52 protein-coding genes (1 of these 52 running past the window's edge) are annotated in these 57,353 nt (G+C 63.3%); 24 read left to right on the top strand and 28 right to left on the bottom strand.

The annotated features are described in order from the left end of the window. Positions 1-460, top strand: partial view of a choice-of-anchor L domain-containing protein gene (locus IEV82_RS23895; RefSeq protein WP_188481483.1) — the 3' portion only. It extends 8,261 nt beyond the left edge of the window; 460 of the gene's 8,721 nt are visible here — the last part of the coding sequence; its start codon lies off the left edge, out of view; the stop codon is at positions 458-460. Here IEV82_RS23895 and nagA read toward each other — a convergent pair. From nagA to IEV82_RS07905, 3 genes are all read right to left on the bottom strand, one after another. Then, a complete protein-coding gene (gene nagA, locus IEV82_RS07915; protein WP_188481482.1) occupies positions 435-1,586 on the bottom strand; it encodes an N-acetylglucosamine-6-phosphate deacetylase in 1,152 nt (383 codons plus the stop codon). The genes IEV82_RS23895 and nagA overlap by 26 nt on opposite strands. Beyond that, complete coding sequence (locus IEV82_RS07910) at positions 1,583-2,614, bottom strand: SIS domain-containing protein (protein WP_188481481.1); 1,032 nt, start codon at positions 2,612-2,614, stop codon at positions 1,583-1,585. Before IEV82_RS07910 ends, nagA begins: the two co-directional genes overlap by 4 nt. A gap of 141 nt (positions 2,615-2,755) precedes the next feature. Then, complete coding sequence (locus IEV82_RS07905; RefSeq protein WP_188481480.1) at positions 2,756-4,621, bottom strand: sigma 54-interacting transcriptional regulator; 1,866 nt, start codon at positions 4,619-4,621, stop codon at positions 2,756-2,758. Positions 4,622-4,837: 216 nt separating this feature from the next. Here IEV82_RS07905 and IEV82_RS07900 point away from each other — a divergent pair, with 216 nt between their 5' ends. From IEV82_RS07900 to cynS, 5 genes are read left to right on the top strand one after another with little or no spacing between them, the layout of a single operon-like run. Continuing rightward, on the top strand, positions 4,838-6,232 hold the full coding sequence (locus tag IEV82_RS07900) for a CmpA/NrtA family ABC transporter substrate-binding protein (protein ID WP_188481479.1): 1,395 nt from the start codon (positions 4,838-4,840) through the stop codon (positions 6,230-6,232). 3 nt (positions 6,233-6,235) lie between these two features. After that, positions 6,236-7,072: a nitrate ABC transporter permease gene (gene ntrB, locus IEV82_RS07895; protein ID WP_188481478.1), complete on the top strand. Its 837-nt coding sequence runs from the start codon at positions 6,236-6,238 to the stop codon at positions 7,070-7,072. Positions 7,073-7,082: 10 nt separating this feature from the next. Next, entirely contained in the window at positions 7,083-7,988 is a 906-nt protein-coding gene (locus IEV82_RS07890) for an ABC transporter ATP-binding protein (protein ID WP_188481477.1), read from the top strand. A gap of 17 nt (positions 7,989-8,005) precedes the next feature. Beyond that, complete coding sequence (locus tag IEV82_RS07885) at positions 8,006-8,485, top strand: nuclear transport factor 2 family protein (protein ID WP_268236111.1); 480 nt, start codon at positions 8,006-8,008, stop codon at positions 8,483-8,485. A gap of 37 nt (positions 8,486-8,522) precedes the next feature. Next, positions 8,523-8,993, top strand: coding sequence for a cyanase (gene cynS, locus IEV82_RS07880; RefSeq protein ID WP_229747722.1), 471 nt, complete (start codon positions 8,523-8,525; stop codon positions 8,991-8,993). Between the two features lie 47 nt (positions 8,994-9,040). Here cynS and IEV82_RS07875 read toward each other — a convergent pair whose 3' ends face one another. The 7 genes from IEV82_RS07875 to IEV82_RS07845 form a co-directional block, all read right to left on the bottom strand. Then, entirely contained in the window at positions 9,041-9,754 is a 714-nt protein-coding gene (locus IEV82_RS07875; RefSeq protein ID WP_188481476.1) for a ThuA domain-containing protein, read from the bottom strand. Continuing rightward, positions 9,751-10,620, bottom strand: coding sequence for an NAD(P)-dependent oxidoreductase (locus IEV82_RS07870; protein WP_188481475.1), 870 nt, complete (start codon positions 10,618-10,620; stop codon positions 9,751-9,753). Before IEV82_RS07870 ends, IEV82_RS07875 begins: the two co-directional genes overlap by 4 nt. Position 10,621: 1 nt before the next feature. Further along, the gene (locus IEV82_RS07865; RefSeq protein ID WP_188481474.1) at positions 10,622-12,133 is read right to left on the bottom strand and encodes a sugar ABC transporter ATP-binding protein; all 1,512 of its coding nucleotides are present in this window, start codon (positions 12,131-12,133) and stop codon (positions 10,622-10,624) included. Then, positions 12,130-13,122 (bottom strand): ABC transporter permease, encoded by a 993-nt coding sequence (locus IEV82_RS07860; RefSeq protein WP_188481473.1) that lies wholly within the window; start codon positions 13,120-13,122, stop codon positions 12,130-12,132. The genes IEV82_RS07865 and IEV82_RS07860 overlap by 4 nt, the downstream gene beginning before the upstream one ends. 11 nt (positions 13,123-13,133) lie before the next feature. After that, the gene (locus IEV82_RS07855) at positions 13,134-14,108 is read right to left on the bottom strand and encodes an ABC transporter permease (protein WP_188481472.1); all 975 of its coding nucleotides are present in this window, start codon (positions 14,106-14,108) and stop codon (positions 13,134-13,136) included. Between the two features lie 31 nt (positions 14,109-14,139). After that, the gene (locus IEV82_RS07850) at positions 14,140-14,937 is read right to left on the bottom strand and encodes an SDR family NAD(P)-dependent oxidoreductase (RefSeq protein ID WP_188481471.1); all 798 of its coding nucleotides are present in this window, start codon (positions 14,935-14,937) and stop codon (positions 14,140-14,142) included. An 80-nt stretch (positions 14,938-15,017) separates the two neighbouring features. Further along, positions 15,018-15,977, bottom strand: coding sequence for a sugar ABC transporter substrate-binding protein (locus IEV82_RS07845; RefSeq protein WP_188481470.1), 960 nt, complete (start codon positions 15,975-15,977; stop codon positions 15,018-15,020). A gap of 317 nt (positions 15,978-16,294) precedes the next feature. Between IEV82_RS07845 and IEV82_RS07840 the strand changes: the two genes are divergently transcribed. The 8 genes from IEV82_RS07840 to IEV82_RS07810 all read left to right on the top strand — a co-directional run bounded on the left by IEV82_RS07840 (position 16,295) and on the right by IEV82_RS07810 (position 25,906). Continuing rightward, entirely contained in the window at positions 16,295-18,013 is a 1,719-nt protein-coding gene (locus IEV82_RS07840; RefSeq protein WP_373285191.1) for an extracellular solute-binding protein, read from the top strand. Between the two features lie 10 nt (positions 18,014-18,023). Then, positions 18,024-18,833 carry an SDR family NAD(P)-dependent oxidoreductase gene (locus IEV82_RS07835; RefSeq protein WP_188481469.1) on the top strand — a complete coding sequence of 270 codons (810 nt, stop codon included), beginning with the start codon at positions 18,024-18,026 and terminating at the stop codon, positions 18,831-18,833. 79 nt (positions 18,834-18,912) lie between these two features. Beyond that, entirely contained in the window at positions 18,913-20,211 is a 1,299-nt protein-coding gene (locus IEV82_RS07830; RefSeq protein ID WP_188481468.1) for a M24 family metallopeptidase, read from the top strand. Between the two features lie 90 nt (positions 20,212-20,301). After that, positions 20,302-21,279 carry a thiamine pyrophosphate-dependent dehydrogenase E1 component subunit alpha gene (locus tag IEV82_RS23555; protein WP_229747721.1) on the top strand — a complete coding sequence of 326 codons (978 nt, stop codon included), beginning with the start codon at positions 20,302-20,304 and terminating at the stop codon, positions 21,277-21,279. 12 nt (positions 21,280-21,291) lie between these two features. After that, positions 21,292-22,287 carry an alpha-ketoacid dehydrogenase subunit beta gene (locus IEV82_RS23550; RefSeq protein WP_229747720.1) on the top strand — a complete coding sequence of 332 codons (996 nt, stop codon included), beginning with the start codon at positions 21,292-21,294 and terminating at the stop codon, positions 22,285-22,287. Next, positions 22,277-23,572, top strand: coding sequence for a biotin/lipoyl-containing protein (locus IEV82_RS07820; RefSeq protein WP_188481467.1), 1,296 nt, complete (start codon positions 22,277-22,279; stop codon positions 23,570-23,572). Before IEV82_RS23550 ends, IEV82_RS07820 begins: the two co-directional genes overlap by 11 nt. A 17-nt stretch (positions 23,573-23,589) precedes the next feature. Continuing rightward, positions 23,590-25,014: an NAD-dependent succinate-semialdehyde dehydrogenase gene (locus IEV82_RS07815; RefSeq protein WP_188481466.1), complete on the top strand. Its 1,425-nt coding sequence runs from the start codon at positions 23,590-23,592 to the stop codon at positions 25,012-25,014. A gap of 10 nt (positions 25,015-25,024) precedes the next feature. Beyond that, positions 25,025-25,906 carry a 2-oxo acid dehydrogenase subunit E2 gene (locus IEV82_RS07810; RefSeq protein WP_188481465.1) on the top strand — a complete coding sequence of 294 codons (882 nt, stop codon included), beginning with the start codon at positions 25,025-25,027 and terminating at the stop codon, positions 25,904-25,906. Between the two features lie 12 nt (positions 25,907-25,918). Here the strand turns inward: IEV82_RS07810 and pcaF are convergent, their stop codons facing one another. From pcaF to pobA, 8 genes are all read right to left on the bottom strand, one after another. Then, positions 25,919-27,121, bottom strand: coding sequence for a 3-oxoadipyl-CoA thiolase (pcaF, locus tag IEV82_RS07805; protein ID WP_188481464.1), 1,203 nt, complete (start codon positions 27,119-27,121; stop codon positions 25,919-25,921). A gap of 68 nt (positions 27,122-27,189) precedes the next feature. Continuing rightward, entirely contained in the window at positions 27,190-28,467 is a 1,278-nt protein-coding gene (locus IEV82_RS07800) for a flavin-dependent oxidoreductase (protein ID WP_188481463.1), read from the bottom strand. A gap of 38 nt (positions 28,468-28,505) precedes the next feature. Next, positions 28,506-29,561 (bottom strand): 3-carboxy-cis,cis-muconate cycloisomerase, encoded by a 1,056-nt coding sequence (locus tag IEV82_RS07795; RefSeq protein WP_188481462.1) that lies wholly within the window; start codon positions 29,559-29,561, stop codon positions 28,506-28,508. Then, complete coding sequence (gene pcaG, locus IEV82_RS07790) at positions 29,561-30,160, bottom strand: protocatechuate 3,4-dioxygenase subunit alpha (protein WP_188481461.1); 600 nt, start codon at positions 30,158-30,160, stop codon at positions 29,561-29,563. Before pcaG ends, IEV82_RS07795 begins: the two co-directional genes overlap by 1 nt. Positions 30,161-30,163: 3 nt before the next feature. Then, a complete protein-coding gene (gene pcaH, locus IEV82_RS07785; RefSeq protein WP_188481460.1) occupies positions 30,164-30,892 on the bottom strand; it encodes a protocatechuate 3,4-dioxygenase subunit beta in 729 nt (242 codons plus the stop codon). Further along, on the bottom strand, positions 30,885-31,268 hold the full coding sequence (pcaC, locus tag IEV82_RS07780; protein ID WP_188481459.1) for a 4-carboxymuconolactone decarboxylase: 384 nt from the start codon (positions 31,266-31,268) through the stop codon (positions 30,885-30,887). The genes pcaH and pcaC overlap by 8 nt, the downstream gene beginning before the upstream one ends. Then, the gene (gene pcaD / locus IEV82_RS07775) at positions 31,261-32,049 is read right to left on the bottom strand and encodes a 3-oxoadipate enol-lactonase (RefSeq protein WP_188481458.1); all 789 of its coding nucleotides are present in this window, start codon (positions 32,047-32,049) and stop codon (positions 31,261-31,263) included. The genes pcaC and pcaD overlap by 8 nt, the downstream gene beginning before the upstream one ends. A gap of 166 nt (positions 32,050-32,215) precedes the next feature. Next, positions 32,216-33,385, bottom strand: a complete 1,170-nt coding sequence (gene pobA / locus IEV82_RS07770) for a 4-hydroxybenzoate 3-monooxygenase (protein ID WP_188481457.1) — start codon at positions 33,383-33,385, stop codon at positions 32,216-32,218. Positions 33,386-33,440: 55 nt separating this feature from the next. On the opposite strand from pobA, the gene IEV82_RS07765 reads away from it, so the two are divergent. Then, positions 33,441-34,328, top strand: a complete 888-nt coding sequence (locus IEV82_RS07765; RefSeq protein ID WP_188481456.1) for a helix-turn-helix domain-containing protein — start codon at positions 33,441-33,443, stop codon at positions 34,326-34,328. On the opposite strand, the gene IEV82_RS07760 is transcribed toward IEV82_RS07765, so the two are convergent. Further along, entirely contained in the window at positions 34,318-35,847 is a 1,530-nt protein-coding gene (locus IEV82_RS07760) for an acyl-CoA dehydrogenase family protein (protein WP_188481455.1), read from the bottom strand. The two genes, IEV82_RS07765 and IEV82_RS07760, sit on opposite strands and share 11 nt — an antisense overlap. A 3-nt stretch (positions 35,848-35,850) precedes the next feature. Beyond that, the gene (locus IEV82_RS07755) at positions 35,851-36,747 is read right to left on the bottom strand and encodes an amidohydrolase family protein (protein WP_188481454.1); all 897 of its coding nucleotides are present in this window, start codon (positions 36,745-36,747) and stop codon (positions 35,851-35,853) included. 101 nt (positions 36,748-36,848) lie between these two features. Between IEV82_RS07755 and IEV82_RS07750 the strand changes: the two genes are divergently transcribed. The 5 genes from IEV82_RS07750 to IEV82_RS07730 all read left to right on the top strand — a co-directional run bounded on the left by IEV82_RS07750 (position 36,849) and on the right by IEV82_RS07730 (position 42,527). Further along, on the top strand, positions 36,849-37,637 hold the full coding sequence (locus tag IEV82_RS07750; RefSeq protein ID WP_188481453.1) for a crotonase/enoyl-CoA hydratase family protein: 789 nt from the start codon (positions 36,849-36,851) through the stop codon (positions 37,635-37,637). 173 nt (positions 37,638-37,810) lie between these two features. After that, entirely contained in the window at positions 37,811-38,848 is a 1,038-nt protein-coding gene (locus tag IEV82_RS07745; protein WP_188481452.1) for a TRAP transporter substrate-binding protein, read from the top strand. A 64-nt stretch (positions 38,849-38,912) separates the two neighbouring features. Next, the gene (locus IEV82_RS07740) at positions 38,913-39,425 is read left to right on the top strand and encodes a TRAP transporter small permease (RefSeq protein ID WP_188481451.1); all 513 of its coding nucleotides are present in this window, start codon (positions 38,913-38,915) and stop codon (positions 39,423-39,425) included. Positions 39,426-39,437: 12 nt separating this feature from the next. Beyond that, positions 39,438-40,766, top strand: coding sequence for a TRAP transporter large permease (locus IEV82_RS07735; protein ID WP_188481450.1), 1,329 nt, complete (start codon positions 39,438-39,440; stop codon positions 40,764-40,766). A gap of 111 nt (positions 40,767-40,877) precedes the next feature. Then, positions 40,878-42,527, top strand: coding sequence for a sulfatase-like hydrolase/transferase (locus tag IEV82_RS07730; RefSeq protein ID WP_188481449.1), 1,650 nt, complete (start codon positions 40,878-40,880; stop codon positions 42,525-42,527). 9 nt (positions 42,528-42,536) lie between these two features. On the opposite strand, the gene IEV82_RS07725 is transcribed toward IEV82_RS07730, so the two are convergent. Genes IEV82_RS07725 through IEV82_RS07715 form a run of 3 tightly spaced genes read right to left on the bottom strand, consistent with a single transcriptional unit; the run spans position 42,537 to position 45,593 of the window. Beyond that, the gene (locus IEV82_RS07725) at positions 42,537-44,324 is read right to left on the bottom strand and encodes a feruloyl-CoA synthase (RefSeq protein ID WP_188481448.1); all 1,788 of its coding nucleotides are present in this window, start codon (positions 44,322-44,324) and stop codon (positions 42,537-42,539) included. 22 nt (positions 44,325-44,346) lie between these two features. Further along, positions 44,347-45,114, bottom strand: coding sequence for an SDR family NAD(P)-dependent oxidoreductase (locus IEV82_RS07720; protein ID WP_188481447.1), 768 nt, complete (start codon positions 45,112-45,114; stop codon positions 44,347-44,349). 2 nt (positions 45,115-45,116) lie between these two features. Continuing rightward, a complete protein-coding gene (locus IEV82_RS07715) occupies positions 45,117-45,593 on the bottom strand; it encodes a MarR family winged helix-turn-helix transcriptional regulator (protein ID WP_188481446.1) in 477 nt (158 codons plus the stop codon). Between the two features lie 78 nt (positions 45,594-45,671). Between IEV82_RS07715 and IEV82_RS07710 the strand changes: the two genes are divergently transcribed. Then, complete coding sequence (locus IEV82_RS07710) at positions 45,672-46,136, top strand: DUF3237 domain-containing protein (protein ID WP_188481445.1); 465 nt, start codon at positions 45,672-45,674, stop codon at positions 46,134-46,136. A gap of 6 nt (positions 46,137-46,142) precedes the next feature. Here IEV82_RS07710 and IEV82_RS07705 read toward each other — a convergent pair whose 3' ends face one another. Both IEV82_RS07705 and IEV82_RS07700 read right to left on the bottom strand, forming a co-directional pair. Further along, positions 46,143-47,072 carry an aminotransferase class IV gene (locus IEV82_RS07705; protein WP_188481444.1) on the bottom strand — a complete coding sequence of 310 codons (930 nt, stop codon included), beginning with the start codon at positions 47,070-47,072 and terminating at the stop codon, positions 46,143-46,145. Continuing rightward, on the bottom strand, positions 47,069-48,211 hold the full coding sequence (locus IEV82_RS07700) for an iron-containing alcohol dehydrogenase (protein WP_188481443.1): 1,143 nt from the start codon (positions 48,209-48,211) through the stop codon (positions 47,069-47,071). Before IEV82_RS07700 ends, IEV82_RS07705 begins: the two co-directional genes overlap by 4 nt. 190 nt (positions 48,212-48,401) lie before the next feature. On the opposite strand from IEV82_RS07700, the gene aroA reads away from it, so the two are divergent. Then, on the top strand, positions 48,402-49,670 hold the full coding sequence (gene aroA / locus IEV82_RS07695) for a 3-phosphoshikimate 1-carboxyvinyltransferase (RefSeq protein WP_188481442.1): 1,269 nt from the start codon (positions 48,402-48,404) through the stop codon (positions 49,668-49,670). Positions 49,671-49,676: 6 nt separating this feature from the next. On the opposite strand, the gene IEV82_RS07690 is transcribed toward aroA, so the two are convergent. Both IEV82_RS07690 and IEV82_RS07685 read right to left on the bottom strand, forming a co-directional pair. Continuing rightward, on the bottom strand, positions 49,677-52,076 hold the full coding sequence (locus IEV82_RS07690) for a YbcC family protein (protein ID WP_373285189.1): 2,400 nt from the start codon (positions 52,074-52,076) through the stop codon (positions 49,677-49,679). 23 nt (positions 52,077-52,099) lie between these two features. Next, a complete protein-coding gene (locus tag IEV82_RS07685) occupies positions 52,100-53,653 on the bottom strand; it encodes a proton-conducting transporter transmembrane domain-containing protein (RefSeq protein WP_188481441.1) in 1,554 nt (517 codons plus the stop codon). 106 nt (positions 53,654-53,759) lie between these two features. On the opposite strand from IEV82_RS07685, the gene IEV82_RS07680 reads away from it, so the two are divergent. Further along, positions 53,760-54,635, top strand: coding sequence for a LysR family transcriptional regulator (locus IEV82_RS07680; RefSeq protein WP_188481440.1), 876 nt, complete (start codon positions 53,760-53,762; stop codon positions 54,633-54,635). Here the strand turns inward: IEV82_RS07680 and ade are convergent. Then, entirely contained in the window at positions 54,632-56,335 is a 1,704-nt protein-coding gene (gene ade, locus IEV82_RS07675) for an adenine deaminase (RefSeq protein WP_188481439.1), read from the bottom strand. The two genes, IEV82_RS07680 and ade, sit on opposite strands and share 4 nt — an antisense overlap. A 471-nt stretch (positions 56,336-56,806) precedes the next feature. On the opposite strand from ade, the gene IEV82_RS07670 reads away from it, so the two are divergent. Continuing rightward, the coding region (locus tag IEV82_RS07670; protein ID WP_188481438.1) for an AMP-binding protein at positions 56,807-57,353 on the top strand (547 nt) is incomplete at its 3' end.

Raw genomic sequence — 57,353 nt, 5'->3', positions numbered from 1 at the left:
TGCGCCCCTGATCGTGTCGCCGCAGCACGGGGTTCTGTTCACCCTTGATGGCGAGGAAACGCTGGTGCGGGCGACCCATCTGGCCCGGATGCAGGGGGGTGCTGCGCGGGTGATGCACGGCTGCCGCAGTGTGACCTATTTCCACCTGTTGTTCGAAGATCACCAGATCGTCTTTGCCAATGGCGCCCCGTCCGAAAGCTTCTTTCCCGGTGCCTTCGCCATGGCCGCCCTGCACTCGGAAGTGCGCAGCGAGATCTTCGCGCTTTTCCCGGATTTGCGCATGCAGGATGCCAAGACGGCCTATGGTCGGCAGGCCCGTGACATTGCGCGTCTGGGGCGGCTGCCGGATCATCTGAAGGCGCTCAAGGCGCGGCCGCATCAGCGGATCGTGGCAAGCTCGGGGATCGTTGCGCAGGCAAGGACAGCGCAAACAGTCAGTCTGCACAGAGCCGCATCGTGACGGCGTGGCCCGCATCGGCGGGCGGCAGGTAATTCACCCAACGGGTAGACGCATCCAGCCGCCCGACCCCGCCGGTGTCGCGCAAGAGAGCGGCGGGGGTCGAGGTCGCGCGGGCAATCGCCTTTTCGACGGGATCTCCCACCTGCCCCGTCATGACCGCCAGCGCCGTGGCCATGTCGAGATCCGCGCCAGCCAGCGTGCCATCCGACAGGGTCAGCCGCCCGTCCTTGCGGAACACCTCGCGCCCACTGAGGACAAAGCGGTCGATGGCTGACCCTGCGGGGGCCATCGCGTCGGTGACCAGAAACACGCGGTCGGATCGCGGCTTGGCTGCCAGAGCAATCGCCATGCTGGCGGGATGCACATGCACGGCGTCAGCGATCAGCCCGGCATAGACGTCTTCACGCTCCAGCGTTGCACCGACAAGCCCCGGTTCGCGGCTGCCAAGCTGGCTCATCGCGTTGAACAGATGCGTGACGCAGCGCACCCCCGCGTCGAACGCCGCGTGGCAGGTGGCGCGATCTGCATCGCTGTGGCCCAGCGACAGGATCACCCCGGCTTCGGCCAAGCGCTCTATCTGGTCAAGCGTCACGATTTCTGGGGCAATGGTGACCATCAGGTTGGGCAGACGCTCGGCTGCCGCGATCAACAGTGCCAGATCATCGTCAGCCATGGGCCGGATCAGCGTGCCGTCATGCGCACCCTTGCGGGCCAGTGACAGGTGCGGTCCTTCAAGGTGGAGGCCGACGATCCCCCGCACGCCTTCGGCGATCGCATCGGCCACCGCGTCGATGGCAGCGCGGGTCTTGGCGGGAGTGTCTGTGATCAACGTCGGCAAGAGCGCCGCGGTGCCCAGACCCTCATGCGCCGAGGCGATCACGCGCAGCGTGGCAACAGTGGGGTCGTCGTTGAACAACACCCCGCCCCCGCCATTGACCTGCAGATCGACAAAGCCGGGGGTGATGACCCCCCCTTGCAATGTCACAACCTCGCACTCCTGCGGCAGCTCGTGATCCGGCACGATGCGACAGCCATGGGTCTTGGACAGCAGCAGCGTGTGATCGGTATGGAGCGCATGGCCATCGTGGATTTGCGCGCCAGTATAGGCCTTAATGCGGGATGTCATCGGGTTTCCGTCACTTTGCTGAGGTGGCGCGGCGCGTCCGGGTCGATCCCGCGTGCCGTGGCGACCTGTTCCACCATCGCGTAGAAACTGACGATGAGCGCGATCGGATCGGTCAGCGGATGGGCAGTGCGTTCGGTGGGCAGCGATGTGGCATGGTGGAGCCGTGTCGTGGTGCCGAACACGGTCGCGCCCTTCTGGGTAATCTCGTCCGCCACGACAGCAAGCGCGGTTTCGGCCTCGTCGGCAGCGGCAAAGGCGATCACCGGAAAGCCAGGGTCCACGATCGAAACCGGGCCATGCAGCACCTCTGCCGAGGAATAGGACTCGGCGTGGATCTGGCAGGTTTCCTTGAACTTGAGCGCCGCCTCGTTCGAGATCGCATAGGCCGGACCCCGCCCAAGGCAGTAGATCGAATTGCGGTTCGTCAAGGCCGCCTGCACGGCGGTCCAATCCATGTCGATGGCCGACTGTAGTCGGCGCGGCAGATCGTGGATCGCGGCACGCAGGTCGGCGTCATCGGCCCATTCGGCCAGCAGCCAGACCCCCGCCGCCGCCGAGTTGACGAAAGTCTTGGTCGCCGCGACGCTCAGTTCGGGTCCGGCATGCAGGTTCAGCGTGTGATCCGCCACGTCGGCCAAGGGGCTGTTCGGATCGTTGGTCATCGCAACCGTCAAGGCTCCACCCTGCCGCGCCATGCCGGTCATATCGACGATGTCGGGGCTTTGACCGGATTGCGAAACCGACAGGCAGACGCTGCCCGACAGGCGCAACTGGCGCTGGTAGATCGACGCGATGGACGGCCCGACAGAGGCGATGGGCGTGCCGGTCAGAAGTTCGGCCACGTATTTCAGATAGGTGGCCACGTGATCGGACGACCCCCGCGCGACACTGACAAAGAAGGCGGGATCGCGGTCACGGATCGCGCTTGCAGCGCGCCGGATGTCATCGCCGCCCCGGTCCAGCAACCGCTGCACCGCTGACGGGATCTCCAGCACTTCGCGCCGCATCTGGGTTTCGACAGGAGACATGGTGACGACCTTGCGCGTGTTTGCGGGAGTGGCTTTGGGACCGTACCGCTGGCGGGCCCAACCGTACGGGTCAGTTAGGCCGCAAGGCGCGGCGATGCGCAACCCGGTCGGCGGGATTTCGTCGACGCGCACGGAACGCCGTCAGAGCTGAAGCGCTGCACGGTCGATGTTGAGTGCCTTGATCCGCGAATAAAGCGTGGTCGGCTGCACATCGAGAAGCGCCGCTGCACCTGTCGGGCCAGACACCCGCCCTCCGGTTTCGCGCAGGGCAGCGATGATGTTGCGGCGCATCAATTCCTGCATGTCGGCCTCGGTCCGCACGGTCGCATTGGTCGGGGAAGCCACCTGCCCGCCCCCGCCCAGTTCCAGCACCAGCTTGCGGTCGCGCGACACGATGGCGGCGCGTTCGATCACGTTGTGCAATTCGCGCACGTTGCCGGGCCAGTGATAGGCCTGCATCTGCTTGACCACATGTTCGGTCAGCACCGGAACCGGGCGGCCATGCCGACGACAGGCCAGTTTCAGCAGATGCGCCGCCAGAAGCGGAATATCCTCAAGCCGGTCCCGCAGCGGCATGCAGGAGATCGGAAACACGTTCAGGAACAGGTACAGGTCTTCGCGGATGCGATTGCCGGACCGCGTGTCTGTCGGTGCATGCGTCGTTGCGGCGATCACGCGGATATCCAGCGGCTTCTCGCGTGTGTCGCCGACGCGGGTGACGGTGCTTTTCTGCAACGCGTTCAGAAGCTTGCCCTGAATTTCAAAAGGCAGTTCCTCGACATCGTCCAGAAACAGCGACCCGCCATGCGCCAGTTCAAGCTTGCCCGGCTTGTCGCGCGTCGCATTTGGCCCTGCCCCGCGCACATGGCCGAAGAGCTCCGCCTCGACATCCTCGGGGGCGACGGATCCGCATTTGAAATGAATGAGCGGCCGCCGCGACCGGGGGCTGGCCTTGTGTATCTCGGTGGCAACCAGCGCCTTGCCGGTGCCCGCCTCGCCGGTGATCAGGACCGTGGCATCGGTGCCGGCCACAAGGTCGATACGGGTCACGATCTGGCGCACGGCGGGCGAGCTGCCGATGATGTCGTGATGCGCGCGTTCCGAACTGATCGCCTCTTGCAGGTATTCGTTTTCCTGCTCCAGCCGGTCCCGCAGCGCCGCGACCTCGTCCAGCGCCTCGCGCAGCTTGCGTTCGCCCTCCTTGCGTTCGGTGATGTCGCGGAAGATGACAACGGCCCCGGCCAGCACCTTCTGATCGTAGATCGGGGTCGAGACATATTCCACGCGGATCGGCTTGCCGTCCTTGCGCCAGAACACCTCGTCCTCGATCCGGTTGACCTGTTCAAACCGGAAGGATCGGTAGATCGGGCAATGTTGCGAGGGGTAAATCTCGCCGTTCAGGTGGTGATGGTGGATCATCGAGTGGATGTCCTTGCCCAGCAGATCCTGCGTCGTCCAGCCCAGCATCTCTTGCGCGGCACGGTTGACAAAGGTGGTCTTTCCCTCGGCGTTCACGCCATATATCCCTTCACCCGCCGCGTTCAGGATCAACTGGTTCTGGCGTTCAAGCTCGGCAAAAAAGGTCTCGGCGCGTTTCCATTCCAGAAGCCCCGCGCGGTGCAGTTCTGCTGCCTCGGCGATCTGGGTGCGCTTGTCGAACGCATCGAGATCGGTGAGGCTGAGCAACAGGAAAGTCGGTTGATCCGGGACACCGCGCGCCCGGATCTCGCAGCGCAGGGGCGTGCCGTTTGCCGCGCGGAGCGGCACATCACGCGTCCAGCATTCGCCGCGGTGATCGACCTCTTCGACAAAGACCACGAATTTCGCCAGCGCCGCGCCAAGGAAGCTGGAAAACCGCAAAGGTTCGTCGGAGGTGGCATCGACGCCCAGCAGCTTGGCCGCAGGCGCATTGAGCGCCACGACCCCGTCTTGAGACGTGTCCAGCAGCAGCGCCGCATCCGGGAATGCGGCCAGCAGGGAATCAGAACCGGTGTGTTCGTCGCGCATGTTCCCATGATTGCCGCTGCAGCGCAGAACAGTCTAACGAAATTTCGTAAATTACGAATTTACGTAATCCAGAACTCCCCTCAGAAACCAGTAAGTCATTGTTTTTGATAAATTATCATAAAAAGAACAAATGTTGGGCACTCAGTTTTGCAATCCCCCGCCTGCTGGCAAAATACGTCCAACCACAAGGAACATCCACCAGACAGGGGACTTCACATGACAATCAAGAGCCTAGGAAATCCGTTTTCCGCAGACACCGATCTGCGTCACGGTGCTGATTGCGGCTGCGACAGCTGCTCTGCGGGACATACCCATTCGCACATCTCCAAAGACCTTGATCCGACACGCATGTCCTCCGAGCAGATGCTGGAACGCGCAGTGGAAAGCGCCATCGTACGCTCGGTCTTTGGTCAGAGCGACATTGGCCGCCGGTCCTTCATGGGCATGATGGGCGGCAGCACGGTTGCGGCGGTGCTTGCTTCGGTCTTTCCGATGAACGAAGCCAAGGCGGCGATCCTCGACAATCTGGGCACACCGGAAAAGATCGATCTGAACATCGGCTTTGTCCCGATCACCTGCGCGACGCCCATCATCATGGCGCAGCCGCTGGGGTTCTACGAGCGCTACGGGCTGAACGCGCAGGTCATCAAGACCGCAGGCTGGGCCGTGGCCCGCGACAAGTCGCTGTCGGGCGAATACGATGCGTCGCACATGCTGACACCGATGCCGCTGGCGATGACGCTGGGTGCGGGGTCCGTGGCGGAACCCTACATCATGCCCGCCGTCGAGAACATCAACGGTCAGGCCATCGTTCTGTCGAACGAACATCTCGACAAGCGCGACCCGACCCAGTGGAAGGGCTTCACCTTCGGAGTGCCGTTCGAATACTCCATGCACAACTTCCTGCTGCGCTACTACGTGGCGGAATTCGGTCTGGACCCGGATGTGGATATCCAGATCCGCGTGGTGCCCCCGCCCGAGATGGTCGCGAACCTGCGTGCGGGCAACCTTGACGGTTACCTGTCGCCCGACCCGTTCAACCAGCGCGCGGTTTGGGAAGGCATCGGGTTCATCCACCTGCTGACCAAGGACATCTGGGAAGGTCACCCGTGCTGCGCCTTCGCCGCCCCGCTATCCTTTGCGACGGAACTGCCCAACACTTATGGCGCGCTGCTCAAGTCGATCATCGACGCGACGCAATACGCCTCGAACCCGGAAAACCGGATCGAGATTTCCGAAGCAATTGCACCGACGAACTATCTCAACCAGCCGGTGGAGGTGATCCAGCAGGTGCTGACCGGAACCTTTGCCGATGGTCTGGGCAATGTGCAGCAAGTGCCCGACCGCATCGATTTCGACCCGTTCCCGTGGCATTCGATGGGCGTCTGGATCCTGACCCAGATGAAGCGTTGGGGCTATATCGAAGGCGATGTCGATTACCGCGCGGTGGCCGAGCAGGTCTACCTTGCTGCCGATGCCAAGAAGGTGATGGAGGATCTGGGCTACGAGGCACCGGATATCACCTACAAGTCGCACACGATCATGGGCAAGACCTTTGATCCGGCGGAACCCGAAGCCTATGTCGCCAGCTTCGCGATCGGAAAGAATTGATCCATGCTGGACAATCTTTCGATCAACAAGCGCGCCGCGATCCTGTCGATCGTCATGCTGGTGGTTGGCCTCCTGATCTGGGAGGCCGCCATTCCGGCGCAAAAGGCAGTGGGTGAACTGACAGAATACGAGCGCCTGACCGGTGGCGGAGCCCAAAAGGCCGGTGTGCCACCGCCCAGCCAGGTGATTGCCAAGGCATGGGAAGAGTTGTCGAACCCGTTCTACGATGCCGGTCCCAACGACAAGGGCATCGGCATCCAGATCGGCTATTCGATCTACCGCGTCCTGACGGGCTATTTCCTTGCCGCGCTGGTCGCCATTCCTCTGGGGTTCCTCATCGGGATGAGCCAGATCGCCTACAAGGCGTTCAACCCGTTCATCCAGGTGCTGCGCCCGATCTCGCCGCTGGCGTGGATGCCGCTTGCGCTGTTCATCATCCAGGATTCCGAGGCGTCGGCGATTTTCGTGATCTTCGTCTGTTCGATCTGGCCCATGCTGCTCAACACCGCCTTCGGTGTCGCAGGGGTGCGCAAGGATTGGGTCAACGTGGCGCGAACCCACGAACTTGGTCCGCTCAAGACCGCGTTCACCGTGATCCTGCCCGCCGCCGCCCCCACCATCGTGACGGGGATGCGGATTTCCATCGGCATCGCATGGCTTGTGATCGTCGCGGCAGAGATGCTCGTCGGGGGGACAGGTATTGGCTACTACGTCTGGAACGAGTGGAACAACCTCGACCTGACCTCGGTCATCTTCTCCATCCTCATGATTGGCGTTGTCGGCATGTTGCTCGACTCGGCCTTCGGCGTCCTGCAACGCGCCGTCGCTTACGCAGAATAAGGAGGCTCTCATGCCCAAACCGTTTCTCAGCATCGAGCGCATGACACAACGATACCCGGATGGTCAGGGCGGCACGATGACCGTCTTTGAAAACGCCAGCTTCGGGATCGAAAAAGGCGAATTCGTCTGCATCCTCGGCCATTCAGGTTGCGGCAAATCGACGATCATGAACATCCTTGCCGGACTGGCCGAGCCCACATCGGGTGTGGTCAAGATGGACGGGTTCGAAGTGTCCGGCCCGTCGCTGGACCGGGGCGTTGTCTTCCAGAACTATTCGCTGCTCCCGTGGCTGTCGGCGCTCAAGAACGTGACCTTCGGCATCAAGGCCCGCTATCCCGACTGGTCGGCGGACAAGGTCGAGGCACATGCCCGCGACTATCTCGCCAAGGTCGGGCTGGAGGGCGACGTGGTGTACCGCAAGCCCAGCCAGTTGTCGGGTGGGATGCGGCAGCGCGTGTCAATTGCCCGCGCCTTTGCCAACCAGCCCAAGCTGCTGCTTCTGGATGAACCGTTCGGCGCTTTGGACGCGCTGACCCGCGGCACCATTCAGGAGGAATTGCTCAAGGTCTGGGCCGGCACGGATCAGACCGTGTTCATGATCACCCACGACATCGACGAGGCGATCCTGCTCGCGGACCGTATCCTGCTGATGACCAACGGGCCGTTTGCCCGCGTGGCGGAATCGGTCGAGATCACCATTCCCCGCCCGCGCACACGGACCCAGATCGTGGAGCATCCGAATTACTATGCGATCCGCAACCACCTGGTGCAGTTCCTTGGCCAGAGGTCAAAGGAACTGGCGGGCAAGCAAAGCGGTGATGACGACCAGCGACCCGAGACCGTGCGGATCGACAAGACCGCTCTGGTCGACGAAGAACCCAGCGCGCCGCCGCCCTTGCGGGCGGTAAACGACTGAACCACCAGGATACGAGCGTGACATATCAGGAAACCCCGCGCGCGCCTCTGCCCCCGTTCTCGTTCGAGGACGCTGTGCAGAAGGTTCGGATGGCAGAGGACGCGTGGAACAGCCGCGATCCGGCAAAGGTCGCGCTTGCCTATACGCGGGACACGGCGTGGCGCAACCGCGACACGTTCCTGAACGGTCGGGCCGAGGTCGAAGATTTCCTGACCAAGAAGTGGGCCAAGGAAAACGGCTATCGCCTGATCAAGGAAATCTGGGCGCATGACGGCAACAGGATCGCCGTGCGCTTTTGCTACGAATGGCATGACGAGACCGGACAGTGGTTCCGCGCGCATGGCAACGAGAACTGGGAATTCGACGCATCGGGTTACATGGCAGTCCGCCACGCTTCGATCAACGACGTGCCCATCGCCGATGCCGACCGCCTGTTTCACTGGCCGCAGGGCCGCCGCCCCGATGGCCATCCCGGCCTGACGGAGCTCGGGCTTTAACACTCAAACTTTGCAATACGACCAAGGAGGACAACCAATGAAAGACAATTACGAGGTGCCAGTCATGATGACCAAGGAAGACGTGACGATGATGATCCTGTCCGCCAAGAAACAGGCCGGCATGACATGGGAGGGCATCGCCGAGAAGATCGACATGTCTCCGGTCTGGACCCATTCCGCCTGCATGGGCATGAACGCCTTTCCCAAGGACAAGGCCGAGGCGCTGGTGTCCGTCATGGGCCTGCCGCAGGAAGCGGCCAGCGTTCTGGAAGAGCCGCCCACCAAGGTCTGGTCGCAGGCCGTGCCCACGGACCCCTGCATCTACCGCCTATATGAAATCGTCGGCGTCTACGGGCCGACCATCAAGGCGCTGATCGAGGAAAAGTTCGGCACCGGCATCATGTCGGCCATCGACTTTGACATGACACTCACCCGCGTGCCGCACGAAAAGGGCGACCGCGTCAAGCTCGAGATGTCGGGCAAGTACCTGGGCTACAATTCCTGGTAAGTCAGAATGTGGTGCCCGGCTGGCAACGGCCGGGCATCGTTTACAGGTCAGGTTGCCGCCTTGCCCTCTGCCGCCCAGATGGCCCCGCGCCGGATCATTTCGGTCACTTGCGGCACTTTCAGATCGTCCAGCTCGTGACCGATCGAGCAATAGAAGACCCTCCCCTTGTCCCAGCGCCGGGTCCATGTGACCGGGATCACCGTGCCTTCGATCCACCACAGATGGTCGCCGGAAAAGGTGGTCGTCGCCAATACGTTGTTCGACGGATCGGTGAGCATGTAATATTGCTCGGAGCGGATGCGGAAACTGCGGATGCCTTTGACAAGCGGATGATCCGGCTGGCAGATCGTCACGTCATAGTCGATGTAATCTTCCTTGGGCTGAAGGTTGTCCGGCCACCCCGGCGGATGCGCCACGAATTGCCCGCCGATCAGGAAATGATAGGTGGGCCGGTCGCGGAACGCGTCGCCCATGTGCCCGTGCCACCCGGCCAGCCCGCAGCCATCGCCGATGAGCTTGAGCAAACCGTCTTCCTGCGGCTTGGTCATGTTGCCGAATTCCGCCTGATGGCCGGACCGCGCCGAGGACCAGATCGGCGTGATCAAATCCAGGTCGGCCAGATCCTCGGGGCGTTCCAGCGGTTCCAGCGTTTCGTAAACATCAACCTTGAACCCGTTGGCCTGCAACAGGTCGGTGTACCAGTCCGCGAAATGGGTCGGGGTGTGGCCTTCCCAGCCACCGACGAAAAGCGCCGCTTTCATTCCTTGTCCTTTCGCATGAAATTGACCATCGCCGCCATGTCGCGTGCGCCGAACCCGGCCTGTTCCGCGCGGCGCAGCGTGTCGAGAGTCACCTTGCCTTGCGGCATCGCCGTGCCGAGCGTTTCGGCGAGCGCTGCCGTGACCTCCATGTCCTTGCGCGCGAGCGCCACCGTGAAGGTCACGTCATGGCTGGCCTCGTCGAGATAGAGCGGCTTGCGGTAGCTCAGCATGGGGGCTGCCGCCGCGCTGTTCTCGATCACCTCGAACGCCGCCTCTGGCGCGATCCCGGCCGCCTCGCCCAGCGTCAGGGCTTCAGCCAGCGTCTGGTTCAACCCGTGGATCAGCGAATTGACCGCCAGCTTCATCACCGCTCCTGCGCCTGTGCGACCCAGACAGATCGTCTTGCGACCCAGTGCGTCGAGCACCGGGCGTATCGGGTCAAGCGCATCCTCCGAACAGCCTGCCATGACCAGCAATTGCGCATCCGCCGCCGCCTGCGTGGCCCCGGACACCGGCGCGTCGATCACGGTGCAGCCCTCGGGTGCTGCATCGGACAGGACGCGGATGTGATCGGGTGACATCGTGCCCATCTCGACAAAGACCCGCGCGCCCTGTCCGTTGAACAAGCCATCCGGTCCCAGATGCACCGCCTCGGAGGACGGATCATCAGCCAGCATGGTCACCACAACCTCGGACGCGTAGGTCAGGTCCGCCGGGGTCGCCGCCACCGCGCAGCCGGTCTGGTCGGCCAGCGCCTGTGCCTTCTCGGGAGAGCGGTTCCAGACCGTCACCTGATGCCCTGCCGCCACGAGGTTCGCGGCCATGTGCGCACCCATGCGGCCCAACCCTGCGAACCCCACGCGCATGTCAGGCCACCTTGTCGCCGGTGATGCCGGAAATTGCCTGAATGAGACTGTCCTCGGTCACCTCGTCCGAGGTGAATTCGCGCATCACCCGGCCCGAATACATCGCCACGATCCGGTCGGAGACGTGCAGCACTTCGGGCATCTCCGAACTGATGACGATCACCGCGAAGCCTTGCGCCGCCAGATCGCGGATCAGGTTGTGGATCTCGGATTTCGAGCCCACGTCGATGCCGCGTGTCGGCTCGTCAACGATCAACACCTCGGGCCGCATCGACAGCCATTTGCCGATGACGATCTTCTGCTGGTTGCCGCCTGACAGGTTGCCCACGGTCTGCCGCCAGCCCGGAGTGCGAATATCCAGCTTGTCGCGGTACTGGTCGAAGATCGCGATTTCAGCACCATCGCTCACAAACGGCCCGGCGGTCAGGTCATCCACCTGCGGCAAGGTCATGTTGTCCCGGCAGTTCATGCCCAGCACCAGCCCCTGCCCCTTGCGATCCTCGGGCACCAGCGAGATGCCGTGCCCGATCGCTTCAATGGGCGACTTGATGCGGACCTCCTGCCCGTTCAGCAGGATCTGCCCTGCGGACGGATCGCGCAGACCGAACAGGGTTTCGGCGATCTCGGTCCGCCCGGCACCGACCAGCCCGTAAAAGCCGAGAACCTCGCCCCTGCGAACGTTGAAGCTCACATCCTGAAAAAGCTTGCCACAGCTGAGCCCCCGCACCTCGAGCGCCACATCCCCCAATTCGTGATGGCTTTCGTTGCGCGACAGATCGAGCTTTCGCCCGATCATCAGATGGGTGACCTCTTCCTCGTTGGTTTCGCGGGTGTTGAGCGTGCCGCGATACTGGCCGTCGCGCAACACGCTGATCCGGTCGGTGATCTTGAAGATCTCCTCCATCCGGTGCGAGATATAGATGATCCCGACGCCCTTGGATTGCAGACCCGAGATCACGTCGAACAGCACGACCTTTTCCGCATCGGTCAGCGAGGCGGTGGGTTCATCAAAGATCACCGCCTTGGGATCGACGGTCAGCGCGCGGGCAATCTCGACCATCTGCTGGTTGGCGATGGACAGGTCCCCGACGCGCGTCTTGGCATCGAAACCGACATTGAGCTGCTTCAGGATCGCATTCGTGTCATCATAGAGCGTGCCCCAATCCACCCGGCCAAAGGATTTCAGAGGCAGTTCCCCCAGAAAGATATTCTCGGCCACGGTCAACTCGTCGGCAAGGCTGAGTTCCTGGTGAATGAACACCACGCCCTTGGCCTTGGCCTGAACTGGGGTTGTCATAACGGTCGGCTCTTCCTCGATGAAGATGCGGCCCTCGTTGGGTTGCAGGATGCCGCCCAGCACCTTCATCAGGGTGGACTTGCCCGCGCCGTTTTCGCCCATCAGCGCGTGCACCTCACCGGGCAGGACGTTGAAGGACACACCGTCAAGGGCGCGAACACCGGGGAATGTCTTGACGATGTCCTCAAGCCGGAGAACCGGGGTGTGATCGGTCATATCTTCAACTCCTCTTTGCCGGTGCGGTTCAGCTGCCGGTCCAGAAACAGGACGGCGATCAGGATCAGGCCGATGACGAGGTTCACCGTTTCGGTATCCGCGCCGATATGGCCCAGACCCTTGCGCAGAAGCTGGATCGCGATGACACCGCCAAGGGTCGAGATGATCGAGCCATAGCCACCGCTCAGCTTGGTTCCGCCCAGCACCACCGCCGTGATCGCCCAGAGTTCGTAGAGCATCCCGTCATTGGGATTGACCGACCCGGATTCCGAGTAGAACACCACCGCAGACAGCGCCGCCAGAAAGCCGATCAGCATGAAGTTCCACAGGAAATGCGGTCCGACGCGGATCCCGGCATTCACTGCCGCCTCGCGGTTGTTGCCGATGGCATAGGCGTTGCGGCCATGCACGGTCTTGGTCATCACAAGCCACAGGATGAGGGCAGCGACCAGCAGGAACCATGTCGCGGTGTGAAGGCCCAGAAACTGCGCCTCGGCGAAATCCACCAGCGTCCAGTTCAGATGGCTGGTGGGTTGTTCACCATTATACATGAAGACCAGCCCCCGGTAGCCGAGCATGGACCCCAGCGTGACGATGAACGCATCGACGCCGGTTTTCCACACGATCAGACCATTGATCGCCCCCAGAACGGTTCCGGTCAGCAGCGCAAAGAACCAGGCCAGCGGGATCGCCCAATCGCCCATCGCCTGCATGAAGGGCCATGTCATGCTGTCCAGCAGCACAATCGCCGCGAGCGCATAGGTGGCCCCCACCGACAGGTCGATATTTCCATTGATCATGATGATCGTCATGCCCAGCGCGATGATCCCGATCGGGGCCGATTGCTTGAGCAAAAGCAGCATGTTGTCGAAATCCATGAAGGCGCTGTCCGAGACAGACAGGTAAGAGCCTGCAACCGAGAAGAAGATCAACTCGACCACGATGAAGGCCCAGATGGCGCCTTGCTTGAAAAGGGTTTCCTTGCTCATCACTCTGCTCCTCAAGCAATCTGCGACCAGAACCGGCCCCGTTTGGCCGCGATATCCAGCCAGACAGCCAGGATGATGATCAGCCAGGTGACGACGTACTGGACGTAGAACGCGAGCCCCATAAGCAGAAGTCCATTCTGGATAAAGCCAAGGATCAGAACGCCGATCACGGTCTTGAAGATGGTGCCAGAGCCGCCCAAAAGCGACGCGCCGCCAAGGATCACAGCGGCCAGCACCTCTAGCTCCATCCCCTGCCCGACCGTGTTCTGGCTGCCCAGACTGCGGCTGGCCTGCAAGAGCCCGGCACAGGCGACGCAGAAGGACGAGATCAGATAGGTCATGAACACGATGCGGGCACGCGGGATGCCGGAAAAGGTCGCCGCCTTGCCGTTGCCGCCAACGGCATAGACCTTGCGGCCGAATGGCGTCTTAGACAACACAAGACTGAGGACGATGGCGAGCCCGGCAAAGATCAGGATCGGCACCGGCACACCCGCCACGCGGCCTTGCCCGAAGACCGAGAACCACGTTCCGGCCTTGTCGGCGATGTCCATGTTCTGGCCCCCGGACCATGTCAGCGTCAGCCCGTGGATGGCCGACAACATGCCCAGGGTGACGATCAGGGAATTGAGCTTGAGATAGCCGACCAGGAACCCGATGAACGCGCCCAGCGCCATCGTCAGGCCGAACATCGCCGGAATGGCCAGCGTCGGTCCGATCTTGTCGTGCAGGTCCAGCACCACGATGGTCGAGAAGGACATCATCGACCCGACGGACAGGTCAAGATTGCCGCCGATCACCACGAAGGTGACACCCAGCGCCATCACGCCCAGAATGGCCGAGGACCGGATCACGCCCGAGATATTGTCGATTGCGATAAAGCGTTGATTTGCCAGCGCAAACACGATCATGAAAACCACGAAGGCGATCAGGATGCCCTGCTTGGCGAGGACTTCTCCGATGCCCCGTTTCGTCAATTCTGCCATTTTCCCTCCCCCTAGGTGCCGGACCGTGCCGTCACACCAAAGTCATGCCGCCGTCGATCATCACGATCTGTCCGGTCATGTAGTCGCTGGCCGAGGAGGCCAGGAACGTTGTCGTCCCGGTGATGTCCTCGGGGCGGGCGACCCGGCCGCGCAGGATCTCTGACGAAAACTCCTCCATCGCCTGACCGGGACGCTCTGCCGCCCCGATGGCCATCAGATCCTGATCAACCTGTTCCCACATCTCGGTCGCCACCACACCGGGGGCGAACCCGGTAACCGTTATATCATGTTTTGCCAGATCGCGCGCGCCGGATTGCGTCAGCGACACCACGGCCCATTTGCTCGCGCAGTAGGGGGCGACGTTGTCGAACCCCTGCCTGCTGGCGATGCTCGCGGTGTTGATGATCTTGCCGCCGCCGCCTTGGGAAATCATCTGGCGAGCTGCTTCCTGCATGCCGATCATGCAGCCCAGACCATTGATGCCCATGATGAAGTTCCAGTTTTCCTCGGTCACGTCGAGGAAATTCATCGGCTTGTTGACGCCTGCATTGTTGAACTTGACGTCCAGCCGACCGAACCGGTCGACCGCATGCGCGATCATCGCCTTGACCTGCGCACGGTCCGTCACATCCACAGACGCATGGGTGACCTTGCACCCGGCCTCTCCTGCGCGGTCCGCGTTCGCGTCGGCGACTTCAGCCACCTTGGCCGCATTGATGTCCGCAAAGCAGACATTCGCGCCCTCGGCCAAAAGCGCCTCACCTATTGCGCGGCCAATACCTTGCGCCGCACCGGTCACGATGCATGACCGTCCCGAGACTCCTGCCATCCCGCTCACCCATATTTTACCTTGAAAAGAAGCCAAACACGCGAGGCAGCCGAAGCCACCCCGCGCGTCCGGGGAGGAGATCAGAAGACGGGTTTGGTGAACTCGTCCATGTTGTCCTGGGTGATCTTGGGCGTGTCGAAATAGTTGAGGAACGGCACGTCCTCACCGTTCAGCACGTCGATCGCGGTCTTCAACGCCGCTTCGGCGTCATCCACCGGAGACTGGTAGATCGAGCCCCAATAGTCGCCATCCGCCATTGCATCGTAACCGACCGAAAAATTGGTCGCGCCAACAAAGATGATGCCTTCGCGCCCGGCTGCCTTGGCCGCGTTGAGGGCGCCGACGCCCATGTTGTCATCCCCGGCATAGACACCGTCGATGTCGTCATACTTGACCAGGAACGCTTCCATCACCTGCTGTGACTTTTCGCGGTTCCAGTCGCCGGGTTGCGTTTCGACCAGCGTCACGTTCGGGCAAACCTCGGGCAGACGGTCCTCAAAACCCTTGGCCCGTTCGATGGCGGTGGTGTAGCCGGGCTGGCCGGAAATCTGCACGACGCGGGCTTCGTCCGCGATGCCCATGTCCTTGAACTTGTCACACATGATCTCGGCCGAGCGCGAGCCTTGGGTGATGTTGTCGGGGCCAGAGAAGCTTGCCACGAAATCAAAGCCCTGCTCGGCGATGTTGGAATTGGTCACGATGACCGAGATACCTGCACTGTGCGCCTTGCGCACTGCCGGGATCACCGCTTCGCCATTGGTCGGCCAGATGATGATGGCATCGACCTCCTGCTGGATCAGGTCTTCCATTTGCGCGATCTGACGCGCCACATCGCCGCCCGCATCCAGCACCACGGCTTCGACCATGTCATTGGCCTCGGCGGCCTCGATAAACGCCTTTTCGTAGGTCGTCTGATAGCTGTCGACGCCCACATTGTTCTGCGTGATCCCGATGGTCATCGTTTCGCTGTGCGATCCGGCCATCGCGGCACCGGTCATGGCTGTCGAAGCAACCAGTGCGGCGGTGAATGTCATCTTCATGTTCATCTTCCTCCCTAGGGGTGTTGTTCTCACGATTGCCGCTGTCCTCCCAGCCGGGCTCTGACCCGAAGCAACCTGACCCTATCCAGCGATATTTCCCCCTCCGACAAACGCGCTGTTTTATCCACTTTGGATATTTTTTCGTCCATTTTGGACTTATACTCGATATCCAGAAACCGTCAGTTTGAACATTTTCATGGGGAAGCACGATGCCCGACTCACGCAAAACACCGTCCGCGAGACCTGAAACCGAGACCATGAACGCAAACCCCTCATCAGATATCCAATTTGGACAGCGATCCGTTCAGCGGCCGACCGTGCCGCATGTCGCGGTGACGGGTCCGGAATGGGAGCGGGTGGTCACGTTCCTGAAGTCGCTGACGGTCGAACTGGACACCTCCATCGAGCCGAATACGCCCAACCCGCATCTGAACATGATCCTGCACGTGCTGCAAAGCCATTCCGAAGGGCGTCTTGTATCGCCCTCCTCCATCGTGGCCGCTGCCGGGGTGCCCTATGCCACCGCCACGCGCAAGCTGGGCGAGCTCAAGGAGTCGGGTCTGTTGGAACAGCGCCCCCGCACCAAGAGCGGCAAGAGCTTTTCGCTGCACCCCAGCGCGGCCTTGCTGGAACAGTTCAGCCAATTGGCCGACCGCATCGACCGCATGGCACGGCTGTCATTCGGCGGGTCCCCGGAAACCGACGCGGGCGAGAACTACTATTACGGCGGCTCCTATCAGGCCACCCGCGCCACGATTGTGCCGCCCGTCGTCCTGCCCCAACCGCTCAAGCTGCCGGGCGGATTGCGTATCCTGGTACATGGCGATCCAACCTTCATGGTGATGGAGAACCTCAAGCGGCAATTCGAACAGCTTGTCGGCACCGACATCCACCAGCGCGCGTTTTCCATCGACCGCCTGCGCGAAGAGGCGCTGCGCAACAGCGAACGCAGCAAGAGCCGCTATGACCTGATCGCGATCGACCTGCCGTGGCTGGGGGAATTCGTGAAGAAGGGCGTGATTCGCCCGCTGACCGAGGTGATGGATGTGTCGCGGCTCGATCCGGCTGATTTCCACACCGCAGGCTGGCGTGCGGCGCATTGGGATGGCTGCCCGTATGGCGTTCCCAGCCAGACCACGCCGGAACTGATGTTCTACCGCAAGGACTGGTTCGCCTCCGAAGGGCTGGAGCCACCGGTCACAACCGACGCCGTGATCGACGCCGCGCGGCATTTCCACGATCCCCGGCACGGGCGCTACGGCGTGGCATGGAACGCGGCACGGGGCACGGCACTGGGGCATACGTTCATGATGACCTGCGCCGCGTTCGGTCAGCCGATCATCGACCTGCCGGAAATCGCGGGCGGCTATGACGCCGACCACTTGGGCCACCGTACGTTTCACCCCATGCTCAACACCGACCGGGCGATGGATGCCGCCGATTACCTGATGCAACTGCTGGCGTTTTCGCCGCCCGATATCCTGTCGATGTCGTGGTACGAACGGGTCCGGCCCTATGCGTCGGGCAAGGTGGCGATGGCCTATGGCTACACTCTGCTCGCCCCGTATTTCGAACTCGATGACAGCTGTGCCGCGCATAGCAACACCGGCTACCTGCCGCATCCGCACGGTCCGGAAGGTGCACCCATCGCGCCGGTGGGGGGCTACGTGTTCTGTATCCCGTCGAATCTGGCCGAAGACCGGATCGACGACACGATCGAAGCGCTTGTCGCCTTCACATCGCCCGGGGCGCAAAAGCTGTACGCCCAAAGCGGCAGCCGCACCGCGCCGCGCTATTCGGTCGGGGCAGACCCCGAAGTGCGGCGTCTGTCGCCGATTTTTGAGCTGGTCGACCAGATGTCCTGGCGCGACGAGCTGCAATTCTGGCCGCGCCCGCCGATCCCCGAGATCTCGGACATCATCCGTATCTGCGGCCACGAACTTCACGACATGCTGCGCGGGATCGTCTCCCCGCGCGAGGCGCTCGACCGGGCTCAGGCGGGTGCCGAAGACATCATGAGACAACAGGTCACTTAGGGAGGAAACCATGGACCCCAATCGCCTCAAAGGTAAGAACATCCTGATCACAGGCGCTGCCCGTGGCATGGGTGCTGCCAATGCCGAATCCTTCGCCGCACAAGGGGCCAATGTCTGTATCGGGGATCTGGATGAAGGCGAAGCCAAGGCTGTCGCTGACCAGATCAACGCGGCCGGCAACGGCAAGGCCATCGCCGTCAGAATGGACGTGACCAAGCGCGAAGACAACGCCGCCGCCGTCGCCGCCACGGTCGAGGCGTTCGGGTCGATCAATGTGGGTCTGTTCAATGCGGGCCTGAACAAGCCCCGGTTCTTCATGGATATCGACGAAGACAACTGGGACATGATCATGAACGTCAACACCAAGGCGATGTGGCTGGGCATGCAGGAAACCGCCCGCCAGATGATCGCCCAGGGCCCGATGGAAGATCACCCCTACAAGCTGATCAACGTGGGCTCCATCGCGTCGCGCAAGCCGCTGGTCGATGTGACGGTCTACTGCACCTCGAAATACGGCTGCCTGGCGCTGACCCATTGCGGCGCAATTGGCCTTGCCGAGCACAACATCACCGTCAACGGCTATGCGCCGGGCGTGGTGGTGACACCGCTCTGGGAACAGCTCGACAAGGACCTCGTGGATATCGGCTTCAAGGATCGCGAGGGCCAAGCCTACGAGGACATCGTCCGCGACGCTCTGCAGATCAAGCGCGTGTCCTATCCCAAGGATATCGTCGGCACCGCTTCGTTCCTTGTCAGCGACGACAGCGATTACATGACCGGCCAGATGATCCACATCGATGGCGGCTGGTGCATCCAGTAGGGTGCGTGATCTCACGCACCATTCCTAGAAATTTTCAAACAAGCGGTGCGTGCCAGCACGCACCCAACGGAGTAACCCCATGTCTCGCGCACTCATGCCCAACCTGCTCACCCCGCAGGACCTCGAACCCAACTGGGAATGGCGGGAACGCCTGCCCGCCTGGGGCCACACCTCGGTCGATTTCGAACGCCGAATCGATCACGACCGCCTGCGCCGCTACCGTCTGGCCCGCACAAGGCAGTCCTTGCAGAACTCGCAGGCCGGGTCGCTGCTGCTGTTCGACGTGAACAACATCCGCTATGTCACAGCCACCAAGATCGGCGAATGGGAACGGGACAAGATGTGCCGATTCTGCCTGCTGACGGGCGACGATTCTCCCTACGTCTGGGACTTCGGCTCTGCCGCTATACATCACAAGCGCCATTCCGACTGGCTGGAGCCCGATCATTGCCTTGCAGGCGTTGTGGGCATGCGGGGCACGATCCCGCCCGAGTTTGGCCTGATGCAGAAATATGCCAAGATGATCGCCCAGCTGATCAAGGATGCAGGCATGGCCGACATGCCGGTCGGTGTGGATTACGCCGAAACCGCCATGTTCCACGCTCTGAAGGAAGAAGGCATCAACGTGGTCGATGGTCAGCAGATCATGCTGGCCGCCCGCGAGATCAAGAACTGGGACGAGATCCAGCTGCTCACCCAGGCCGCCGCGATGGTCGATGGCGTCTACCACATGATCTACGAAGAGCTGAAACCGGGTGTGCGCGAGAATGACATCGTCGCCATGTCCAACAAGCTGCTCTACGAGATGGGCTCGGACGACGTGGAGGCGATCAACGCCATCTCCGGCGAACGCTGCAACCCGCATCCGCACAACTTTACCGACCGGCTGATCCGCCCAGGCGATCAGGCGTTCTTCGACATCCTGCAAAGCTATCAGGGCTACCGGACCTGCTACTACCGCACCTTCAACGTGGGCCGCGCAACGCCGTCGCAGAACGACGCTTATGTGAAAGCGCGCGAATGGATCGACGCGTCCATCGCGGTGATCAAGCCGGGGGTCACCACCGACAAGGTGGCAGAGGTCTGGCCAACGGCTGAATCGCTGGGTTTCCCGAACGAAGACGCCGCATTTGGTCTGCAATTCGGTCACGGTCTGGGCCTTGCCCTGCATGAACGACCCATTATCAGCCGCGCGGTCAGTCTCGATCACCCGATGGAGATCCAGACCGGCATGGTGTTCGCGCTGGAGACCTACTGTCCAGCCACCGACGGCTATTCCGCCGCACGGATCGAGGAAGAGGTCGTGGTGACGGAAAACGGCTGCGAGGTGATCAGCCTCTTCCCCGCCGAAGAGCTGCCCATCGCCAACCGGTATTGAGCATCTCCGCCGGGGGACGCCTCCGGCGGGAGTATTTTTGCCAAGAAGAAGCAGGGGCCATGCGCCCTTGCCCCCTTTGGGAGGGAACCAATGGCCAAGACCAAGACAAACACCGAAGACTATCTGCGCATGTATCGCCAGATGATGCGCATCCGCACCTTCGAGGACACCGCCAACCAGCTGTACCTCTCGGCCAAGATGCCGGGCCTCACGCATATGTATTCCGGCGAAGAGGCCGTGGCCGTGGGCATCTGCGAGGCACTGACCGACGACGACCGCATCACCTCGACCCACCGGGGCCACGGGCACTGCGTCGCCAAGGGCGCGAATTTCAAGGAAATGTTCTGCGAACTGCTGGGCAAGGAAGAAGGCTATTGCCGCGGCAAGGGTGGGTCGATGCACATCGCCGACCAGAGCCACGGCAACCTTGGCGCCAACGCCATCGTCGGCGGCTCAATGGGCATCGCCACCGGATCGGCGCTGCGCGCCAAGCTCCTGGGTCAGGACGACGTGACCGTCTGTTTCTTCGGCGACGGCGCGACCGCGCAGGGGCTGCTTTACGAGGTCATGAACATGGCGGCGCTGTGGAACCTGCCGGTCATCTATGCCTGCGAAAACAACGGCTATTCCGAATACACCAAGACCGAGGAGATCGCCGCCGGCTCCATCACCGCGCGCGCCGAGGCCTTCGGGATCGAGGCGTTCAAGGTCGATGGTCAGGATGTGCTGGCAGTCAACGAATTGACGCAAAAGCTGGTCGCGCGCTGCCGGAAGGGTGAAGGCCCGTTCTTCATCGAACTGGAGACCTACCGCTACCACGGTCACCACGTGGGCGACATCAACCGCGAATATTACCGCTCCAAGGACGAAGAGAAGGACTGGAAGGAAAACCGCGATCCGATCATCCGCTTCCGCGGCTACCTTGTGAGTGAAGGCATCGCGACCGAAGACGAGATCGAGGCGATGAATGCCGAGATCGAAAAGGATGCCTCCGAGGCCGTCGCCTATGCCGAGGCGGCCAAATACCCCGATGTGTCCGAAGTGGACATGCATGTCTACGCGGACTGAGGAGAGACCGACATGAGAGAGATCACCCTGTCCCAGGCCGTGAACGAGGCCATCGCCGAGGAAATGCGCCGCGATCCCACAGTGTTCCTGCTGGGCGAAGATGTGGCCGAGGCCGGAACGCCGTTCAAGGTGCTGTCCGGTCTGGTCGAGGAATTCGGCACCGAGCGTGTCATCGACACGCCCATCGCCGAACCCGGCTTTATGGGCATCGCAGTTGGTGCCGCCATGACCGGCGCGCGCCCCATCGTCGACTTGATGTTCGGCGATTTCATCTTCCTGATCATGGACCAGCTCTGCAACCAGGCGGCCAAGATCCACTACATGTCGGGCGGCAAGCTGAACGTGCCGCTGGTCCTGCGCACCAACATGGGCGCGACCCGTCGCTCGGCCGCGCAGCACTCGCAATCCCTGCAGGCGCTGGTGGCGCATATTCCGGGGCTCAAGGTGGCGATGCCGTCTTCAGCCTACGAGGCAAAGGGCCTGATGAAGACCGCGATCCGCGACAACAACCCGGTTGTGATCTTCGAAGACAAGCTGATGTACCAGGACAAGGCCCCGGTTCCGGAGGAGGAATACCTGATCCCCTTCGGCGAGGCGCATATCAAGCGCGAAGGCAGCGATATCACCCTGATCGCCACGTCCTCGATGGTGCAGGTGGCCGAGAAGGCCGCCGCGATCCTGTCGAAAGAAGGAATCGAGGCCGAGGTGATCGACCCGCGCACCATCGTTCCGCTGGACGAGGCGACCCTGATCCAAAGCGTCAAGAAAACCAGCCGCGCCATCGTGATCGACGAAGGCCACCAAAGCTATGGCATCACGTCGGAAATCGCGTCGCGCCTGAACGAAAAGGCGTTCTACCACCTCGACACACCCGTGGTGCGCATGGGCGCGATGGACGTGCCGATCCCCTTCAGCCCGGCGCTGGAAGACATCACCGTCCCGACACCCGACCGCGTGATCGAGATGGCGTGCAAGCTCTGCTCCGGGGAGATGATTCATGCGGCATGATGTGACAATGCCTCAACTGGGCATGGCGCAGGATGCGGGCAAGATCGTGTCATGGCTCAAGGCCCCCGGCGATCCGGTGACCAAGGGTGACGCCCTGTTCGAGGTGGAAACCGACAAGGCCACGATGGAGGTCGAGGCGCAGGCCAGCGGCTTTCTGACCGGCGTGTCGGCGGCCGAGGGTGAAGACGTCAAAGTCGGAGCTGTAATCGCGCGCATTTCGGACAGTGCCGATGACGAAGGCCCCGCGCCCGAGGCACCCGCCACCGCCGTGCCGGTCGAGACATCCAACGCACTGCCCGAAGGTAAGTCTGTGACCATGCCGCAACTGGGCATGGCGCAGGACAGTGGCCTTTTGGTCAGCTGGCAGAAATCTCCCGGCGATGCGGTCAAGGCCGACGATGTGCTCTTCGAAGTGGAGACCGACAAGAGCACGATGGAAGTCGAGGCGGGAACTGACGGCTATCTTGCCGCCACTCTGGCCGAGGCCGGAGAGAATGTTCCCGTGGGGCAAGCGGTCGCGATCATCAGTGCCGAGAAACCGGATGCACCGCTAGCGCGCAGCGCCAAGTCCCCGCCGCCGTCTGACCACGAAACGCCCGCCGTTGCCGAAGCGACGAAGCCCGAAAGGGCCAAGGAGCGGCCTGCCCCTGCAACACCCACGCCTCAACCGACGCATGGCCGTATCCTTGCCTCGCCCAAGCTGCGCAGGCTCGCGCTGGAACAGGGGCTGGACCTGTCCCTGCTGGTCGAGGCCGGGCATCCGCAACCCTTCCATGTCCGCGATCTCGACGTGCTCAAGGCGCTACCTCGGAAATCGGCTCAACCGACAGCTGCTGCCGCCGCCGCCATGCATCACCTTGTGGCCAAGGTTACAGGCGATGCCCTTCCCGCTTTCGCCACATGGGCCGGGGAAACCCACGGCCTTACCGATCCGGACGCGATCCTTGCAGCTCTTGCCGGTGCGTCCCTGCCCAACGCCGCCAACATTGCTGTCGATCGTTTCGGCACCTCGCAGACCTACGCCATGCCCGACAGCCGCACGCTTTCGGGCGTCACGAAAACCGACGCGGCACCCGACCTGATCTTGCGCGATCTTCGCGGCACGACGATCCGCAGCGCCGATATGGGCGCGGACACCGTGCCGGTTCTCACGATCACACTGCGGCGCAAGGGTCTGCGGATCACGCTTGATTGCGCCGCTGACCAGTTGGACGCGCAAGCCGCAATCCAGCTTCTGACCGATTTCGCAGGCCGGGTGGAGCAACCGCTCCGCCACCTGCTCTGACCTTCCGGGGGACCGACATGGACTATACCGATCTTTATATCGACGGCGCGTGGCACAAGACCGCCGAGCGTTTCGACGTCATCAACCCCGCCACTGAAGAGGTGATCGCCTCGGTCGCCTCCGCTGACATCGCGGACGCCGACAGGGCTCTGGACGCGGCCGAAAAGGCGATGGCCGACTGGGCGGCGCGCACGCCACGTCAAAGGTCTGAAGTGCTGCGCCGCGCATGGGAATTGATGACCGCGCGGCTGGATCATTTTGCCCATCTCATCACGCTGGAGAACGGCAAGGCGGGGACGGATGCCAAGGGCGAGGCCACCTATGCCGCCGAGTTCTTCCGCTGGTTCGCCGAAGAGGCCGTGCGCGCGGACGGGATGATCACCCATGCCCCGGCCTCGGGCGCGCGTATCCTCGTACAGCACAAACCGGCGGGACTTGCGGTGCTGATCACGCCCTGGAACTACCCCGCTGCAATGGGCACCCGCAAGATCGCGCCCGCGCTCGCCGCAGGCTGCGCCGTCATCATCAAACCCGCGTCCGAAACGCCGCTGACCATGCTGGCGCTGATGCCGCTTCTGGAAGAGGCAGGCGTTCCGCCGGGCCTCGTCAACGTGCTGCCCTCGCGCAAGACCGGCGCGCTGGTGGATCACATGCTGCACGATCCGCGCGTGCGCGTGGTCAGTTTCACCGGGTCCACAGGTGTGGGTCGCAAGCTGTTGAAGTCCGCTGCCGATCAGGTTCTGAAGCCCGCGATGGAGCTGGGCGGCAACGCGCCCGTGGTGGTGCTCGAAGACGCCGACATGGACACCGCCATCGAAGGCACCATGCTGGCCAAGATGCGCAATCTGGGCGAGGCCTGCACGGCGGCAAACCGCATATACGTGCATGAAAATATCGCAGAGGCGTTCACCAGACGCCTGACGGAGCGCATGTCGGCGCTCAAGGTCGGCGATGGCTCCGACCCGTCCGTCGATGTCGGCCCGCTGGTCAATGCAGACACGCGCGACAAGGTGGCGGCGTTCGTCGCCGATGCGGTGGCCAAGGGTGCCAGGATCGAATGCGGCGGCACCGTGCCCGAGGGCAAGGGGTTCTACTATCCGCCGACGGTGCTGTCGAACGTGTCCGAGGATGCCGATTGCGTGCAGGACGAGATATTTGGACCCGTTGCCGCGATCCAGACCTTCCGCGATCAGGAAGAGGTCATCCATCGCGCGAACAACACCGAATACGGGCTTGTCGCCTATGTATTTTCCGGCGATTTCAAACGCGCGTTGCAGGTCTGCGAACGGCTGGATTACGGCATGGTTGGACTGAACCGGGGTCTGGTCAGCGACCCGGCAGCGCCCTTTGGCGGCACCAAGCAATCCGGGCTGGGCCGCGAAGGCGGGCATGAAGGCATGCTCGAATTCATGGAAACGCAATACATCTCGGCAAGCTGGTAAAGGAGCAGACATGGCAGAGTACATCGCAAGCCCCGCCACCCGCCGCCTTGCCCGCGAGAAAGGCGTCGAGATCGAAGCCTTGGCCAAAAAGCTCGGGCGCAAGACCATCGGCCCCGAGGATCTGGACGGCGGCACAGCACCCGCTTCGGCACCCTCCGGCGACACGTCCTTCTGGCAGGTCGATCATAGCCAATACGGCCCGGTGACCGAAGAACCGATGAGCCGCTTTGCCAGGGTTGCCGCGCGCAATCTGGCGGCCGCGCAATCGCTGATCCCGGCGGTCACGCATCATGACCGCGCCGATGTCAGCGCCATCGAGGCGTTCCGTCAAAGCCTGAAAGCCGAGGCGCAAACGCGCGGCGTCAAGCTCACGGCGCTGGCGTTTCACGTGGCTGCCCTTGCCCGAAGCCTGCGCGCCTTTCCCCGGTTCAACGCTTCGCTGTCGGCGGATGGAGAGACGCTTTTCCTCAAGGAGTACGTGCATGTCGGCATCGCTGTTGACACGGCGCATGGGCTGATGGTGCCGGTCATCCGCAACGCCGACCGCAAGGGACTGTGGCAGATCGCGGCCGAAATCGGCGATCTTGCCGGCCGCGCGCAGGCGCGCAAGGTGGGACCGGACGAAATGGGCGGCGCGTCCATGACGATCACCAATCTGGGCGGCATCGGCGGCACGGCCTTTACCCCGATCGTCAACCCGCCCGAAGTGGCGATCCTTGGTATCACGCGGACCGAGACCATCACGGTCTGGAACGGCGATATCCCCCGCCCAGTGCCGATGGTGCCGCTCGACCTGTCCTATGATCACCGGGTGATCAACGGGGCCGACGCGGCGCGGTTCCTGTCGCATTACGCGCGGCTGATCGGTGATCCGCGCAACATGCTGATCTGAGGCTTGGCGGGTTTAGCCCACCGCCTCCAGGGCAATCGAAATTCCCTGCCCGACACCGATGCACATCGTGGCCAGCGCCTTTTGACCCGGGCGCAGGTCAAGTGCTGCGGACCCGGTGATGCGCGCGCCCGACATGCCCAGAGGATGGCCGAGCGCGATGGCCCCGCCGTTGCGGTTCACGCGCGGATCGTTATCGGCAATGCCCAGTCGGCGCAGCGTGGCCAGCCCCTGTGACGCGAACGCCTCGTTCAATTCGATCACGTCGAAATCGCTTTGCCGCAGTCCCAACCGTGCCATCAGCTTTTCCGATGCGGGTGCGGGTCCGATGCCCATGATGCGGGGCGCCACGCCAATCGAGACACCCCCCAGCACGCGGGCGATGGGCGTCAATCCATGTTGCCGGATGGCGGCCTCTGACGCCACGATCAGTGCCGCCGCGCCGTCATTGACACCCGACGCGTTGCCCGCCGTGATCGTCCCTCCCTCGCGCACGAAGGGCCGCAGCCGCGCCAGATCCTCGGCGGTGGTGTCGGGCCGTGGGTGTTCGTCGGTGTCCACGACCACCGGATCGCCCCGACGTTGGGGGATGGTCACAGGCGTGATCTCTTTCGCGAGCCGTCCGTTCTGCTGCGCCGCACCCGCCCGCTGCTGGCTGCGCAGGGCAAAGGCATCCTGGTCCGCGCGGCTGATTGCGAAATCCTCGGCCACGTTCTCGGCCGTTTCCGGCATCGAATCGATGCCGTACTGCGCCTTCAGCAGCGGGTTGACGAACCGCCAGCCGATGGTCGTGTCGTGGATCTCGGCCTGCCGCGCAAAGGCTTGCTGCGCCTTGGGCATCACAAAAGGCGCGCGGGTCATGCTTTCGACGCCGCCTGCGATCACCAGATCGGCCTCGCCCGCCTTGATCGCGCGGGCGGCGGCCAGCACCGCGTCCATGCCAGACCCGCAAAGCCGGTTCATCGTGGTGCCGGGCACCGTCTCGGGATAGCCCGCCAGCAGCACCGCCATGCGCGCCACGTTGCGGTTGTCCTCTCCCGCCTGATTGGCACAGCCAAGGATCACCTCGTCGATCGCCGCCAGATCCAGCGCGGGGTTCCGCGCCGCCAGAGCCGCCAAGGGCACCGCCGCCAGATCATCTGCCCGGACCGATGCCAGAGCACCGCCGTACCGCCCGATGGGGGTGCGGATATAGTCACAGAGAAAGGCGTCAGGCATCGGGGGCGCTCCGGCGTGGCGGGGTGAATGTCACCGCATAAGGCCTTGGAACCGGACCCGATTGCAAGTCACCCGTTCAGACGCGCACCTGCCGGAATGGTCATGTCGGCGGCATTCAGCGTCTCGATGGCAAAGCCTGCGGCAGCCTTGTACCGGCCCATGAATTCAGCGCGTTCTTCGGCAGGGATCACGTCGTCGATGTCATCGAACACACCGCCGCAGCGTTCGTCCAGCAGGTTGAGCAAACCGAACGGCCCCGCCCCGCGATTGCGCAGCACCAGTTCCGACACCGGGCCACACAGTTGCGCGTCATAGGCAGAGAGCGCGGCCTCGGTCACACCGTATTCCAGAAACTTGGCCCCGATCACCCGCGCATCCACGATTGCTTGGCTCGCCCCGTTCGACCCGGTGGGGTACATCGCATGAGCCGCGTCCCCCATGAGGGCGACCGGGCCATCCACCCAGCTGGTCACCGGATCGCGATCGATCATCGGGTTCACATAGGCGCAATCGGCATCGCGCAGCATCGCGGGAACATCCAGCCAGTCATAGCGGAAGCCCTCGAAATGATGGATGAAATCGTCGATCTCGACCTGCCTGAACCAGCCATCCTGCTGCCAGCCGCCCGTCTCGTCCATCGTGACCTCGGCGATCCAGTTGATAAGCGCGGTGCCGGTCTCATCCGGTTGCGAGATCGGGTAGATCACCATGCGGTGCCGATGCGTACCCAACCCCACGAAAGACGATTGCGTGCGCAACGGCTTTGCCCGCACGGTGCCGCGCCACATGACGGCACCGCCCCAATGGATCGGCGGCTGATCGGGATACATCTGCGCACGGATCGCGGAATGGATGCCATCGGCAGCCACCAGCAGGCGCCCGCGTTCGTACCGCGTTGCGCCATCGACCTGCAGTTCGGCCGCCACGCCTGTGCCGTCCTTGGCGAAAGACACCACCTTCGCGCCCAGCTGCACCGCCTCGGGACCGGCGCGATCGACCAGTGTTTCATAAAGCAGCATGTGCAATTGCCCGCGATGCATGGCGTATTGTGGCCAGTTGTACCCTGCACCCAGCCCGCGTGGTTCGGAATAGACCTCGCGCCCGTTCAATCCAACCAGCGCCCATTCCCGAGCGGGCACACCGGCCCGATCCAGTGCGTCGGCGGTGATCCCAAGATCGAAGAGTTCGCGCACAGCGTTGGGTTGCAGATTGATACCGACACCCAGAGGCCGCATCTCCTTGGCGGATTCGAACACGGTGAACGGCACCCCGATCTGGTGCAGCGTCAGGCCAAGCGCCAATCCCGCGATACCGCCGCCGGCGATGATGACCCTGTTTTCGTTCATGAGGTGTGTCCTGCTGGTTTTGCCCTGCGCGGAGCCGGTCAGTTTTTGGTCCCGCCGATATCGACAATCTGCCCTGCAAGGTCAACCGCCCCGGTCAGGGCGCGCCCGGTGGCCTGCACCATCTGTGGCAACAGCATCCATTCCAGCGCCCATGCCGCACCCGACCGTTCCTGTTCGTGGATCAACGCCTGATGCAGGCCAGACAGCTGCACGGCATTGAAGCGGGCCAATGTGACCAGCAATTCAGCCTGCACCGGGTTCTGCTTGTGCGGCATGGCCGACGACCCACCGCCACCGGCAAGCGTGATCTCGTCGATGCCCTGCTGCGCCATCAGGCAGATATCCTGTCCCATCTTGCCCAGCGTACCGGTGATCAGCGACAGGGTGGAGGCTGCCTCGGCCAACCCGTCGCGCATTGCGTGCCACGCGCGCGGCGAGGTGCCAAGCCCAAGCTCCTGTGCGATGGCGGTGCACATTGCATCCGCCCCGTCCCCAAGGGCGGCACGGTCACCCGCAGCGCCACCGATCTGCACCAGCGCCACACGGGGTCGCAGTTGCGCCAGCCGGTCGCGGTGGGTTTCCAGCGGCAATCGCCATGTCTGCACCCGGTCCGACACGGTGATCGGCAACGCCGCCTGCATTCGGGTGCGGCCCATCATGGGGATGTCCCCGAAGCGGGTTTCCAGGTCACGCAGCGCGTCGTCCAAAGTCACAAGCCGCTGCTCGATCACTTGGAGGCTCGGCACCAGAGACAGCACCGTCGCCGTGTCGATCACATCCTGTGACGTGGTCCCTGTGTGGATCGCCGATTCCCTGGTCCGGTCTTTCAGCAGACGCACCAAGGCAGGCACGCAAACGCCGTCCTGCGCCGTACCGTCGCGCAAATCTTCGGGCGCAAGGCTCACTGCTTCGATCGCTGTCGCCGCCGAGGCACCTTCCGCCCTGGACCAAAGCCCCGCGAGATGACCGTGCCGCGACCATGCCGCCTCGAAGGCGACCATATGCGCAAGCTGCGCCTCGGCGGACCAAAGCGCCGCGATTTCGCCGTCGGCAAAAAGGCCCGACAACCACGGATGGTCAAAGACGCCCGTCATCACAGGTCAAGAAACACCGTTTCGCCCTCGCCTTGAAGCCGGATGTCGAACCGATAGGTGCCGTCGCCCGTTTTCTTGGCGATGAGCGTATCCACGCGCGGACGCTGTTCGATGCGGGCCAGAAGCGGGTCACCGCTGTTGTCCTCATCGTCGAAATAGATGCGCGTGTTGAGGCCAATGTTGATGCCCCGCGCCACGATCCAGATCGAAACATGCGGCGCGAAGACCTGACCGTTCCGGCCTTTGACCGGCCCCGGCTTGATGGTGCGCAGCGTATATTCGCCCGTGTCCTTGTCGGCGGCAAAGCGGCAGAAGCCCGACACCTTGGGGTCGGCCCCGTCCTGCCCCGGATAGACACCAGCCGCATCGGCCTGCCAGCTTTCGAACATCGCGTCGCGCATCGCCCAGCCGGTGCCGTCATAGATCGAGCCGACGATGGTGATCACCTCACCCTTGGCACCGTCTTCGATCGGACTGAGGCCAAGGTCTTCGGGGTAGACCCCCTCGACCCCGGCAAATGTCGGGATGCAGCCGATATGCACGTAAGGCCCAGCAGTCTGGCTGGCGGTTTCCACCAGAATATCAAGCGGTTGCGTCATGGCTTACATTCCTTCCGGCTTGTTCTCGAACATCGTCTGTCGGCGGCCGCGCAGCACGATGTCGAACTTGTAGGCAAGGTAATCCATGCCGCGCGAGTTCTGCATGTCGAGCGGTGCCACCAGCCGGTCCAGCTGGCTGCGGTCGCGCACGGTGGCGGCGATGGGGCACAGATCGATCAGCGGATCACCCTGGAAATACATCTGGCTGATGAGCCGCTGGCCAAAGGCATGGCCGAAGATCGAAAAGTGGATGTGCATCGGCCGCCAGTCATTCGCCCGGTTGGGCCAGGGATAGGCCCCCGGACGGATTGTCATGAACTCGTAATAGCCGTTATCATCCGTGATCGTGCGCCCGCATCCGCCGAAATTCGGGTCGAGCGGGGCGAAATACGTGTCCTTGATATGCCGATAGCGCCCACCCGCATTGGCCTGCCAGACCTCGACCAGCGTGTGCGGCACCGCGCGACCGGTCTCGTCCAGCACCCGACCATGCACACGGATGCGTTCGCCCACTGCCAGCGCCTTGCCCTGCGTGTAGTTGCTGATCAGGTTGTTATCCAGCGCCCCCAGCATGTTGTGCCCAAAGCGCGGGCCGGTTTCCTCGCTCGGCGTCGACTCCATCGACAAAAGTGGCAGCGACGGCGACCGCGTGAGCGACGTCTTGTAATCCGGGTAATACGGGTCCGGATGCACCTCTCGGCGCCGGGGCATGAGCGCAGCGGTTTCAGTCATCGGAGGCCTCCATTTCGGCAAAGGTCTGTTTGGCAAGTTTGATGGCGTGGTTCGCCTTTGGCACACCGGCATAGATCGCGACATGCTGGAACGCTTCCATCACGTCCTGCTTGCTGGCACCGGTGCGCGCCGTGGCGCGAATGTGCATCGGGATTTCCTCGAAATTGCCGGTCGCGGCAAGCAAAGCCAGCGTCAGCATGGACCGTTCCCGGCGGCTGATCGCGTCGGACGACCAGACGGTGCCCCACGCGCCTTCGGTGATCAGCGTCTGGAACGGCAGGTCGAACTCTGTCTTGGCCGCCTCGGCGCGGTCGACATGAGCATCGCCCAAGACCTCGCGCCGCGTTTTCATGCCCTCGTCGAACCGGTCAGACATGGCCTGTCTCCTTGAGGAAATCGGATATCAACGCGCCCACGGTGTCGGGGGCTTCGACACAAGGCAAATGGCCCGCGCCTTCGATAACATGGAAGGCGGCGTTGCACAGTTCCGCCGTGGTCCGCACCAGATCGGGCGTGGTCGATCCGTCCTCGGACCCGGCCATGGCCATCACGGGCTGCGTCAGCGCACGGGTGGTTTCGGTGAAATCCGCACCGGCGATTGCCGCGCAGCAGCCGATATATCCCTCGACCGGCGTGCGGGTCAGCATATGGCGCCAGGGTGCAAGGCGCGTCGCATCATTGCGCATCTCGGGCGCGAACCAGCGGTCCAGAATGGCGTCGGCCATGGACGCGATCCCACCTGTCCGCAGGGCGTCGATCCGGTCCTGCCACATCTCGGGCGATCCGATCCTTGCCGCCGTATCCATCAGCACCAGACCACGGAAAAGATCCGGCCGCCGCGCGGCGAGGCCCTGCCCGATTAGGCCGCCTATGGACAAGCCGACAAAGACGATCTCCTTCAAGCCCAGCCCCACGGCGATAGCCTCGGCATCGGTGACAAGCGTGTCCATGTCATAGGGCGCTGCCGGACAGTCGGACAGCCCGTGCCCCCCCTTGTCATAGCGCACGATCCGCAAGCCGTCTGGCAAATAGGGCAGCAGCAGATCCCAGACCCGCAGATCGGTGCCCAGCGAATTGGCGAACAACACCACCGGGCCAGTCTCTGGCCCCTGCACCTGCACATGCAGGGTAACGCCGTTCGACGTGACAGTTTTCATATGGTCAAATCTCCTCCCCGCTCTGTTTCGCATGTCTTTCCGACGCTTGAAATTACAATCTCACGCCATTGCCTCAACTCGTGGGCCGTACATGCCCGACGACCGCGTCTGCCTGTGACGTTGCGCTGAAAGACCTCCGGACTCTGCCGATCGGCCAAACACACGGCTAGAACGGCAGACCGATATAGTTCTCGGCCAGATCGCGCCGCGCGGTTTCCGATTGCGACAGGTGGCGCAGAGTGGATTTTCGCATCTGAGAGGCAAAGCTGTCTTCGCCGTCGAACCGGTGCAGCATCGTCGTCATCTGCCAGCTGAAGCGCATCGCTTTCCAGATCCGCATGAGCGCACGGTCCGAATAGGTGTCGATCCCCGCCGTATCGCCCTTTTTCACCGCGTCGATCAGCGCCTGATAGAGGTAGTGCACGTCCGACACGGCCAGGTTCAGTCCCTTGGCCCCGGTCGGCGGCACGATATGCGCGGAATCGCCCACCAGGAACAACCGCCCCCAGCGCAGTGGCTCGCTCACGAAGGACCGCAGAGGCGCGATGGATTTCTCGATCGACGGGCCGGTTTCCATGTTGCCCCCCACATCGGACGGCAGGCAGGTTTTCAGCATGGTCCAGAAGCGCTCATCGCTCCACTCTTCGAGCTTGTCGGTCAACGGCACTTGCACGTAATACCGGCTGAGCGTGTCGCTGCGCATCGACGCCAGTGCAAACCCGTTCGACGAATTTGCATAGATCAACTCTTCATGGGCTGGCTTGGTGCGCGACAAGACCCCAAGCCAGCCAAAGGGATAGACCCGTTCGAATTCGCGGCGCTTGTCCTCGGGGATGGTCTTGCGGCTGACACCGTGAAAGCCGTCACAGCCCGCCACATAGGCGCAATCCAACCGCGTGCGCACTCCGTCCAGCGTGTATTCGACGTAAGGCGCGGTGCTGTCGGCGTCTTGGATCACGACGTCCTCGACCCCGTGCAGGATCGTGGCCCCCATCGCATCCTGTGCAGCATAAAGATCGGTGGTCACTTCGGTTTGGCCATAGACCATCACGGATGTGCCGGTCAGTTCCTTGAAGTTGATCCGCACCATCAGATCATCATCGGTCAGAAAGCAGCCTTCATGCGGATGACCTTCGCGATCAAGCCGGTCGCCAACCCCCGCCTCGCGCAGCATCTGCACGGTTCCCGCCTCGAGCACCCCCGCCCGGATGCGCGACAACACGCGGTCCCGCGTGGCGCGTTCAAGCACAACCGTCGCCACACCCGCCTTGTTGAGCAATTGTGACAAAAGTAGCCCTGACGGCCCACCTCCAATGATCGCAACGTCGGTTTTCATGACAGCACTCCTCCAACACTGCCTGCCTTGATAGGCACAGCGCGCACATCAGGTAATGGCACCAAAGAGCGGGGCATGGTATTATTCGAACATGAGTGTGCAAAACATCATTCCCGCCTTCGGGCTTTACGGCGAACAGGGCCAGTTCCCGGACGTGATCCATTCCGAGACGTTCTCGGTTCGTGCGCCGATCCACGACTGGCGGATTCTGCCGCACCGGCACAGTCAGATGTCGCAGCTTTTCATGGTGGAACAGGGCTGGATCGACGCGATTGTCGATGGTGACAGACACACGGTCCGCAAGACGGGATTTCTATATGTTCCAGAGCATTGCGTTCACGAATTCACTTTTGAGCCCGGTTCCGAAGGCAGGGTCTTCTCGTTTCCCGTCAGCATCGTGCGCACAATGTCACCCGCGACGGATCAGATCCTGACTGCCCTGTCGGACCCCTTTGTCGGACCCATCTCCAAACCGCTCGAACGGGTGACCCGGCTGCTGCGTGACACGATGGAAGACGCCAGCCTCTTCCGAGCGCAGCAGGTTGTGGGATTGGCACATTCCGTGCTCGCCAACCTTGCCGAAACGCGGCTTGCCGAACGGGCCTCGGACCAGAAGACCAAACATGCGCGCCTGTTTGCGTTGGATGGCCTGATCTCGAAACACATGGCGGACGGTTGGACCGCCTCGGATTTCGCAAACGCCCTGTCGATGAGCACCGGCCACCTGAGCCGCCTGTGCCGCGCTGCGACCGGCCTTGGCGCGACGGCCTATATCGAGCAGCACCAGATGCAGGAGGCATGCCGCCTGCTGGCCTTCACGCAATTGCCGGTGTCGGAAATCGGCTACCGGCTGGGCTTCGTCGACCCGTCCTATTTCTCAAAACGGTTCCGCGTCGCGCGGGGCCAGACTCCCACCGACTACCGGGCGCTTTTCACGAACTGAGAACGCGCTCCGAAAGGGCAATGATGCGGTCAGGCTGCGGGTGATGGTCCGCGACGGACGCGCATCTGACCCAGCAGGCCTTGAAAAACAGCCGCGCGGTGGCCTGAACGAACGCATGCGCGTCCCGCTCGGGCGCGTCGGACTCGCGCATCCGGTTGCACCAGCCCGCCCAATCCGCGAGATCCGCCATCATCCGGTCCGAGCGATCGCCCAAGGCGCGGATCAGGTCTTCAAACTGGTCGGCGCCTGCCCCCTTGAGGCCGCGCGTGGCCAGGCTGCGTTCATGGATGCCGTTGGCGCCTTCATAGATCGACGTGATCCGCGCATCGCGCCAGACCTGACCCAACTGGTATTCGTTCAGATACCCATAACCACCAAGGATCTGAATCCCCAGATCGGCGGCCCGGATGCCTGCCTCTGAACAGAACACCTTGCAAAGCGGCGTCAGGAACGCCACAAGATCGGGCCGCTCTGCCCGTTCCATTTCGACAAAAGCGATATGGCACATGGCCCGCGCACCGATGGCAAGCGACGCCTGTTCGTCCAGCATTCGTTGCACATCGGCATGATCCGACAAAAGCGCCGGGGTGCCATCACTGCGCCGCCCCTGCACACGCTCATCGGCATAGGCCCGGGCGATCTGCGCCGCACGGGCCGCGTGGGCCACGCCTTGCAGGGACACGTCCAGACGCGCGTGGTTCATTACGGTGAACATCGCCCGCAGCCCGTCGCCTTCAGTCCCGACCAACTCGGCGCTCGCGCTGGCAAACGCCATTTGACAGGTGGGCGAGGCATGCAGCCCCAGCTTGTCCTCGATCCGTGTGACGGTCACCCCCGCAGCCGCGGGGCACAGGTAAAGCGACAGCCCTTTCAGCCCATCCTCGACTGTCCCGCTGCGTGCGAGGACAAGATGCAGGATACCGGCGGACATGTCCTGATCGCCGCCCGAGATGAAGATCTTCTCGCCCTCAAGCCGCCAGTCTTTACCGTCCCGCACGGCCTTGCACCGAATGCCCGACAGGTCAGACCCGGCCCCCGCTTCGGTCAGGCACATGGTCGACAGGACCTCTCCCGAGGCAAGCCGCGGAATCCAGTGACCCTGCTGTGCGGAGGTGCCGAAATGCAACAGTGTGTCAATTGCGCCCGGCACCAGTCCGCACACCATCTGCATCGCGTGGTTCGCCCCGGTGAAGATCTCGGAGACACCTGCCGCGACCAGCGCCGGTTGCGCCATCCCGCCAAAGCGTTCGGGTGCGCGCAGCCCTTGCCAGCCACCCTCTGCCAGTTGGGCATAGGCGTCGGCAAACCCGTCGGGCATCCGCACGCGCCCGTTTTCAAGCTGTGCCCCCTGCGCATCACCCACCGCATTCAGAGGTGCCAGCACGCCTTCCGCGAATTGTGCGAAATGTCCAAGGATGTCGGTGGCCAGATCGTCGTCCCACTCTGCCAGGCGATGCGCTTCGGCCACATGCCGCAGCGAGAACAGGATATCGTCGGTCGGCGCGGCGAAATCGGTCATGGATCAGACGGCCTTGTCCGACACACCCAAAAGCCGCATCGCGTTTTCCTTGAGGATCAGCGGACGCACCTCGTCCTTGAAGGGCGCATCCGCGAAATCCTTGAGCCAGCGATCCGGCGTGATGGCGGGCCAGTCGGACCCGAACAGCATCTTCTTCTTCAGGATCGAATTGGCGTATTTGATGAAGATCTCGGGGAAGTATTTCGGCGACCAGCCCGACATGTCGAAATAGACATTCGGCTTGTGCTGCGCGACCGCCAGCCCTTCCTCGGTCCAGGGAAAGCTGGGATGCGCAAGGATGATCGGCATGTCGGGGAAATCGACCGCAACATCATCAAGGTGCATCGGGTTGGAATACTTGAGCCGCATCCCCATGCCCCCGCGCATCCCCGACCCGACACCGGTCTGCCCGGTATGGAACAGCGTGATGACCCCCTCTTCGGCACAGGCTTCGAGCACGGTGTAACAGGCCTCGCGGTCATTGGGGAAAAACCCCTGCATCGTCGGGTGGAACTTGAACCCGCGCACGCCGAAATCGCGCACCAGCCGCCGCACCTCGCGGGCCCCCGCCTTGCCCTTGTGCGGATCGACCGAGGCAAAGGGGATGAGGATGTCGTCATTCGCGGCACAAAGCTGCGCCACCTCTTCGTTCGAATAGCGCCGGAACCCGGTTTCCCGTTCGGCATCGACCGGAAAGATCACCGCCGCGATATTGCGCTCGCGGTAATAGTTCGCGGTGTCCTGGACCGTGGGCAACATGCCTTCGGACCCGGCGGGATTCCTGAAATAGGCCGCCATGCCGGACTGGAACTCGTTGTAACCGTCGTCCCGGCAATGGTTGCACGGCTCCTCTGCATGTGTATGAAAATCAATGGCTTGCACCTTTGAAAAATCGACCATGACCGCCCTCCCCCTGCATGAAACCCGTGTCGTCAAAAAACGCTATACAGCAAAACCGTTTATATATACAACAAACACATTGAAGGCCGGGGGAGAACACCATGCACGATGGAGCGACACGTCCAGGTGCCGTCACACGCGTCGAGATCGACGGCGATATCGCCACGCTGATCTTTGACCGCCCCGAAAAGCGCAACGCGATGAATGATGCGCTGATCGACGATCTGGACCAGTTCTTTTCCCATCCGCCCGAAGGCGTAAGCGCGGTGATCCTGCGCGGCGAAGGTGGGCATTTCTGCTCCGGTCTCGATCTGGCGGAACACGAACATCGCGCCCCTGTCGAAGGCGTATACCATTCCCGCAACTGGCACCGCGTGTCCGAACTGATCGAATTCGGCGGGCTGCCGGTGATTTCCGTGCTGACCGGCGCGGTGATCGGCGGCGGGCTTGAGATCGCAGCCGCGACCCATGTGCGGATCGCCGAACCCAGCGCCCGGTTCCAACTGCCCGAGGGGCGGCGCGGCATCTTTGTGGGTGGCGGCGCAACCGTGCGCGTAGGCCGCATCATCGGGCCGGACCGCATGCGCGAGATGATGCTGACCGGGCGCAATTACGGTGCGGACGACGCGCTGTCGCTCGGCCTTGCGCATTATTCGGTGGCCGAAGGCGAGGGCCTGCCAATGGCACATGACCTGGCGCGCAAGATCGCCGACAATGCGCCGTTCTCGAATTACCTGATGATCAACGCGCTGGCCCGGATCGGGGACATGTCGCGGTCGGATGGCCTGTTTACCGAAAGCCTTGCCGCCGCCATGTGCCAGACATCCGAAGGTGCCAGGGAAGGCCTGCGCGCCTTTCTGGAAAAACGCGAACCCAACTTCAGAAAGTGAGCGCAAGGAAGCTTTTCGAAAATCGAGACATGCAGAGGACAGACATCTGAAATGCACGTTTCTTACCACCACCTGACCAGTGGAGACATTCCGTTCCCTGCACGAACATATCAGATGTGCGGGATGTTCTGAACGCTAGACGGTCAAACATGAAAAATCTGGGAGGATTACCAATGAAAAGAAGAAGTTTTGTGAAAGGTGCCCTGATTGGTGCCGCAACAGCCATGGCCGTGTCCAGCGCAGCCTATGCGCAGGACGTCACACTGCGCCTGCACCAGTTCCTGCCGCCGCCCGCACCGGTTCCGGCGATGATCCTGAAGCCCTGGGCCACTCAGGTCGAGGAAGCCTCCGGCGGGCGCATCAAGATCGAACATTTCGACGCAATGTCGCTGGGCGGACGCCCACCCGAACTGTTCGACCAGGCGCGCGATGGCGTGGTCGATCTGTCCATGACAGTCGTCGGCTACACACCCGGCCGCTTCCCGCGCACAGAGGTGTTCGAGCTGCCCTTCATGATGACCAACCCGGTCGCGACCGCCAAAGCCTATTGGGAAATGGTCGAAGCCGATTTCCAGAGCAACGAATACAGCGATGTGAAGGTTCTGGGCGCATGGGTACACGGCCCCGGCCTGATCCACTCGGCGGATGGCGTGACCAGCCTCGAGGACATGAAGGGCCTGACGCTGCGCGGTCCGACCCGCATCATCAACGACCTGCTGTCCGAACTGGGCGCAGAACCCGTTGGCATGCCGCTCCCGGCGATCCCCGAGGCGCTGTCCAAGGGCGTCGTCAAGGCCACGGTGATCCCGTGGGAAGTGACATCGTCCATCCGCCTGTCGGAACTGGTCAGCAACCACACCGAATTCTCGGGCAACGAATCGCTCTATACCGCCGCAATCGTTCTGGTGATGAACAAGGCCAAGTACGAGGCCCTGCCGGACGATCTGCGCGCGATCATCGACGCGGAATCGGGCGCCAAGCTGTCGGCCTTCGCCACCCAGGTCATGTGGGACATGGACGCCCCCGCCCGCGAGATCGCGGTGAACGCGGGCAACACGATCACCCAGCTTGACGAAGCCGAGGTCGCCCGCTGGAAAGCGGCGTCGCAGCCCGTCATCGACCGCTGGATCGCCGACATGGATTCCAAGGGAATCGACGGCGCGGCGCTGATCGAAGAAGCCAAGTCGCTGATCGCCAAGCACGGCGGCTAATTCAGGCAAAAAAGCTGACAACGGCGGGCCGCCCAACGCGGCCCCCGTTTGACAGGAGGTCGGAATGTACAGGCGTTTACAGATCCTCGTCGAGCTTGTTGCGCGGGTGCTTGCCATCGTGGGCGGTGCCGTGCTGCTGTGCATCATCGTGCTCACCTGCGTGTCGATCGCCGGGCGCGCGCTGGTGACCTTCGATCTTGGTATCGGCCCGATCCGTGGCATCTACGACATGACCGAAATCGGCATGGCCGCCGCGATCTTTGCCTTCCTGCCCTGGGCGCAGTTCACCGAGGCCCATGCGCGGGTGGACCTGTTCCAGCCCATGATGCCAAGAACCATGGACCGCGTTCTGGACCTGCTGTTCAACCTGGCGATGCTGGTCGTGGCCGCTGTCGGGACATGGCGGCTGTATCTCGGCATGCAGGACAAGCTGTCCTTTGGCGAAACCACCCTGATCGCGCAGATCCCCGTCTGGCAGGGCTATGCCGCCAGCCTTGTGGGCGCGGCGGGCTTCATTCTCGTGGCCGCGTTCTGCGTGCTGCGGTCGGGCCGGCGCATTGCCGGGCTCCCGGACTAGGAACCGAATAACATGACCAACATCGAACTCGCCCTGTGGTCCTTCCCGGTCCTGCTGGTGCTCGTGTTTCTGCGCGCCCCCATCGCTTTGGCGATGATCGGGATCGGCGTCGCGGGCACGTATCTGGTGATCGGCACGTCGATGATGACGATGAACCAGCTCAAGACGCTGACCTATGGCACGTTCTCGAACTATTCGTTTTCCATCATCCCGCTCTTCCTGCTGATGGGCCAGTTCGCCACGCTGTCGGGCATGTCCGCCGCGTTGTTCCGTGCCGCCGAAAGCTTCCTTGGTCATCGCAAGGGCGGTGTCGCCATGTCCGCCGTGGGGGCTTGTGCCGGGTTCGGCGCGATCTGCGGATCGTCGCTGGCGACCGCCGCCACGATGGGACAGGTCGCGTTGCCGGAACTGCGCCGCTATGGCTATCCCGGATCGCTGGCAACCGGCGCGCTGGCCGCCGGCGGCACGCTTGGCATCCTGATCCCGCCTTCGGTGATCCTCGTGATTTATGCGATCCTTGCCGAGCAGAATATCGAAAAGCTGTTTGTCGCCGCCCTGATCCCCGGCATCCTTGCTGCCATCGGCTACATGATCGCCATTTCCGTCTGGGTCCACTGGTCGCCCAACAGCGCCGCCGTCAAGGACCGGGTGCCGTGGGGCCAGCGGATGACCGCGCTGGGTCAGGTCTGGCCGGTGATCGGGATCTTCGTCACGGTCGTGGGAGGCATCTACGCGGGCATCTTCACCCCGACCGAAGCCGCAGCCGTCGGCGCCGCAGGCACCGGGCTGGTCGCGTTTGCATCTGGGCAGATGACTTGGGGCAAGCTCAATCAGGCGATCCTGTCGACAGCAGCCTCATCGGCGATGATCTTTCTCATCATCCTTGGCGCTGGCATCTACAACAACTTCCTGTCACTCACACAATTACCGCAGACCGCCTCGGTCTGGGTCGGAGATCAGGGCTTCTCGCCGTGGTTCGTGCTGACGCTGGTGCTGCTGATGTACCTGCTCTTCGGCTGCGTGATGGACAGCCTGTCGATGGTCCTGCTGACCGTACCGATCATCTTCCCGATCATGTCGGTGCTCGATTTCGGCATGAGCCCAAATGATTTCGGCCTGTGGTTCGGCATCCTCATCCTGATCGTCGTGGAGGTCGGCCTGATCACGCCACCTGTGGGGATGAACCTGTTCATCATCAACTCGATGGACAAGGACACGCCCATCGGCCAGACCTACAAGGGGGCGCTGCCCTTCGTGCTGACCGACATAGTGCGCGTGGTGATCCTTGCCGCCTTCCCGCCGATCACGCTCTGGCTGGTCTGGGTGATCGACGCGCTGTGATGCGCCCCTGCTCCGCGCTGTCGTGACGGCGCGGGAAAGCCCCGAACTCTGGACAGGCTCGGCGCGCTGCGGCACACCTTTGGCAACATCAGCCCTCAGGAGGCCCAGCCCATGTCCGACCGTCCCAATATCCTGTGGATCATGGCCGACCAGCTGCGCTTTGATTACCTGAGCTGCTATGGCCATCCGCATCTGCACACGCCGCATATCGACGCCCTCGCCCAGCGCGGGGTGCGCTTTACCAACGCCTATGCGCAATCACCGGTTTGCGGCCCGTCGCGCATGTCGGCCTATACCGGGCGCTATGTGCGCAGCCACGGATCGACCTGGAACGGCATGCCGCTGCGGATCGGGGAGCCCACGCTGGGCGATCACCTGCGCGACATCGGAGCCCGCGCCGTGCTTGTCGGCAAGACCCACATGGTGGCCGACGCCGAAGGCATGGCATGGCTGGGAATCGACCCCAAAAGCGAGATCGGCGTGCGCCGCGCCGAATGCGGGTTCGAGGCTTTTGAGCGCGATGACGGCCTGCACCCCGATAGCGCCCGACAGAACTGGTCAGCCTATGACGATTACCTCGTCGCGCATGGCTTCTCCTCCGACAACCCGTGGGAGGATTTCGCCAATTCCGGCCTTGACCCGAACGGAGAGCTGCTTTCGGCTTGGCTGCTGAAGAACTCGCGCCTTGCCGCCAACGTACCCGAGGAACATTCCGAAACCGCCTACATGACCAACCGCGCAATGGATTTCATGCAGGAGGCGCAGGCGGATGGCCGGCCCTGGGTCTGTCACCTCAGCTATATCAAGCCGCATTGGCCCTATATCGTGCCCACCCCCTATCACGACATGTATGACGAACGGCACATCGTCGACCCGATCCGCTCTGATGCCGAACGCGCCACGGATCACCCTTTGATGAGCGCCTATCTTGATGCCCGCGTGTGCCGCAGCTTTTCGCGCGACCATGTCCGCCAACACGTGATCCCGGCCTATATGGGGCTGATCAAGCAGCTGGACGACAATCTGGGTCGTCTGTTCAAATGGATGGACGACACCGGGCTTAGCCAGACCACCCTCGTCGCCTTCACGTCGGATCACGGCGATTACATGGGCGATCACTGGATGGGCGACAAGGATTTCTACCACGAGGTTGCGGTCAAGGTGCCGCTGATCCTGCACGATCCCCGCCCCGAAGCCGACAGCACGCGCGGCATGGTCTCCGATGCGCTGGTCGAGATGATCGACCTTGCACCGACCTTCCTGTCAGCTATCGGTGCGCCACCGAAACCCCATATCCTCGAAGGGCGCGACCTGACGCCGATCCTGCATGGCACCAACGGATTCGCCCGCCGCTACACGATCAGCGAACATGATTACCACTGGTCGGAAATGGCGCAGGCGCTGGGTGTCCCGCAGGAAGACGCGCATACCACGATGATCTTTGACGGGCGCTGGAAATATATCCGGTGCGAAACCTTCCGGCCGATCCTGTTCGATCTGGACACCGACCCGCAGGAACTGACCGATCTTGGTGCCTCAAATCTGCCGGAACACGAGGCGGTCCGACGCCGGATGGAGGCCGCCCTGCTCGACTGGGCGACGCGGCATCACACCCGCATCACCGCAACACCGCAGGTTCTGGCCGGTCAGAAGATCGCTGCCGAGGTGGGCATCCTCATCGGCTTCTGGGACGAGGCGGACTACGAAGCCGCCACCGGCACCCGTTTCGACAGCCTCACACCCGCGGGACGCCCGGACTGACGGCGGCGCTCAGACCGCGATCACTCCGGGACCACCTTCATGCAAGAGGCGCACGGCTTCTGCATTGTTGGCGCGCATCGCCCGCTGGTTCAGCGACCCCTTCTCGGTGATCTCGCCACGATCAAAACTGGGCGGCTCGGTCAGCACGAGGATGCGCCGGACACGGCTCGCCGACCCCGTTGCCGCCTTGGCCGCAAGCGTCAGCTTTTCGGTCAGGACCGCGTTCAGATCCTCGGGCGTCAGTCCGGCTGCCCGATCCGACAGGATCACCAGCGCGCCCAACTGGGCTTCGTTCTCGCCAGTAATCACAGCGTCGCGGATCACCCCGTCCATCGCATCGACCAGCGCCGCGCGGACCGATCCGACGGCAACCCATGTCCCGGTGTTCAGTTTGAAGTTCTCGGCCACGCGCCCGTCAAAGAAGAACCCCCGCGCAAGATCGTCTGGATCGGCAGGGCGCAGCGCGTCGCCCATGCAGTAATAGCCATCCTCGTCGAAGGCCTGCCGGGTCTTCTCAGGATCACCGTAGTACCCCGGCGTTATGGTCGGCCCCTTCAGACGCAACTCCAACTTGCCGCCATTGGGCACCAGCTTCATCGACAACCCTTTGGCCGGCACACCCACGTTGCCCGACTTTTCCTGAACTTCGGTGCAGGACAGCGCAAAGGGCGCGGTCTCGGTTGCGCCAAGCGATGTGGACAGCAGCACCTCGCGCCCTGTCGTCTTGCGCCCGATGGCGCGCAAACGGTCCCACGTGTGTTGCGCCATGCCTGCCCCGGCATAGAACATCATCTTGAGATCCTTGAAGAAAACCTGGGCCAGTTCCGCGTCCTGCTCAAGCTTTTCCACCAGCATGTCCCAGCCGATCGGCACGTTGAAATACCAGGTACACGAGATGTCGCGCAGGTTGCGCAGTGTCTCGTCGAACTTGCCCGGCGCGGGTTTGCCATCGTCGATGTAATAGGTGCCGCCATTGGTCAGCACGAGATAGGACACCTTGTTGCCCGCCGCCGTGTGGTTCCACGGCGCCCAGTCCAGCACCACGGGCGGCGTTCTGGCGACGAAGCGGTAGCAATCGCGCACCATCGCCTCCATCGCGCAGATCATGCCGTTGGTGTTGATCACCGCCTTGGGCGACCCGGTCGATCCGGAGGTGAACAGGTATTTCACCACCGTGTCCTCGTCCACGTCCAGCCGCGCGGTGTCTGCCACCAGAGGATCGCCTTGCAGCAGATCCTCAAAGGCAATGGACCCCGCCACTGGATCGCGCAGAGTCAGCACGTGCCGCTCCTCGGCGGCGATGGCATCGAAAGCCGCTGCAAAAGGCGTTCCGCGATCCGCGAACACCGCGCCGGGGTTCAGGTTCGCCGCGATGTCGCGCAGCTTGCCGTGGTCTTGCGAGACAAGCGAATAGGCCGGGGACACCGGCGCATAGGGAATGCCGACATAGAAACAGGCAGCGCCCAGCAGCGCATGTTCCAGACTGTTCTCGGAGAGGATCAACAGTGGCCGATCCGGCCCCAGACCCAGCGCCAGAAGCGCGCCGCCGATGCACCGCGCCTGATCGCGGGCCGCGCCATAGGTGACCCTGACCCACTCCCCGTCCGCTCCACGCCGCGCGATCCAAGGCTGGTCCGGCGTCTGGTCGGCCCATTTGTCGAGATAATCGGCAAGCGTCGGCAGATAACCGGTCAGATCGCCTTTCTGCCGCATGAGGATGGTGCCGTCGGCACGGGTCTCGATGTCGAATTCCGGTTGCCAGAAATCGGCCTCGGTCAAATCTGTGGTGATGTTCATGGTCCCCTCCCCCTGGAAACCGTCAGCGCGGAGCCATGCGGATCGCGCCGTCAAGTCGGATCACTTCGCCGTTCAGCATCGCGTTCTGCGTGACATGCGACACCAGTGCTGCATATTCCGCCGGATCGCCCAGCCGCGACGGAAACGGCACCTGTGCGCCCAGCGACGCCTGTACCTCGTCTGGCAATTCGTGCAGCAACGGAGTCAGGAACAGGCCCGGTGCCACGGTGCAGACCCGCACGCCCTTGTCGGCCAGATCGCGCGCCATCGGCAGGGTCATCGCCACGATGCCGCCTTTCGACGCCGCATAGGCCAATTGCCCCACCTGCCCGTCAAAGGCCGCGACAGAGGCGGTGTTGACGATCACGCCGCGCGCGCCATCCCTATCCACAGGGTCCGCCGCCACCATCAGCGCCGCCACCTGGCTGGCGCAGTTGAAGCTGCCCATGAGGTTCACGCGGATCGTGCGCTCGAACAGTGCCGGATCATGCGCCTGCCCCCGCGACACGGTCTTGGCCGCACCGCCTATCCCTGCGCAGTTCACCAGCACGCGCGGTGTTCCATGCGCGGCAACCGCCACCTCGAGCCCGGCAGCAACCGAGGCCGGGTCGCCCACATCGACATGCGCAAACGTCCCGCCGATAGCGGCAGCATGTGACGCCCCCAGATCGGCATTCATGTCGAACAGCGTGACCTTCAGCCCGTCATCCGCCAGACGCCGCGCCGTGGCAGCCCCCAGACCGGATGCGCCACCCGTGACAATCGCTCCGCATCCGGCCCAGGTCTGCATGATCAGCCCTCGTGCGCGCGTATCTTGGCCAGCAACCCGATCAGGGTCGCCTTTTCGTCGCCGCTCAGGTCTGCAAATAGCGCGTCCTCATGCGCCCGCACCGCAGCGCGCGCCTCGGCATAGGCCTTGGCACCCTTGTCGGTCGGCACCAGCGCCTGCACACGGCGATCACCCGGCACATGGGTCCGCTTGAGCAGCCCCCGCCTTTCCAATTCGTCGACAATCGCCACCAGCCCCGAGCGTTCGATGCCCAACATCCGGGCCAGCCCGCTTTGCGTCACGTTGGGGTATTGCACGACCAGCGACAATGCGGAAAACACCCGCGGCGCGAACCCGTCTTCACCCAGCGCCCGCCGGAAATCAGCCTGAACGATCACATATGCGCGTTTGAGATTGTAGCCGATGAACTCTTCGAGATCCGGTGTTTCCACAAGGGTCTCATCATCGGTCTGCCGTTCTGTGTTGCGCAGCGATGCCATGCGTCATCTCCTGTTGTCCATGAGAGCGTTATCCCATATTGTTATTCTAGTAAACAGTTTATCCCTGAAAGGATCGTCATGAGACTCCCCCGGCCAGACCTCGACCATGTCTGCACCCTGACCGTGACGCTCGACCCGATCCGCGAGATGGGGTCGGGGCGCGCAGGCGCACGGCGCATCATACCCATTGTCGGCGGCACCGTCACCGGCCCCCGCCTGAGCGGTCGCATCCTGAATGTCGGGGCCGACTGGCAGACGATCTTTGCCGACGGGCTGGCCGAACTCGACACCCGCTATGCCATGGAAACCGACGATGGCGCGACCATCGAGATCGTCAACTACGGCTACCGGCATGGCCCGAAAGAGGTGCTGGAGGCCGTCGCACGCGGCGAAACGGTTGATCCCGCGTCCTATTACATGCGCACCCATGCGCGGCTGGAAACCGGCGATGGGCGCTATGACTGGGTCAACCGGACGCTGTTCGTGGGTGTCGGCGCGCGCAATCAAGCCAGCGTTCAGGTCGATCTCTACGCCATCGGCTAGGGCCACCTAACCGGCCTGTCGCACCGCGATGTCCCTGGCAATCGCCTGTTTGTAAAGCGCGCGGATGTGCTGGGTCAGCAGCCTGTCGCCCGTCCCGATCGCCTTGCCGTCGATCGACGCCACCGGTGTCTGCGCCCCGAACGTGCCGGTCAGGAACGCCTCATCCGCGGAATAGGCCTCGTAAAGCGAATAGTTCTTTTCGAACACCGGAATCCCGTTGTCCCGACACAGCTCGATCACCTTGGCCCGCGTCACCCCGTTCATGCAGTAATCCCCGGTCGAGGTCCAAACCTCGCCCTTGCGGATGATGAAGAAGTTGCAGGCATTTGTGGTGTTCACAAACCCGTGCGGATCGAGCATCAGCGCTTCGTCCGCCCCCGCCGCCTCGGCCTGAAGACAGGCGATCACACAGTTCAGCTTGGAATGGCTGTTGAACTTGGCGTCCTGGCTGTGCGGCAAGCCGCGCACCTGCGGCACCGAGGCAAGGCGGATGCCCTGCGCCTGCAGCGCCTCGGCGGGTTTGGAATGCTCCATGATGATCACCAGAGTCGGCCCCGAGCGCGACAGGCTCGGATGCTGGAACGGCTTCACCTTGGTGCCGCGCGTCAGCATCAGGCGGCAATGCACATCGCTGGTCATGCCATTCGCCTCGGCCGTCAGGCGCAGCGCGTCGGCGATCCCGGCGCGGTCCATGCCCACATCAAGTCCCACCGCGTAGCAGCTGTCGAAAAACCGGTCCATGTGATCGTCGAAAAACGCCCAATGCCCATCATGAAGCCGCATCCCCTCCCACATGCCATCGCCCAGCAGGAAGCCTGAATCGTAGACCGACACCTTGGCCTCGTCGCGCGGGTACAGTTCCCCGTTGATGTAGATGAGGATATCGCGGTTGCGCGCGTCTTCCTCGGCATCATGGGTGGTGGTGTGCTCGGTCATCGCGCCTGCTCCATCAGGTCCAAAAGTTGCGCCTCGCTCAGCGCCACGGGATTCGCCTTCATCGAAGATGAATTCACCGCGTCCTGCGCCGCCTTGGCCCGCGCCGCATCGCTGATCCCCTGAGCATCCAGCCCCGGCAGACCCGCCGCGCGCGACCAGCCGTGCAGCGTGTCGAATGCCATTTCAGGCCCACCGCCCAGCGCAAGCGCGATCCAGCGCTGCACCTCTGCAATCCGCGCCGCCAGCACGGGATCATCGCTGGCCCCTGCATTGGCCCGCAAACCGTGCGGCAAGAGCGCGCCGCAAATGGCCCCATGCGCCGCGTTCGACAACCCGCCCAGCGGCCCGGCCAAACCGTGCACGACACCCAAACCCGCATTGGCCAGCGCCAGCCCGCCACACAGGCTGACCCAGGCCAGCGCATCCCGCGCGTCCGGGTCTTCACCGTCCATGATCTGCCGGATCGCCACCAATCCCTTGGGGATCGCCTCGCGGCAGAGCGCATCGGTCAGCAGGTTTGCCCGCGACGACAGGTAGGGTTCGATCACCTGCGTGACCGCATCCAGCCCGGATGCCAGCGTCACCCCGCGCGGGCAATTGTCGGTCAAGGCCGGGTCCACAATCGCCAGCACCGGCAACATGCGCGGATCGCGCAGGCTCACCTTGCGCTGCGCGTCGGGCACCGCGATCACCGCGTTGCGCGTCACTTCCGCGCCGGTTCCGGCGGTCGTCGGCAGGGCCGCAAAGGGCAGCGGGTCCGCGTCCAGTGGCAGCCCTTTGCCCACCACCTCAAGGTGATCCAGCATCGGGCGCGTCGCTGGGGCAAGCGCGGCAATCGCCTTGCCCGCATCGAGCACAGCACCGCCGCCAATCGCGATCACAGCCGCCACCTGCGCCTCGCGCGCCAAAGCGACACCCGCCTCGATCAGCGCAACATCCGGTTCCTTGGCGACGGAAAACACGGTCACCACCACACCCTCCGACTCGAGCGCGTCCTTCAACCACTCCGCCCGCGCCGGGGTCGCGCCGGTCACCAGCAAGACGCGCGCGCCCAACGCGGCCAGCGCAGGAACCGCCTGCACCGCTGCACCGCGTCCAAATCGGATCATGTCGACTGTGGCAAAGGCAAAAAGGGTCATGGACGCTCCTGTGATCCGGGATTGCCCGAAGATGTGCCCGTCTTTGCCGCTCATGTCGAGGGTTGCGCCTGCACAGCAGTCACCGGCAGCGTGGAACTGTCCGACACTCCAGCACGCAGGTGGACTTTCGGATTGCGACGCGCGGCAAATCGCTTAAACCCGCTTCTGTCAGCCCGACCGGAGACCTGCCATGTCCTTGCCCGTTGCCCGCATCACCCCTGTGACCCAGCCGCTTGTGGGCCGCGTCACCCTGCCCGGCTCCAAATCCGTGACCAACCGCGCGCTTCTTGTGGCCGGTATGGCGCGCGGCACAAGCCGCCTGACGGGCATCCTGCGCAGCGACGACACGCATTACATGATGACGGCCCTGCGCGCGATGGGGGTCGGGATCACCGAACTCGACGAAACCACGGTCGAGGTCACGGGCACCGGCACTCTGCACGCAGCAGAGGAACCGCTGTTCCTCGGAAATGCGGGCACCGCGACCCGCTTTCTGACGGCCGCCGTGGCCCTGGTCGATGGCACCACCATCGTCTCCGGCGATGAGCACATGCAAAAGCGCCCCATCGCACCGCTGCTCGACACGCTGCAGGCGATGGGCGTCGATGCCAGTTCCGACACCGGCTGCCCGCCCGTCACGGTCAGGGGCACCGGCACCTTCCAAAGCGGCGAGATCGAGGTCAGCGGCAAGCTGTCCAGCCAGTATATCTCGGCCATCATGATGCTGGCGGCGATGGGCGACGGCGAGACCCGCATCACCATCACCGGCGGCCAGATCGGCGCGGTGGGCTACCTGCACATCACCGCCGCCGTCATGCGCGCCTTTGGTGCGACGGTGGAGTTTCCCTCCGACAGTGAAATCATCGTCGCGCCCGGCGGCTACACCGCGACCGATTACCATGTCGAACCCGATGCCAGCGCCGCCACCTACCTTTGGGCTGCGGAAAAGCTGACAGGCGGGCGCATCGACATCGGTGTGGCCCCCGAAGACATGAACCAGCCCGACGCCAAGGCCTATGACATCATTGCAGCCTTCCCGCAGATGCCTGCGGAGATCGACGGATCACAGATGCAGGACGCCATACCGACACTCGCCGTGCTGGCCGCGTTCAACCACACACCCGTGCGCTTTACCGGGATCGAGAACCTGCGCGTCAAGGAATGCGACCGGATTGACGCGGTACACAAAGGCCTCACCGCGATCCACGAGGGTCTCGCAACGGTCGAAGGTGATGACCTGATCGTCAACGGTTCCCTCGCACTGGCCGGACAGGCGCGCAACAGCATCAGCCTGATCGACAGCCACGCCGACCACCGCATCGCCATGAGCTTTGCCCTTGCCGCGCTGCACCTGCCCGGTGTCACCATCGAAGACCCGGACTGCGTGTCCAAGACCTTCCCCGACTACTGGGAGGTGCTGCGCGGGCTGGGTGTCGAGGTGAACATCACCCAGCCCTAATCTGCATCACTCGGCAGCGATGCTTGCCGCAGCCTTGTCCCCCTGCACCGACACCCACTGGCCCTTGCCGGTATAGCGCCAGCCCAGCCGGCCCTGATCGTCCATCGCAAAGAGCCGCAGCCAGCCATTGTCGAACAGCGCCGCAACGCCCTCATGCCTCTTGAGGATATCGGTGATGGCCTCGCGCGGTGCCTCGATCGCCACCGACAGCCGCAACGGATCATGCATGAACCGCTCGCCATCATGCACCGATTGCCACGGCAAGCCGCCGCGCAGCACGCCGCCATTGCCCTCGACCACACCGATCCCGCCGGTCACATTGTGCAGCAGCTTGTTGCCCGCGCCGAACGCATCCGGTGCCACGGACGATCCGTAATATTGCAGGCTGATCCAGCTTGCCACCACGACAGGCGCAGTCAGGATCAGTTCGAGCACGCCGAACCCCTTGTCCTGCCGCCAGTCATAGCTGTGCAGGAAGGACCGCCCGTCAAGGTTCCGCCCCGCCGTCCGTGACCGGGGTGCCGCGATAAAGGCCGCACAGCCCGCAAGACCCCATTCGGGCCGGGTTTCCGACCAATCCTTTGCCCGCTCCATGACCGCCGCCGCATCCGTCGCGCGCGGCAGCCGCGCGGACCGCTCTGTCCGCGTGATGTTGGCCGCACTCTTCAGCGCCTGCTTCAACCCGGCGATCACCGCCGACTGCGCATGCCCGGCAGGCAGATCGTCCTCGTAAAGCCGCACCTCATCCGTCACCGTGTCATGCAGACCGGCAAGGAATACCGTATCGGCAGGCACCTCGATGCCTTTGGCCACCAGTCCGGCGCGCACCTCGGGCTCGTTCAGCAGGATCGCCACAAGCCGTGCGTTCACGTCGCCCGCATGGCCCCCGCAGGCCCCGCATTGCAGAGCGCTGGCATGGGGGTTGTTGACCACCCCGGCCCCGTGCCCCGCAAGCAGGATCACCTTGCCAAAGCCCGATGTCATCGACATGGCCGACAGGATCGCCGCCGCCATGCCGATCCGGTCCTCCAGCGTGACGCTGTCCGACAGCGCAGGTGCCGGACCCGCGCCAAGGCTCGGGTGTTTCTGCGCCAGCGAATCCCGCACCAGCTTGCCGAGGTACAATGGCCCCGTCGCCTCCACGAAGGCAAAGCTCGAAACCGCCGCCAGCCGGAACCGGCCCCAGGCCCGGGTCACCCGTTTCGCCACGCGGGTCAGCATGTCGCTGTCCCGCGGATCGGTCGCCGCCGAGGTCGCACCGGTGTTGATCAGCACCGGACCGCGCGTTTCCAGAACGTCCGAGGCAAAGCCGCGGTGCGAGGCTGCGATTCCGAAGAAGCCCGCAAAGCCGATGGTCTCGATCCGGTCGCCCGACGCCTCCAGCGCACGCCGGAACACTTCGGAGCGCACGTCGATGCAGAACGCTGCCTGCACGTTGGGCGCCTCAATCGTGGCCGAGCCCGGCAGGGCCAAAGTCTCGTCCAGCGCCCGTGCTGCCCCGTGATCCGCCGCCGCCTGAAGCGCCGCGTCGATCAGATCGTCCTGCGACGGCTCGATGGGTTGCGCATGGGCCGCAAGCACCTGTTTCCACCGATCCCCGATCTTGTCCCTGTAACGCGCCAGAAGTGCTGCCTCGAAGACCAGCTTGGCGGTCAAAAGATCGGTGATGTCGTTGTTGCCCTCACCCTTGAGGTTGGCGCGGAACGCCTCGCCAGAGGCAAGCTGCGCCCAGCCACCGAGCCGCATCAGCAGCGTGTGGAAATAGCTCTCGCAGGCCGCCGACGTAATCCCCATCTCCTCGGCGCATTTGGTCAGGGCCCCCCGCGCCGACATCGACATCGATGCAACGCGGCCGGCAAACCCGGCCAGGCCGAAAATCTCGGGCGTGAGATCGCGCTGCGCGAAGGACCGCCACGACAGCCACGCCCGCGTCTTGGGCGCAGGCCAGAGCGCTTGTCCGGTGTCGTAATGCCCACCCGCCCAATGGCCGATGCGTTCGGCCACGAAGTCGGGCCAGTTGATGTCAGACACTTCCTCGGCCAGATCGGCCAGTGTCGGCAGGGTTTCCGGCACGCGCCCGGGCTTGTCCATTGCAGCGATCAATTCCTCGACCGAAATGCCAAGCTCCGGCACCTCGGCCAGACCGGCCTCCAGATCGGCCCGTGTCAGGCCATTTGCGGCGAACTTCGCCTTGAAATGCGCCCGCTCGGGCACCGTCCGCACACCGGCCACCCGCGCCAGACGGGCGGCGGCCATCTGCAAGGGCTCGCCGGCCTGCCCTACGTAGGGGTTCACCGCAACCGTCGCCTCGAGCGACCAGAGCGGCGGGATATGGGCGGCGGCATTGCGCGCGCCTGCCATGATCTCAAGGGCCGGACCCGAGAACCGTTCAACCATTGTCAGCATGTCTTGATCTCCTGTCCTGTCCATCACCGGTCCCGCGCGGCCCAGCCGCCGGTCAGCCGGTCAAACACCGCGTTGAGGTAAAAGCCGTTCGAAAGATGCACCCGCAGGCCCTGCGCCGCCGGATGGCTGGCCCAGTTCGGGAAGGTCGCCTGCGCCCAGGCCACGGTACCGAAGCTGATGATCGTCAGCACCATCAGCGCCCATTGCAACGGTCCGGGCGCCGGGGTTGCGGGCAGCGCGCCCGTGGTCAGCCAGATCGCGATGGATTGCAGCGCAAAATAGCTGAGCGTGGTCGCCACCGAATAGGCCGCCATGCGCCGCGTCAGCACCTCTGGTGCGTGATCCGCCAGACCCTGTGCCAGCAGGTAGGCCACGCCCATCACCAGCACAGCCCCCAGTGCGATGGCCTGCGCCGACTTGCCGTCGATACCCAGAAGCAGGCCCAGCGTACCGTAGATCGCCAGTGCGATCGCGAACGCCTTGAGCACTGCCTTGCTGTTGGGTATCGCCACCGGACCGGGCCGCCGGATCGACGCCACCTGTTGCACCGCACCACCCGAGGCCAGGAAGGCATGCGCCTTGTAAAGCGAATGCGCCACGATGTGCAGCAGCGCCAGCGGGAAGAGCGCCAGACCACATTGCAGGATCATGAAGCCCATCTGCGCCACGGTGGACCACGCAAGCGAGGTCTTGACCGACGGTTGCGTCAGCATCACGAGGCCGCCGAAGATCGCCGAGAAGCCGCCGACCATGACCAGCACCGACAGCACACCGGGTGCCAGCAGCATCACGTCCGCGAACCGGATGAGCAGGAAGCCCCCCGCGTTCACCACGCCCGCGTGCAGCAGCGCCGAAACCGGCGTCGGGGCTTCCATCACTTCGGTCAGCCAGCCATGGGTCGGCACCTGCGCCGATTTGAACAGCGCCGAGATCGCCAGAAGACCCGCCGCGAGGATCGCCGCTCCACCACCTTCGCCTGCCCGGGCCGCCTCGATGATGGTGGCGATATCCGCCGTGCCATAAGCCGCTGCCAGCGCGAAGGCACCAAGGATCAGGCCGGTGTCGGACGCCGCCGAGCACAGGGCCTTTTTCCGCGCCGCCCGCTGCGCCGCCGCCCGCTCGGGGTAGGTCAGGAGCAGACGGTTCACGCAGAGCCCGACCGCGCCCCAGCCGACGATCAGCTGGATCAGGTTGCCTGCCGTGACCAGCAACAGAACCGACGCAAGCCCAAGGCTGAGCCAGCCCAGAAACTGCGTCTGGGTCTTTTCACCGTCCGTGTAGGTCGCCGCGAACCGCATGACGACCCAGCCGACAAAGCTCACCAGCATCAGCATCGTGACGCTCACCGCGTCGATCCGCGCCGAGAAGCCCATGTTCGCCGCACCCAGCAGCGCGCTTGTCGCCGACCCGTCCCGGATCAGCAGACCCAGCGCCGCCAGCGACACGACCATCGCGGCCAAGCCTGCATATTCGCCAAGGCGCAACAGTGCCGATCCGCGCGGCAGGTCGCGGTTCATGTAGAAGATGCCGACAAGGGCGAAAAAGGCCGGGGCCAGAAGGGGCAAGGCAGGGGTCATGATACGGTCTCCTTTTGAGGTCGTGATCCTGCCGGGGGAGGTATCGCGGCGCTTTGATGAATAAAAATACATTGTTCATGAATTATCGTTCACTTAAACAGAACGAATGTCGGATCTGAACTATCACCACCTGCGCTACTTCTGGGCCGTCGCCCATGACGGCAACCTGACCCGGACAGCCGAACGGCTGAACCTGTCGCAATCGGCCTTGTCGTCACAAATCAAGCAGTTGGAGGAACGGATCGGCCAGACCCTGTTCGAACGGCGGGGTCGCGCACTGCACCTGACCGAGGCGGGACGCATCGCACTGGATCACGCCGACACGATCTTTGCCGCTGGCGAAGAACTGCTCGACACGCTGCGCGAAACCGCCCGCCCGGCCCGTGCACTGCGGGTCGGCGCGCTGTCGACCCTGTCGCGCAACTTCCAGATCACGTTCCTCGAGCCTGTCCTTGGCCGCGCGGATGTCGAAGTGATCCTGCGCTCCGGGAGTGCTGCTGAACTCTACGCCGCCCTCGACGCGCTCAACCTTGACGTGGTTCTGACCAACACGCCCCCCGCCCGGGACGCGATCAGCCCGTATCTCACGCAAAAGCTGGCGGATCAGACCGTGGGCCTGTTCGGCACGCCCGACCGGGTGCAGGGCAACCGCCCGTTCGAAGACCTGGTGGCCGATCACCCCCTGATCCTGCCCACCCGCGACACCCAGATCCGAAACGCCTTCGACACTCTGCTGTCCCGCGTGCGCGCCAAGCCCACGATCGCGGCGGAGGTGGATGACATGGCGATGATCCGCCTTCTGGCCATGCGCGGCACCGGGCTTGCCGTCGTGCCGCCCATTGTCGTGCAGGATGAACTCGCGCGCGGCGATCTGGTGCAGGCGGCGATGCTGGACCTGCATGAAATCTTCTACGCGGTCACGTTGGACCGGCGTTATCCGAACCCGCTTCTTGCAGAACTGTTCGCAAAAGCCGTGCGCTAGGCGATGATCTCGAACTTCGTGACATCAACCATGCCCCGGTCGGTGATCTTGAGCGCCGGAATGACCGGCAGCGCAAGGAACGCGAGTTGCAGGAACGGCTCGTTCAGCGTGACGCCCAGACCCTTCGCGGCGCGGCGCAGGTCGACCAACCGGTCATGCACCTCTTCAAAGGGCTCAAGGCTCATCAATCCTGCCAAGGGCAGCGCCAGTTCGGCCAGCACCTCGCCCCCGGCGGCCACGACGAACCCGCCCTCGATCTCGGTCAGCCGGTTTGCCGCCAGCGCCATATCGGCGTAATCCACCCCCACGCAGGCAATGTTGTGGTGGTCGTGGCACACGGTCGAGGCGATGGCCCCACGCTGCAGGCCAAAGCCGCGCACGAACCCCGTGGCGATGTTCCCGTTGCGCCCATGCCGTTCGACCACCGCGATGCGGATCAGATCGCGCGCGGGATCGGGATGCTTGTCGCCATCCTCGACCGCGATCACCTCATGCAGATGTTCGGTGATGATCTTGCCCTCGACAATGCCGATCACGTCGGTCTCGCCCCGGTTCGCCTTGGCGCGGAAATCCTCAGGCTCAAGATGCGGCGCATGGACGGAGCCGCGACCGACCGGGGCGATCGTTGACCGTTTGGTAAAATTCTCGGCCGTCGCCTCGACACCGGCACAGAACACGGTCTGCACGTCACAATCCTCCAAAGACCCGACCGCCACGATATCCGCGCGCTTGCCAGGTGCGATCAGGCCCCGGTCCTTGAGCCCGAACGCCTCGGCCCCAGACAGGGATGCCGCGCGATAGGCGGCCAGCGGGGGCGTCCCGAGCGCGATCAGCGTGCGGATCATGTGGTCCAGATGCCCCTCCTCGGCGATGTCCAAGGGGTTCCGATCGTCGGTGCACAGGCACATGTAGGGCGCGGTGCGTTCGCTCAACAGCGGTTGCAGCGCCTGCAAATCCTTTGACACCGATCCTTCGCGGATCAGCACGCGCATGCCCTTTTGCAGCTTCTCGCGCGCCTCTTCCGCTGTCGTCGCCTCGTGTTCCGTCGAAATCCCGGCAGCGATATAGGCGTTGAGGTCCATGCCGCGCAGCTGCGGACAATGGCCGTCGATATGGCCGCCCTCGAACAGGTGAAGTTTTTCCATCACCCGAGGATCGCGGTGGATCACACCGGGATAATTCATGAATTCCGCCAGGCCAATGCCCGAGGGATGGCCGCGCAGCGGGGCCAGATCGGCCGCCAGAAGTTCGGCCCCGGCGGTCTCCATATGGGTCGAGGGCACGCAGGACGACAGTTGCACACGGATGTCCATCAGCGTGTGCGCGCTCGCCTCCTGAAAATACCGGATGCCGTCCGCACCGATCACGTTGGCGATCTCGTGCGGGTCGCAGATCGCGGTGGTGACGCCGTGCGGGGCCACGCAGCGGTCAAACTCGAACGGCGTCACCAGCGAGCTTTCGATGTGCAGATGCGTGTCGATGAACCCGGGCACGAGGATCAGGCCGGCCATGTCGCGGATCTCGGCCGCCTCATACTGCCCGCAGGTGCCCGCGATCATGCCGTCGACAATCGCGATGTCTCCCTCGAGAAGATCGCCGGTCACCAAATCGAGCGTCCTCGCGCCGCGCAGGACCAGATCAGCGGGGGTTTCGCCGCGTCCGACGGCGATCCGGCGTTCCAACGGGGTAAGGTCTGGCATGATGATCAAGGCTCCTTCACGTGTTTCACCCAGTCTACGCCAAGTGCTGCGCCACGACAAAGCCCGGCATGGCGTCACCGCCGACTCAGCGCCCGGAATGTGAGCGGATTTCGGCATGTGGCAAAAATTCGGGCAGAGGAAAATGGCATGCAGCGGCATACCGGTTCAATATGTCACACCCGGAACGCGTCGCACCGCCCTGCTACCGCGTGTCACGGTTACCGCAAACGGTCAAAAATCCGGTGTTGCCAAGTTGCCTTGGTTATTAGGGTGTTACGTCGCGTCGGGTAAATTTATTTACGTATTTTCCTTACGATTTGAAAAATATTTACACCTAACTTACTGATATTTATTTGCTTATTTATTTGTTTTCAGCTTACCGTATGATCCCCTCAAGCCGCGATAACGCATCCGTGATCGCAGGCCGGAACGTCCGAGGGGGATCGGACGACGCGAGGGGAGACTTATTGCATGAACGATCAAACCATCACCAATGGCACCACCGAGGCCCATCCGCCATCCGCCGAGATGATCGCCAACGCCCATATCGACGCGGCGCGGTACGAGGAGATGTATGCGCGGTCTGTGTCCGATCCGGAGGGGTTCTGGGCGGAGGCGGCGCAGCGTCTGGACTGGATGACCGCACCGACGCAGATCAAGGACGTGGATTTCACCCTTGGCCGGGTCAAGATCAACTGGTACGCCGATGGCACGCTGAACGTCGCCGCCAACTGTGTCGACCGGCATCTGGCGACGCGCGGCGACCAGACCGCGATCATCTTCGAGCCGGACGATCCCGATGAGCCGGCCAAGCACATCACCTACCGCGACCTGCACCGCAGCGTCTGCCGGATGGCCAACATCCTGGAAACGCTGGGCGTGCGGCGCGGCGACCGCGTGGTGATCTACATGCCGATGATCCCCGAGGCCGCCTATGCCATGCTGGCCTGCGCGCGCATCGGGGCCATCCACTCCATCGTCTTCGCGGGCTTTTCCCCCGACGCGCTGTCGGCCCGCA

Source organism: Marivita lacus, from assembly GCF_014637725.1.
In the GTDB taxonomy this organism is placed as follows: Bacteria; Pseudomonadota; Alphaproteobacteria; order Rhodobacterales; family Rhodobacteraceae; genus Marivita; species Marivita lacus.
The sequence above is the reverse complement of the archived record's forward strand: the minus strand, read 5'-3'. Positions and strand labels throughout refer to the sequence as shown.

Coding starts and splice junctions, on each gene's coding strand:
- nagA (WP_188481482.1), bottom strand. CDS start 1,586: ATGACATCCCGCATTAAGGCCTATACTGGCGCGCAAATCCACGATGGC.
- IEV82_RS07910 (WP_188481481.1), bottom strand. CDS start 2,614: ATGTCTCCTGTCGAAACCCAGATGCGGCGCGAAGTGCTGGAGATCCCG.
- IEV82_RS07905 (WP_188481480.1), bottom strand. CDS start 4,621: ATGCGCGACGAACACACCGGTTCTGATTCCCTGCTGGCCGCATTCCCG.
- IEV82_RS07900 (WP_188481479.1), top strand. CDS start 4,838: ATGACAATCAAGAGCCTAGGAAATCCGTTTTCCGCAGACACCGATCTG.
- ntrB (WP_188481478.1), top strand. CDS start 6,236: ATGCTGGACAATCTTTCGATCAACAAGCGCGCCGCGATCCTGTCGATC.
- IEV82_RS07890 (WP_188481477.1), top strand. CDS start 7,083: ATGCCCAAACCGTTTCTCAGCATCGAGCGCATGACACAACGATACCCG.
- cynS (WP_229747722.1), top strand. CDS start 8,523: ATGAAAGACAATTACGAGGTGCCAGTCATGATGACCAAGGAAGACGTG.
- IEV82_RS07875 (WP_188481476.1), bottom strand. CDS start 9,754: ATGAAAGCGGCGCTTTTCGTCGGTGGCTGGGAAGGCCACACCCCGACC.
- IEV82_RS07870 (WP_188481475.1), bottom strand. CDS start 10,620: ATGCGCGTGGGGTTCGCAGGGTTGGGCCGCATGGGTGCGCACATGGCC.
- IEV82_RS07865 (WP_188481474.1), bottom strand. CDS start 12,133: ATGACCGATCACACCCCGGTTCTCCGGCTTGAGGACATCGTCAAGACA.
- IEV82_RS07860 (WP_188481473.1), bottom strand. CDS start 13,122: ATGAGCAAGGAAACCCTTTTCAAGCAAGGCGCCATCTGGGCCTTCATC.
- IEV82_RS07855 (WP_188481472.1), bottom strand. CDS start 14,108: ATGGCAGAATTGACGAAACGGGGCATCGGAGAAGTCCTCGCCAAGCAG.
- IEV82_RS07850 (WP_188481471.1), bottom strand. CDS start 14,937: ATGGCAGGAGTCTCGGGACGGTCATGCATCGTGACCGGTGCGGCGCAA.
- IEV82_RS07845 (WP_188481470.1), bottom strand. CDS start 15,977: ATGAAGATGACATTCACCGCCGCACTGGTTGCTTCGACAGCCATGACC.
- IEV82_RS07835 (WP_188481469.1), top strand. CDS start 18,024: ATGGACCCCAATCGCCTCAAAGGTAAGAACATCCTGATCACAGGCGCT.
- IEV82_RS07830 (WP_188481468.1), top strand. CDS start 18,913: ATGTCTCGCGCACTCATGCCCAACCTGCTCACCCCGCAGGACCTCGAA.
- IEV82_RS23555 (WP_229747721.1), top strand. CDS start 20,302: ATGGCCAAGACCAAGACAAACACCGAAGACTATCTGCGCATGTATCGC.
- IEV82_RS23550 (WP_229747720.1), top strand. CDS start 21,292: ATGAGAGAGATCACCCTGTCCCAGGCCGTGAACGAGGCCATCGCCGAG.
- IEV82_RS07820 (WP_188481467.1), top strand. CDS start 22,277: ATGCGGCATGATGTGACAATGCCTCAACTGGGCATGGCGCAGGATGCG.
- IEV82_RS07815 (WP_188481466.1), top strand. CDS start 23,590: ATGGACTATACCGATCTTTATATCGACGGCGCGTGGCACAAGACCGCC.
- IEV82_RS07810 (WP_188481465.1), top strand. CDS start 25,025: ATGGCAGAGTACATCGCAAGCCCCGCCACCCGCCGCCTTGCCCGCGAG.
- pcaF (WP_188481464.1), bottom strand. CDS start 27,121: ATGCCTGACGCCTTTCTCTGTGACTATATCCGCACCCCCATCGGGCGG.
- IEV82_RS07800 (WP_188481463.1), bottom strand. CDS start 28,467: ATGAACGAAAACAGGGTCATCATCGCCGGCGGCGGTATCGCGGGATTG.
- IEV82_RS07795 (WP_188481462.1), bottom strand. CDS start 29,561: ATGACGGGCGTCTTTGACCATCCGTGGTTGTCGGGCCTTTTTGCCGAC.
- pcaG (WP_188481461.1), bottom strand. CDS start 30,160: ATGACGCAACCGCTTGATATTCTGGTGGAAACCGCCAGCCAGACTGCT.
- pcaH (WP_188481460.1), bottom strand. CDS start 30,892: ATGACTGAAACCGCTGCGCTCATGCCCCGGCGCCGAGAGGTGCATCCG.
- pcaC (WP_188481459.1), bottom strand. CDS start 31,268: ATGTCTGACCGGTTCGACGAGGGCATGAAAACGCGGCGCGAGGTCTTG.
- pcaD (WP_188481458.1), bottom strand. CDS start 32,049: ATGAAAACTGTCACGTCGAACGGCGTTACCCTGCATGTGCAGGTGCAG.
- pobA (WP_188481457.1), bottom strand. CDS start 33,385: ATGAAAACCGACGTTGCGATCATTGGAGGTGGGCCGTCAGGGCTACTT.
- IEV82_RS07765 (WP_188481456.1), top strand. CDS start 33,441: ATGGCACCAAAGAGCGGGGCATGGTATTATTCGAACATGAGTGTGCAA.
- IEV82_RS07760 (WP_188481455.1), bottom strand. CDS start 35,847: ATGACCGATTTCGCCGCGCCGACCGACGATATCCTGTTCTCGCTGCGG.
- IEV82_RS07755 (WP_188481454.1), bottom strand. CDS start 36,747: ATGGTCGATTTTTCAAAGGTGCAAGCCATTGATTTTCATACACATGCA.
- IEV82_RS07750 (WP_188481453.1), top strand. CDS start 36,849: ATGCACGATGGAGCGACACGTCCAGGTGCCGTCACACGCGTCGAGATC.
- IEV82_RS07745 (WP_188481452.1), top strand. CDS start 37,811: ATGAAAAGAAGAAGTTTTGTGAAAGGTGCCCTGATTGGTGCCGCAACA.
- IEV82_RS07740 (WP_188481451.1), top strand. CDS start 38,913: ATGTACAGGCGTTTACAGATCCTCGTCGAGCTTGTTGCGCGGGTGCTT.
- IEV82_RS07735 (WP_188481450.1), top strand. CDS start 39,438: ATGACCAACATCGAACTCGCCCTGTGGTCCTTCCCGGTCCTGCTGGTG.
- IEV82_RS07730 (WP_188481449.1), top strand. CDS start 40,878: ATGTCCGACCGTCCCAATATCCTGTGGATCATGGCCGACCAGCTGCGC.
- IEV82_RS07725 (WP_188481448.1), bottom strand. CDS start 44,324: ATGAACATCACCACAGATTTGACCGAGGCCGATTTCTGGCAACCGGAA.
- IEV82_RS07720 (WP_188481447.1), bottom strand. CDS start 45,114: ATGCAGACCTGGGCCGGATGCGGAGCGATTGTCACGGGTGGCGCATCC.
- IEV82_RS07715 (WP_188481446.1), bottom strand. CDS start 45,593: ATGGCATCGCTGCGCAACACAGAACGGCAGACCGATGATGAGACCCTT.
- IEV82_RS07710 (WP_188481445.1), top strand. CDS start 45,672: ATGAGACTCCCCCGGCCAGACCTCGACCATGTCTGCACCCTGACCGTG.
- IEV82_RS07705 (WP_188481444.1), bottom strand. CDS start 47,072: ATGACCGAGCACACCACCACCCATGATGCCGAGGAAGACGCGCGCAAC.
- IEV82_RS07700 (WP_188481443.1), bottom strand. CDS start 48,211: ATGACCCTTTTTGCCTTTGCCACAGTCGACATGATCCGATTTGGACGC.
- aroA (WP_188481442.1), top strand. CDS start 48,402: ATGTCCTTGCCCGTTGCCCGCATCACCCCTGTGACCCAGCCGCTTGTG.
- IEV82_RS07690 (WP_373285189.1), bottom strand. CDS start 52,076: ATGCTGACAATGGTTGAACGGTTCTCGGGTCCGGCCCTTGAGATCATG.
- IEV82_RS07685 (WP_188481441.1), bottom strand. CDS start 53,653: ATGACCCCTGCCTTGCCCCTTCTGGCCCCGGCCTTTTTCGCCCTTGTC.
- IEV82_RS07680 (WP_188481440.1), top strand. CDS start 53,760: ATGTCGGATCTGAACTATCACCACCTGCGCTACTTCTGGGCCGTCGCC.
- ade (WP_188481439.1), bottom strand. CDS start 56,335: ATGCCAGACCTTACCCCGTTGGAACGCCGGATCGCCGTCGGACGCGGC.